Raw genomic sequence first — 57287 nt, 5'->3', positions numbered from 1 at the left:
CTGCGACATCTGCCAGCGCCACGCAAACCGGGTCCCCGCTGGCCGCCAGGGTGTTCAGGCGCAGGTCTGCCGGTTCCTGGCCGTCCTCGTTCCAGGCCCTCGGCGCGTATGGGTCAGTGGGCGAGGCCAGCAGCACACCGCTGCTGGGGTCCTCGTCGATCACCAGCAGGTCCGCACCAGCCAGCCGCGTGGACAGTCCACCGCCTCCCCCGAAGATCATGGGTAGCCGGGCGTGGCTGATGATGCGGACGGCGGGAGTTCGCGGCCAGTCGAACTGACGCTGGAACGCTTTGGTGTTGGACGAGAAGTGCTTGTGGGGCCGGATGATCTCGCAGTCCACCCCCAGGGCTTTGAAGGCGTCTTCAGCCTCCCGGCCCAGCGAGTCCGCTTTCTTGATGGCGTGCACGGCCCACAAGACCCTCGAAAGCGTGCCCGCTTTGATCCGGTCAGCGATCTCTTCACGCATGAACATGCTCTTGCCCTGACCAGGCGCGGCCACCACCACATGCACCTCACCCAGCTTGGCTGCGCTCAGCACTCTGGAGGCTTCGGCGCGACTGAATGGAGAGAGGGTGGTGGGACTGGCAGGTGCGGGAGGTGGAGGAAGGGTGAGCGTCATGCCGTGGTGCACGGTACTGGTCCGGCGCTGACAGAGATCGCACGCGGGTGAGCGCATTGCGACATACGGACATATGAAGGTGTGGCTATCTGCAACGTGCCTGAGACGCTGCGCGCGGGTGAGACGCTCACCGTCAAGGAGCAGACCATTCACGACGACGGCCTCGTCACCACCCTGGGGCTGCTGCACGACGAACTCGACGCGTTGGTGCAAGCCGCGTACGGCTGGACGGGTGTCCTCAGTGACCAGCAGGTGCTGACCCAGCTCACCGCGCTCAACGCCGCACGTCACCAGCAAGAACGACAGGGGACGGTGTTGTACCTGCGCCCCGAGTATCAGGACCCTAAGGGGACCGCCATGCGCGATCTCGACATGGGTGCGGGGACGCTGGCCGTGCGTGTCGCTGCCGTGCCGTCCTTCCCCGCCAAGCTCATGGACCGTGCGGTAGCCGTGCAGCACGCGCTCCAGACCGCGCCTCAGCCGCTCACGTCCGCTCAGGTGACCGCGCTGTTTAAGGGGGCGCGCGCTGCGTCCGTCGAGGAGGTGCTGGACACACTGGTGTTCCTCGGTCACGCCAAGCAGTTCGGTAGTGAGACCCAGACCCTGCGCTACGGGATCTGAGCCGCGTCTGTCCAGCACCGCACTCTGCGTGAGGCACCCAACGGCACCTCAAGTCGGCCTGCCAGCGAGACGTCCGCGTTGGTCCGGGTGAGGTGCGCCTGTCCAGGGACTCGCGGTGCGGCAGACACCACACACCACGACACACGCCTGCAAGCAAGACCTCTACGGGGTTCAGGGGCGTGCGTCTGCCCAGCCTCGCACTCTACATAAAGCACCCAAAAGCACCTCAAGCCGGTTCGCCGGACAAAAATCTACGTCGATGCAGGAGTGAGGCGCGCCTGCCTGGGACCGCTGCCACCCCCCCTACTCCGGGGGCACCTGCGCGGCTCGCCCTGCATCCGTCAACACTCCTCACCGAAGTGCTTGCCGTGTTCAGCGCCGCCTGGGAAAGGTCGCCTTCCACGTCAAAAGCCCAGCGTCAACAATGACCACAACCTCAGGTACATCCTGATGAACCCAATCCCCCATTGTCTGGACCGGAAGAAAAACACTGAGGCTTCGGCCTCTCTTCGACGCCGTTCCCATCCAGTTCTCCCAGCGTCGCCCCGCAACTGGGCCACGACAAGGTTGTAAGGACTCCCCCCTACTCCCCGCCCCCACGCGAAGCGCACCAGCTTCCTGCATTGCCCTGCCCGCTACGACGAACACGGCAAGAACTTCGCCGAGAGGTCACACAACGTGGATCTCATTCACTCAAGGAGAACACCATGAACACACCACGACTCAGCATCGAAGAACTCGAGCAAGACACCGACTACACCTTCCGCGCCGTCCACCGGCACCAGCGCCACCTCGCGCCGGGCATGCACGTCAGCCTGCTCGTCGAGGACGTCTTCGGGGCGGACCTGCGCTCTGAAGTGGCCTGGGTCCGGGTGCTGCATGCCCTGGACGACGGCAAGTACATGGCGGCCTTCATCGTCCCTGTGCGCCGCTTCCCCGAGATCGGTGTCACGGACCGCCTGCTCTTCCGCCTTGAACACGTTCTGGAAACCAACGGCATGGTGATCAGCGCATGAGGCGGGTCACGAACCTCGCGCAGTCTCGGCGACATGCACCTGCGACATCAGTCGGCTCACGGTGGCCGGGTGGACGCCGAACAGCCGGGCGGCCTGCGCCATCGTGTAGCGCTCCTCTCGCACGCCGCGCACCAGTTCGTCGCGCTGGGTCTGCGAGAGCTTGGGCTTGCGTCCTCCAACCCGTCCGTCGGCCCGCGCCGCCGCCAGACCTTCGCGGGTGCGCTCCCAGACCATCTCCCGCTCGAACTCCGCGAAGGCTCCGAGCATCTGGAGCAGCATGCGTCCGGCGGGCGTGGTGGTGTCGATGTGCTCGGTCAGGGAGCGGAAGCCCACGTCCAGGCCGTCAAGCCGCTCGAGCAGCGTCAGCAGGTCCTTCAGGCTGCGGCTCAGGCGGTCCAGCTTCCAGACCACCAGCACGTCGCCGGGCCGCAGGGTGTCAAGCAGGCGGTGCAGCTTGGTCACTGCGTCGCCGTTGCTGATGCGCCGGGTCTGACGTTGTGGGGTGTCGCTGGGCAAGTGTCTCTGTGCGAGGGAAGACTCAGGACAAGTCTGGTACGCCCACAGGGGCCGCACCATCAAGCGGGGGCTAGCATCCACAGTCACGCGCCTCGCGGCCAGCCCGTATCATGAGCAATACATGACCTCCAACAGCACCGAAGTCGAGCGTCGCCTGTGGGCCGCCGCCGACAACCTGCGCGCCAACAGCAAGCTCCGCAGCCACGAATACAGCACCCCGGTGCTGGGCCTGATCTTCCTCGCGTATGCCGATCACCGCTTCGAGCAGGCGCAGGCCACGCTGGGGGCGGACGCCGAGCCGATGGACTTCCAGGCCGAGGGCGTCATGTACCTGCCCGAGCAGGCCCGCTACCGCCGCCTGCTGGCCCTGCCGGGCAGCGCCAACCTGGGACAGGCCATCAACGACGCCATGAAGGCCGTGGAGACCGAGAACGAGGACCTGAAGGACGTGCTGCCCAAGATTTACAACCGCCTGGACAACAGCGTGCTTGCGCCGCTGCTCAAGGCGTTCAACTTCGGTGAGATCGCCGCTGGCCTGGAAGGTGACGCCTTCGGCAAGGTCTACGAGTACTTCCTGGGCGAGTTCGCCCGCAATGAAGGAAGTAAGGGCGGCGAGTTCTACACGCCCACCAGCCTGGTCAAGCTGATGGTGGAGATCATGGAGCCGTTCCACGGGCGCATCTACGATCCGGCGTGCGGCTCGGGCGGCATGTTCGTCCAGTCGGCCCGCTTCGTCACCGAGCATAAGAAGAACCCTACCGACGAGCTGAGCGTCTTTGGGCAGGAGAAGACCGCCGAGACCGTCCGCCTCGCCCGTATGAACCTCGCGGTACATGGCCTGAGCGGCGACATCAAGCAGGGCAACACTTTCTACGAGGACATCCACGGCAGCCGGGGCAAGTTCGACTTCGCCCTCGCCAACCCGCCCTTCAACGTCAAGGGCATCAAGAAGGACGACATCGCCTCCGATCCCCGACTGCCATACGGCACGCCCAGCACCGACAACGGCAACTACCTGTGGCTTCAGTACATCAGCAGCAGCCTGAACGCCACGGGCCGCGCCGGGGTGGTCATGGCGAACAGTGCCAGCGACGCACGCGGCAGCGAGCAGATGATCCGCCAGAAGATGATCCAGAGCGGCAACGTGGACATCATGCTCGCGGCCAGCAGCAACCTATTTTACACCGTCACCCTGCCCGCCACCGTCTGGTTCTACGACAACGGTAAGCGCGGCAGCGCCCGCGAGGACACGGTGCTGTTCATCGATGCACGCCACACCTTCCGGCAAGTGACCAAGGCCATCCGTGAGATGACCGACGAGCAAGTGGAACTTCTCGCCAACATCGCCAACCTGTACCGGGGCGAGGCCCCGGAGTTCAAGCACGGCAGCAACGACCGGTTCGACGAGCTGTTCCCGGACGGCGCTTACCGCGACGTTCCGGGGCTGTGCAAGGTGGCCACCCGTGCCGAGATTGAGACACAGGGCTGGAGCCTGAACCCAGGCCGTTATGTAGGCGTTACGGCCCGTGCTGCCGACGACTTCGACTTCAGTGTGCGTCTGGGCGAACTGAACGAGGAGCTGGAGGTGCTGACCGCCGAGGCGCACGAGTTGGAAGAGCGGATCGGCGAGAACGTGGCGGCGCTGCTTGGCGCCGAGGCGAACACGTGAATCAGTGGCCCACCATATCCATTGAGAATGTTGTTGAGCGTCTAATTGACTATCGGGGCAAGACACCCGAGAAAACAACTTCTGGTATCAAGCTGATCACTGCCAAAGTAATTAAAGATGGACGAATTCTTGAAGAAAACCACGAATATATAGCATCAGATAACTATGACTCATGGATGCGCCGAGGCTTGCCGCAGCAGCATGACATTCTCATAACTACCGAAGCTCCATTGGGTGAGGTTGCTCAACTGCGCACCTCTGAGAAAATTGCACTCGCCCAACGAGTCATTCTCCTCAGAGGCAATCCTGCACTTATAGATCAAGACTTTTTCTTTCAAGCTCTCAAAGCTCCATTCATGCAAGCAGGTTTGAAGGCTAGGGCTACGGGTACAACGGTAGCAGGCATTAAGCAAAGCGAGTTGCGAAAAGTTGACGTACCTCTTCCCCCCCTCCCCACCCAGCGTAAGATCGCGGCCATCCTCTCGGCCTACGATGACCTGATCGAGAACAACACGCGGCGGGTGCGGGTGCTGGAGGACATGGCCCGCGCCCTGTACCGCGAGTGGTTCGTGGAGTACCGCTACCCCGGCCACGAACTCGTCGTGTTCGTGGAAGACGAGCAGGGGCGCAGGCCGAAGGGGTGGAAGCTTGCGTCTATAAGTGACGTGGCACCACTGGTGACGCGCGGCATCGCCCCCAAGTACAACGAAGACTCGTTAAGCCTGGTGATCAATCAGAAATGCATACGTGATCAACGGCTCTCGCTCCAGCCTGCACGGCGACATTTGGGCAAGGTTCCGGTGATGAAGCAGGTTGGCTTCGGCGACGTACTCATCAATTCCACGGGTATAGGAACTTTAGGCCGTGTTGCACAGGTGTATGAGGAGCTGACTGACTGCACGGTGGATTCCCATGTAACCATCGTGCGTCCAGATCTCGACAAAGTCGACTTGGACTTCTTCGGCTTGGCATTGCTCAATATGCAGTCGCACTTTGAAGGACTTGGTGTAGGGGCGACAGGTCAAACTGAACTCGGACGTGAGCGTGTAAGCAGTACTCATCTCCTGCGTCCAGACCTTGCCCTCCAAAATGACTTCGGAGAGCGCGTGCGGCCTCTGAGGGGTGCTGTCGTAAACTTAGAACGTCGCAACACCAACCTCCGCCGCACCCGCGATCTGCTGCTGCCCCGGCTGGTGTCGGGCGAGCTGGACGTGTCGAACCTGGACATCCGGGGCGCGGCTAAAGACATGGTGACTGAAGCGGAGGCAGTGGCATGAACGCGGAGATGCACGAGTTGCTGGGTCTCCTGTCCGGCAGCCAGCAGTTCGAGGTTCCCCTCTACCAGCGGCCTTACTCGTGGCAGGACGCAGACCGCCAGCAGCTCTGGAACGACGTGCTGAAGGCGGGCCGGGACGTCAGCCGACGCAAACACTTCGTGGGATCGGTGGTGTACACCCAGCCGTCGGTCCGTATGGGCGGTGCTGGACTTCGCCGTGCCCGCCTGATCGACGGCCAGCAGCGCCTGACCACCCTGACCCTGATCATTGCCGCCCTGGTACAAGAACTGGAAAAACATGGGGATCTGGAACTCCCCGACGGCAGCACGGGCGACACCGAGCGCATCCGGGCGGTGAAGTGGCGGGAACTGTACCTGCTCAACGAAGACCTGAGCGGCGAGTCGCGCTTCAAGCTGCTGCCAACCCATGTGGACCGTGACACCTTCAAGCACCTGATCGGGGATGGCCCCCAGCCAGACAAACTCTCGAAGGAGTTGCTGGCGGGCCGGGACTTCTTCCGTGCCCGGTTTCAGGATGCAGGTGTCAACGTGCGGGATGTGCTGACCGGCCTCCGGAAGCTGGAGGTGGTGGCCGTCGTGCTGCAAGAGGGCCGCGACGACCCCCAGTTGATCTTCGAGAGCCTGAACAGCACCGGCAAGGACCTGACCCCCGCTGACCTGATCCGTAACAACGTGCTGATGGGCCTGGAGCAGGATGAGCAGGACGAGCTGAGCCGCACGTACTGGCTGCCCCTGGAAGCGCTGTTCGAGGGCAGCAGCCCGGACACCTTCAACCGCTTCATGCGCGACTTCCTGACCGTCAGGATGCGCTCGCTGGTGGACCGAGAAAAGGTGTACGAAGCGTTCAAGACCTACCGTGAGGGCCTGGCTGATCCGGGTGTGCAGCCGCTAGTGGCAGATCTCCGCCGCATGGCGCAGCACTACGCACAGATGCTGCATCCCGAGCGGTCCGCCGATTCCCTGCTCGACCCTCACCTGCGTCTGGCCTTGCAAGACCTGCTGAGCGTGCGGGTGCGTGTGATCTCGCCGTTCGTGCTGGAGCTGCTGGAAGACCACGGCAAGGGCCCTGTCACAACCCAAGACCTCGTGTCGGCCCTGCGGACGGTGGAGTCGATCCTGGTGCGCCGAGCGGTGAGCGAGTTCCGCAGCGCCCCCCTGAACAAGCTGTTTGCCAGCGCGGGCCGCGAACTCGTGCGGGATCAGGGCAGCGCTGCCTACCTCCGCTCGGTGGAGCGTGCCCTGATGCGCTTCCAGGACCGCAACCGCAGTGGCTTTCCAGCCGACGACGTGTTCACCGAGAAGCTCCATACCGTCAACCTGTACACCCTGGACGTCTGCAAACACGTTCTCGTGCGCCTGGAGCGGGCCATGAGTCCGAAGGAGCTGGTGGTCACCGATGACCTGACCATCGAGCATGTCATGCCGCAAAACCGCAACATTAGCGAAGCGTGGCGCGAGATGCTGGGTGCGGACTGGGCTGAGGTGCAGGAGCGGCTGGTAGATACCCTCGGCAACCTGACCCTGACCGGTTACAACAGCGAACTCGGTGATCGCCCCTTTGAAGTCAAGAAAGCCCTGCCCGTCAGGGACGGCGACACCGCCACGTCCACCCTGCCAAAGGGCTACACCTTCAGTCGCCTGCTGATGACCCAGGAGATCGCGCAGGAGCCTTGCTGGAACGAGGTGAGCATTCAGAGCCGCGCGGACCGCCTGGCTGGGCTTGCCTTGAAGCTCTGGCCGCTCCCCACATTCACCCCTGCCGAGTTGGAGGGCCTGCGCGCTGAGGGGCGGCGTCCGGCGGCACGTGACCCCTGGGAGCGGCTGATGGCCCTGCCGACTCCGCTGACCGAAGTGGCGACAGCGTTCGACCGGCGCGCCCTTGAACTTCCCGGCGTCAACCGCATGGTGATGGGCCGGGAGATCAACTACCGCAAGGGCCGCCGCTACGCCCTCACCCTGTCCACCGACGACTCCAGCGTGAACGTCTGGGCCCTGCTGGGGGAATCGCCGGACGACAGGCCGGGTTGGCACAAAGGCCAGGAGAAGGGCTGGTGGAAACGCCCGGTTGCCGATCTGGCTGATCTGGAGGCAATCTGGCCGGTGCTGCTGATCGCCTGGGCGAAGCTGCCGGAAGTGGTGACGGCTCCCATGCCGACGCAAAGCCTCCAGGAAGCCATCGATGCGCTTGAGGCTGGTCCCAGGGCAGCCCTCGCCACGCTTGAGCAGGTCTTACTCCAGGTCAGCCCTACCCTGGAGCGCAATGCCACCCAGACCTACATCGGCTATGGGCAGCCTGTTGAATTCACCGGCCTGCTGCGGGAGGGTCACGTGGTGATTGAGGTGCGCCCCCTTGACTCCGACATCCTGCCGGACACCCTCTTCGAGGGCTGGGAACCACGCAGCAAGGAGCGCCGCGCGCTGCATCTCCGGTCTGGGGATGATGTGGCGCGGGCGCTTCCCCTGATCCGGGCGGTACACGCCCAGTTCGTTCAGGAGATTCCCTACCGTGCCGCCAACGTGCGCCAGTTCATGCGGGGCCTCCGGGAGGCTTTCCAGGACCTTGCCGGAGACCTCACCGTGCAGCCCACCAAAACCTCTGAGCGTTACGTGGTGGGTGGGCAGGACATTGGACGCGTGTACATCGACCGGGAGAGGGTCCATCTTCTGCTGCGCCACTCCTACGGTTCTCTCGACAATCCGTCTGGCGCTGGAAAGGCCATGCCAAGCGATCCAATTGTCGGCTGGCCTACGGATCATTTTATAGGCACCTTCTCCGATCCCGGCGAACTTCACGACTTGCGCCCCCTGATCGAGCAGACGGTGAACGCCAACCGTGCATAACTTCAGCGAGGACACCCTAGTGGAGAAGACCGCCATGCACCTGCTCGGGCAGCTCGGCTGGAAGACGGTGAACGCGATGGACGAGGACTTCGGCCCGGAGAGCCTGCTGGGCCGCGACAGCCGCCGAGGGGTGATCCTGGAGCGCGAACTCCTGGAGGCTCTGCGGAGCCTGAATCCAGACCTGCCTGAACAGGCGCTGCGTCAGGCACTGGAAGTTCTTACCCTCGAACGCTTCGACACCACCCTGATCCGGGCCAACCGCGAGCTGTACGAGCTGCTCAAGGGGGGCGTCCCCGTCACCTTCGAGGGAGTGGACGGCGAGCAGACCAACGAGCGCGTGCGGGTGATCGACTGGGAGACACCTGCAAACAACCGCTTCTTGGCCGTTCAGCAACTCTGGATCACCAGCCCAGACGGCCTGTACCTGCGCCGCCCGGACGTGATCGGCTTCGTGAACGGCCTGCCGCTGGTCCTGATCGAGTTGAAGGCTGCACACAAAAACCTGGAGGACGGCTACACCGACAACCTGCGCGACTACCGCGACACGCTGCCGCAACTGTTCATCCCGAACGCCTTCATCATCGTCTCCAACGGCCTCGATGCCCGTGTAGGCAGCCTGACGGCGGGCTGGGAACACTTCGTCGACTGGAAGAAAGTCGAGCGCGAGAACGAACCCAAGCGGCCCGGTCTGGAGACCATGCTCAGGGGCATGTGCCAGCCGGAACGGCTACTCGATCTGGTGGAGAACTTCATCCTGTACTCCGAGGGTGACGGCCAGACCCTGAAGATCCTGGCCAAGAACCACCAGTACCTGGGGGTGAACAACGCCCTGCTCGCCCTGACGGAGGCCAAGGCCAATCGGGGCAAGCTGGGGGTGTTCTGGCACACCCAGGGGTCCGGCAAGAGCTTCAGCATGGTCTTCTTCGCCCAGAAGGTCCTGCGCCGGGTACCTGGCAACTGGAGCTTCGTGGTGGTCACGGACCGCAACGAGCTGGACAGCCAGATCTACGCCACCTTCGCCCGCACTGGGGCGGTCAGCGAGCCCGAGGATCAGGTCCGTGCAGACAGCGGGGCGGACCTCAAGGCGCTGCTGCAAGAAGATCACCGTTACCTGTTTACCCTGATCCAGAAGTTCCGCACCGGCAAGGACAGGGACACAGGCGAGACCGAGGTGTACCCCACGCTGACGGGGCGGGACGACGTGATTGTCATGACCGACGAGGCGCACCGCAGCCAGTACGACGTCTTTGCCGGGAACATGCGCCTGGCGCTGCCGAACGCGTCCTTTATCGGCTTCACCGGCACGCCGCTGATGGCAGGCGAGGAGAAGACCCGCGAGGTGTTCGGGGATTACGTGTCGGTCTACAACTTCCGCGACGCCGTCGAGGACAACGCCACCGTCCCGCTGTACTACGAGAACCGCACGCCTGAGCTGGAACTCGCCAATGAAGACTTCCAGGCGGACATGGAGGGGCTGCTTGACGCCGCGTCCGTGGACGACGAGGCCGAGCAGTCCCTGGCCCGGGCGTTCGGACGGCAGTACCAGCTCATCACCCGCGACAGCCGCCTGGAAGAACTGGCGAGGGACATCGTGGCGCACTTCATGGGCCGCCTTCAGTTCGGCAAGGCCATGGTGGTCAGCCTCGACAAGCTCACGGCGGTGCGCATGTACGACAAGGTGCAGCGCCACTGGAAGGGCGAGATCACCCGCCTGGACGCGGAGCTGACCCACGCGACCGGTGACGCCCGCGACGCGCTGCTAGCCCGCCAGACCTTCATGCGCGAGACCGACATGGCGGTGGTGGTTTCGCAGGCACAGAATGAGATCGCCGACTTCGCCGCGAAGGGTGTGGACATCAAACCCCACCGCAAACGGATGGTGGAAGAGGACCTCGAGACGAAGTTCAAGGCTCCACAGGACAAACTCCGCATCGTCTTCGTCTGCGCCATGTGGATGACCGGCTTCGACGCGCCGAGCGTCAGCACCATCTACCTCGACAAGCCCATGCGCAACCACACGCTGATGCAGACCATCGCCCGCGCCAACCGGGTCTGGGAGCAGAAGGTCAGCGGCCTGATCGTCGATTACATCGGGGTGTTCCGTGACCTGCAACGGGCCCTGGCCATCTACGGGGGCGGCAGCGGCGGGAACGACTCGCCCGTGCAGCCCAAGGCGGAGCTGCTCGCCCACCTTCAGGCCCAGGTGGTCAGCATGCGGGCCTTCCTGACCCCGCGTGGCATTGATCCCGACGCCCTGCTCGACGCACACGGCTTTGATCGGCTGCAACTCCTTGCAGACGCCCGCGACGCCCTGCTGGAGTCCGAAGAGACCCGCAAGCGGTACCTCGACACGGCCTCCGTCATCGACCGACTGTACAAGGCGGTACTCCCTGACGCGGCGGCCCAGACCCTGACCGTTGAACGCGCGCTGTACGTCGTGCTGGCCGAGATGCTGCTTGTCGTCACTGGCGGGCTGGTGGCCCCGGAGCAGGGCGTCATGAACCAGGTGGAGGAGCTGCTCGACGAGTCGGTCATCGCCCAGCGCTATCGGGTGCGCGAAGACGGCCCCAAGCTCGACCTCAGCCGGATCGACTTTGACCAACTCGCCGGGGCGTTCCAGACCAGCCCACACAAGCGGACCGAGGCCGAGAAGCTCAGGGCCATGCTCACGGGCCGCGTTGACCAGCTCACGCGCCTGAACAAGACCCGCGTGAACTTCGGCGAGAAGCTACGGGCCATGATCGAGGACTACAACGGCGGCGCGGCGAACATCGAGGCGTTCTTCCAGGAACTCTTGCAGTTCGGCCAGGAACTTGATGCAGAGGGGCAGCGTGCCGCCCGCGAGGGCCTGAGCGAGGCGGAGCTGGCGATCTTTGACCTGGTGGCCCAGGGGGACCCGGATCTCAGCAAGCGCGAGGAGAAGGCCGTCAAAGCCATGGCGAAGCATCTGCTCGAGAAGCTCAAAACTAGCGCCCTGGTCATTGACTGGCGCAAGAAGCAGCAGACCAGAGCTCGGGTCCGCAAGGCCATCCGGGACGAGCTGCGTGCCCTGGGCGCAGAACCTGGTGAACTCGACGCGCTGCTCAAGACCATCTACGCGCATGTGTACGAGTCTTACGCGGATCGGGGAACGAATGTCTATGCGTAGGGCAAGAGAGGAGGCAACCCCCTCACCACTGCGGCAAGCGCGGAGCTTGTTATCCGTGGTCCGGCTAGGATTGGCTCTCTCCGTCCATTAAGGACTACCTTGACGTATTTCCGATGGGGTGCTGTCGATAAGATGTCACTTTTTATGCAGCGTCTGGCCAGACCAGACCAGGGTAAGCCGCAACGGCTCGTGTCGCAATCCACCGACAGGTGTATTCGGGCGGGCTTGAGGCGGCTGCCGCCCTGTACTCTGAGTGCATGCCTTCCAGCCATCACAAGCCCTCACCTGATGGGATAGCAGACCCGTTGCAAAGCGTCAGAAGCTGCCCCCTCGCAGGACTACGGCGGCACGGCCTCACCTGGTTTGAGTCGCCTCCTGTTCAGGCAGCATGAGGTGGAGGCTTGACCCGCCTGTTTCAGCTCCCGTCGCCGTGCCTGATCTACCACTTCACAGCCCTGGAAAACCTCCCAGCGATCCTGACGTCCGGAGGGCTAGTCTGTAAATCGAGGGCCAGCCCCAGTGTGGATATCTCGGATGGTGGGATTCAGGGCCGCCGCGCAAGGCGGAAGGTGGAGGCGGGGCCTGGGGGTGTGCTGCACGACTACGTTCCGTTTTATTTCACTCCTAAATCACCGATGATCCACCGCATCTTCAAACAGGACCGGGCCGATGGGACGGTGGTGCAAAAACGGCTGGTGTACCTGGTCAGTTCTGTGGAGAATGTAGCAGCGCTTAGCCTCCCCTTCGCCTTTACGGATGGTCACGCGGAGATGCGGGTTGACGTAAGGTACTTCGACAATAAGGCTGACCTCGTCCACCTAGACTGGCGGGTCATCCGGGCCGCTGGATGGAATGGCGACGAGCAGCGGCGCAAACGGCAATCGGAGTTCCTGATTCACGGTGCTGCTCCGTTGTCCGTCCTCTTGGGATTCGCCACGCAGAGCGAGGCCGCGCAGAATGAAGTCGAGCAACTTCTTGAACAATACGGGGTGACACTTTGGGGTGGGGTACGCCCAGGCTGGTACTATTAGGGTGTGATTCTGCTGGTAGCCAAGCACAAGGGGGTGAGTCATGATTGAGGTGCAGCGAGGCAACTTGCTGGAGGCCCAGGCGGACGCGCTGGTGAATACCGTCAACACCAAAGGCGTGATGGGCAAGGGTGTGGCCCTCCAGTTCAAGCGGCGCTATCCAGAGAACTACCGGGTCTATGCGGAGGCTTGCAAGACGGAGCAAGTGGTGGTGGGACAGATGTTCGTCACTGAACTCCCGGCCAGCTTTGAAGCTGGGCCGCGTTACATCATCAACTTCCCCACCAAACGGCACTGGCGCGGCGGCTCCCGCATCAGCTATGTGCAAGCCGGGTTGGAGGACCTCATTAGGGTGGTTCATGAACGCGACCTTCGCTCTGTGGCTCTCCCAGCACTGGGATGCGGCAACGGCGGCCTAGAGTGGGACGAGGTGCGGCCTCTGATTGAACAGGCCTTTAAGGCCCTGCCTGAGGTCCGCGTCTTGCTGTATCCTCCAGCCCAGAATCCAGACCCTGACTCACCAACCCTGCGGCCACAGACCAAGCGTCCAAAACTGAACCGGGGAAGCGCCGCCATGCTGCGGCTTTTCAGGGAGTACCTGCTGCCGGAGTACACACTCGGGCGTACAGAAGCGCAGAAGTTGATGTACTTTCTCCAGGCGGCGGGGTTCGATCTGAAGCTGAATTTTGAGAAGAACAATTACGGTCCCTACGACAACAACGTTCGGCATGTTCTTGAACGCATGGAGGGCCACTACATTCAGGGCTATGGCACGGGTGAGGGGGCGTCCCGCATCCACCTACTCCCCGGCACATCGCAGGAGATTCAGCAGGCATTGGAAGACTGCCCCGACATCGAAGAGCCGCTGGAGCGGGTGACGCAACTGATTGAGGGCTTCGAAACCCCATTCAGCCTTGAACTCCTGGCTTCTGTCCACTGGGTGGCGCATCAAGAGCAGGCCCAGACGCCGGACGAGGCCCTGACAAAGATTGCCAACTGGACGGATCGTAAACGGCAGCTAATGACCCAGGAGAAGGTGGAGTTGGCCTGGCAGCATCTCAAGGAGCATGGCTGGTTGCCCTCTGCTCAAGGGCCGCAAGCGAGCGCCTGAGTGCCAGCCAGGCCAGGCGTCTGGGCACGTTCCAAGGCCGCGTAGCGTCCGTTCCTGGCCCGCAGTACGGCAGGCGGGCCGTCCTCCACGATCACGCCGCCTTCCAGCACCACCACCCGGTCCGCGCTGCGGGCCAGCGACAGCCGGTGGGTCACGATCAGGGCGCTGCGCCCCTCCATCGCTTCTTCCAGCGCACGCACGATCAATGCCTCGGACTCGGCGTCCACCGCGCTCGTCGGTTCGTCCAGCAGCAGCACGGCAGGGTCTGCGAGCAGCACGCGGGCAATGGCAAGACGCTGGCACTGTCCACCCGAGAGCTTGACGCCCCGCTCGCCCACGATGGTGTCCAGCCCCTGCGGCAAAGCGGCGACGAAGGGAGACGCCCCAGCACGTTGCAAGGCCAGCGCCACCTCCTGCGGCGTGGCGTCGGGGCGGGCGTAGCGCACGTTTTCCAGCACGGTGTCGTAGAACAGGAAGGTGTCCTGCGGCATCACGGCGGCGGCGCGGCGCAGCGAGGGCAGGGTCAGGTCCCGCACGTCGTGGCCGTCCAGGGTCACGCGGCCCGACTGGGGGTCATACACGCGCGTCAGCAGTCCGATCAGGGTACTCTTGCCCGCGCCCGACGCGCCCAGCAGCGCCACCCGTTCGCCGGGCCGCACCCGCAGGTTCAGGCCGCGCAGCACCGGCTGGGCCGGATCGTAGCCGAAGGTGACGTCCTCGAAGACGATTTCGCCCATGACCGGCTGCGGCAACGGCAGGGCGTCCGGGCGTTCCAGCACCGTGACCGGGGCGTCCAGCACCTCGAAGATGCGCCGTCCGCTGGCCTCGGCGCGCTGGAGCAGATCGTTGAGGCCCACCAGATCGTCGATGGGGCCGTAGAAGTAGCGCCCGTAGCCCCGGTAGGCCAGCAGGCCGCCCAGCGTGAACTGGCCGCGCGCAATCAGCACCACCCCGCCGCCCAGCATCAGGATGTTGCCGAAGTTGGCAATGAAGCGTACCAGCGGAAAGGCCCGGTTGCGGATCACCACCGCCTTCATGCCCTCGTCGTACAACTCCTGCCCGATGGCAGCGACCTTGCGCGCCTCCGCCCCCTCCCGCGCGAAGCCCTGCATCACCCGGATGCCCGAGAGCCGGTCCGCCACCGTCGCCGAGAGGTCTCCCAGCCGGTTGCGGGCCGCGCGGTAGGCTGGGCACACGGTCTGGTTGTAGCGGGTCAGCAGCAGGGCCACGGCGATCATCGGCAGGACCACCACCGCGCCCAGCAGGGGTTGCAGCGTGATGAAGATGGCGATGACGCCGGTCAAGCGCAGGGCGTTGCCCAGCACGGTGTTGATGCCGCGCAGCAGCACGTCCTGAATACCGTCCACGTCCGCCGTGACGCGGGCGAGCAGATCGCCGCTGCGCTGGCCCTCAAAGTATGCCACCGACTGGCCCGCGAGCTTCTCGTACAGCTTCAGGCGCAGGTCCAGGGTGAGCTGTTGCCCAGTGCGCTCCAGCAGCAGGCCCTGAAAGGCCGAGAGCAGTTGCTGCAAGGCGTAGACGCCCACCAGCAAGGCCAGTTGCCACGCCACGAAGTTCCAGTCGCGCCGGGCCAGACCCACGTCCACCACCCGGCCCCAGACCAGCGGGGGATACAGCTCCGCCGCGACGCTGCCCACCAGCAGCAGCATGCCCAGCCCGATGGTGGCGCGGTACGGCCACAGCAGGGCGTAGAGACGGCGGATCACGGAGGGATGGGGCTGGGCGGGGATGGATGGCATGGCTGACTCCTGCGGCGTCAGGATACGTGCCAGACGCACGGGGGTGGGTGGGACGCAGCACACAGTCCCCTGTTTCCCACAGCGCACGATTCCCGGCGTGGTTCTCCCATTTTCCGCAAAACACCGTACAGCACGCACTTCTCACGATTCTCTATTTACCGTGATCGTATGCTCTCAGGGGGTCTTGCGCTCCCTGGGCAACTGGTTTATGCTGTCTGGGACGAGGAATACCCGAAGCTGGTTAGAGCGAACGACTCATAATCGTTAGGTCCGCGGTTCAAGTCCGCGCATCGCCACCAAAAACAGAAAACCCCGTCCAGTACGGGGGTTTTTCGTCTTGGACTCAGGTGTACAGGCGAGGTCCAGCCAGTTCTCAAATCACCGCCTGACGCGCCGCGTGGCCGCCGCCAGAGATTTCAAGGCCTCCGCTGAATCGCCCGGTGCGTAGCGGGCCGCGTGGTAGGCGCGCACCACCTCGTCCAGCGCGGGGGCCAGGTGGGGGCGGGTCTGAGCGGCGCGGGCGGCGTAGGCGCTGGGAGTCTCACCCGGCGCGCGGGGCAGGCCCAGGCGCGCCGTCAGGTCATGCAGGGCGCGGGCGGCGGGGTCACGCGGACCCGGCCCCTGCCGCAGCCACCACAGCGCGGGCAGCAGCGCCAGCGCCAGCAGCAGTGGCAATACCGCCAGATACGGCACCGAGCCGACGCCGCCCAGGCCCACGTGCGAGAGCAGCGCCTGCTGCTGAGAGCCGTCGTAGCCCACCACCAGATCGTTCCAGCGGCTTTGCAGGGCGTCCAGGCGCAGGCCCAGGCGGCTCAGCCCGGTAGGCGCGGTGGCGGCGGCGGCCTGCGGCTGGGTCAGCGCGGTGGCCAGCCCGGCACTGACGCGGGCGGGGGCCACCACGGCGGTGGGGTCCACCCGCTGCCAGCCCTGGCCCCGCACCCAGACCTCGGCCCAGGCATGCGCGTCCTGCTGGCGCACGATCAGGTAGCCGCCATCCGGGTTCTGCTCGCCGCCCAGATAGCCGCCGACGATGCGGGCGGGCAGTCCGGCGGCGCGCATCAGGAAGACGAAGGACTGCGCGTAGTGTTCGCAAAAGCCCTGCTTGGTGCCGAATAAAAAGCCGTCCACCCGGTCCTGCGCGGGCAGCAGCGGCGGCGAGAGGGTATAGGAAAACCCGCCCCGACGCAGATATTCCAGCCCCGCCTCGATGCGCCCCTGGGGCGGCAGACTCCGCCAGCCCTCTCCTAGCGCGGCGGCGCGTGGACTCTGCCCGGCAGGCATATACAGGTCAAATTGCAGCCGCTCCGGGTTCTCGCTGATGCCCAGGCGGGCCGGGCGGCTCTCCAGGTTCACGCGGCGGCGGGCCGTGACCGGGCGCAGGGCCACGGCCTGAAACGCGGTGGTCAGCACTGCGCCCCCCGGCAGCTCCAGCGGGGCGTCCAGCGCCAGCAGCCAGGGGGTGCCGGACGCCTCCAGCGTCAGGGTGTAGGTCCAGGCCGGGACCGCTGAGAGAAGTTCGATGCTGGGCGATGGCCCGCCGATCCGTACCTGCCTCCACGATTGCCCGTCGTATGCCTCGTAGACCGGGCCACGCCAGTAGCGCTCGTCGGGGGAGGGCAGCGCGCCCATGAAATCGGCGCGGAAGGCCACCGCACGGTTCTGGGCCAGATTGCTGTATTCCCCGGCGCGAATCTCGTCGGACAGCCCGGTACTCGCCCCGCCCTGAATCGGCAATTGCCACAGCGCACTCTCCGGGCGCGGAAACAGCACGAACAGGGTCAGCGCCAGCGGCGCGGCCAAGGCCAGCAGGCCCCCGCTGCGGATCAGGACGCTGGGCAGGTCCGCCTGGTCCTCCCGGTCTGCGCGCGTCGGGGCGGTCCAGCGCGAGGCGGCGGCCAGCAGCAGCGCCGCGCCGAAAACGGCGTGCAGGGCGGTCAGCAGTCCCTGGCTGTGGAAAAAGTGCGTGCTGGTGATGAACAGCCCCAGCATCACCAGCAGGTGTCCGTCGCGCCGTCCGTGACTCTCGGCGGATTTGAGGGCCACCAGCAGCCCCAGCAGCGCGGTCCCGGCCTCACGGCCCAGCAACGTGCCGTAAGCAGCGTTCAGGCCCACCGCCGCTACTCCCGCCACCAGCCCCAGCGTCCAGGTGGGGATTGTGGGCAGTTTGCGGCGCGTACGGATAACCCCGTACGTCAGCACGCCCGCCACCAGCGCCGAGTCCCACAGCGGCTGCCGCAGCACCCCCGGCGCGAGGGTAAAGGCCAGCGCCAGCAACGTGACCCGCAGGGCGTTGGTGTCGCTGGCGGCCAGCAGTTTGAACCGGGTGGGAGGGGTAGCCGGGGGAAAGGGCAGGACTCCCGCCAGCAGATTCAGGGCGGCCAGCCGTTGCCCCTCGCCGCTTCCAGCCGCCAGCACAGTGCCGGGCAACCTGAGCGTAAAGGGCAACCCCGCGCGGTCCAGTTGCCCCACCCAGGCGGCCAGCCGGGAGAGGCGGGTTTCGGGGTCTCCCGCCGTGTCGGTCCAGTCCAGCCGGCGCACCTGGCCCTGCGCGGCGTCGGTTTCGCGGGTCAGCAAATTGCCGGTGCGGGCCACATGCCGCCAGGAAATCTGCCGGGGCGAGTCGCCGGGAACATACGGGCGCAGGCCAGCAAATTCCTCGTCACCGCGCATGCGGGCGTGGCCGTCACCCTGGGCTGGCACGGTCCGCAGGGGCGCGGGTGGGGCAGCTTTCTCCGGGGCGGGGGCCACGTTTACGCTCACCGGAGCGGGCGCAGCCAGGCTGGCCGCCCACAGCCCCAGGAAATCCATCGCGGCAGCCCCGCGCGGCGTCAGCGTCAGCGGGCCGCGCGTGCGGGCAGCAAAGGGCACGGCCAGCGTGCGGGCCTCGCCCGCCGAGACGCGCAGGGTGATGGTCCGGGTGTCGCCCGCGCTGCTGTTCAGGATCACCGTGACCGCGCCCGCCACCGTCGCCGTGACCGACAGCGTGAACACGGCCTCGCCCCCGACATGAACCGCAGCGGGCGGTGTCAGGCCCAGGCGGATCTGCCTCGCCGCGCGGGCCACGCCGGTGGACGCCATCACCCACACACCGCCCAGCAAAAAGGTCAGGCCGTAGCCCAGGCTCAGGCCGTAGTTGATACAGCCCACCAGGGTCAGCGTGACCAGCAGCAGAAAGCCGAGGCCGAAGCGGGTGGGGCGCAGGGACATGGCCGGGCTTGCGCTGCGTGGAGTGGTGAGAGGTGGAACTGCCGGGCGTTCAGCCTTCCGGGCCTGATTCGTGGTCATGGGGCGGAGAAGGCCGACTGGCGCGAGACTCTTTTCACCATCCGTCTCACGGAATCGGCGTGTCGGCCAGCAGCCGGGCCAGCAGTTCCGGCATCTCCACACCCGGACCGCGCAGCGTCAGGCGGTGGGCAGCCAGCGCGGGGAACACGGCCTGCACGTCCTCGGGCAGGACCATCGGGCGGCCCGCCAGGTAAGCCCAGGCCCGCGCGGCAGACAGCAGGGCCAGCAGCGCGCGGGGGCTGAGGCCAACACTGAGCGCCGGATGCTCGCGGGTGGCGTGGGCCAGCACTTGCAGGTAATCCAGCAATGGGCCGGCGGCGTGAATCCCGTCCACCTCGCGCTGCATCTGGAGCAGCGCCGGGGCGTTCAGTACAGCCCCCAGACCACGCACGCTGTGGCTGCGCCCGCCGGTTTCCAGCAGGGTGCGTTCGGCACGCGGGTCCGGGTAGCCCAGCGTAACGGTCATTAAAAAGCGGTCCAGTTGCGCCTCGGGCAGCGGCGAGGTGCCCACGAAGGCCGCCGGGTTCTGGGTGGCGATCACAAAAAAGGGATCGGGCAGGGGCCGGGTCACGCCGCCCTCGCTGACCTGGCGCTCTTCCATCGCCTCCAGCAGCGCGCCCTGGGTGCGGGGAGTGGCGCGGTTGATCTCGTCGGCCAGCAGCACCTCGCTGAATACCGGCCCCCCGTGGAAGCGGAAGGCGGAATTGGGCGCGTCCCACACGCTCACGCCGGTCAGATCGGCGGGCAGCAGGTCGGCGGTGAACTGCACGCGCCGGAAATCCAGGCCAAAGGTGCGGGCCAGCGCCCCGGCCAGCGTGGTCTTGCCCACCCCCGGCTGGTCCTCGATCAGCAGGTGCCCGCGCGCCAGCAGGCAGGCCACCGCCAGCCGGATCTGCCCCGGCTTGCCCAGAATCACACCGTCAAGCTGCGCCAGCGCGGCCTTCAGGGTATCCGCGTGGCTGGCGGCAGGGGGGCCAGAAGTCGGGGCAGAGGTCACGGCGCGCATCATCTGAGTGCAGCCTAGCGGGCAGAATCTCACAGAACTGCGACGGGGCAGACGGGAGAACTATGGATGGTCCCTGCCACCAGTGAGCAGTCCTCTGGAAAGACCTGAGTTTTCAAGCTCTGCGTCGGCAAAACCGTAGAGCACTGCTGTTGCCAGAGCGGGATCAAGCTGCTCTTTGGCCTCGTCAATTGATTCTTGTTTTTGGCAGCGTCCACACATGAACGGAAGCGCAGGGGGGCAGGGCTATGCGGGACATCACCACGTCTGATTGCGAACGGTTTACCCTTGCTTCGCCGCGTCCTCTCCCCCGTCCTGCCGCGCCCCCCTGTGCCGCGTCGCCCACCGGGAGCCGAGCCACGCTCCGGCCAGATCGAACAGCCAGTCGGTGACGCCCGCGTCGCGGCCCGGCACAAAGGCCTGATGCACCTCGTCCAGCGCGCCCCACCACACCGTGATCAGCAGCGCCACGCCCAGCCGTCCCGTCGCCCGGCCCAGCGCGTAGGCCAGCGCCAGATACGCGGTAAAATGGGCGGCCCAGTCCAGCGGATGCGCCAGCGGCGGCCCCGGCGTGTCGGACATGCTGCTCAGCCACCAGATTGCCCCCATGATGCCCAGCGAGATGAACCACCACCCCGCCCGGAAGCGGGAGGCGGTGGCGGGCGGGATCAAACCCCCGTCCCATCAAGATCGGCCTGAGTGTGGGAATGTTCCACCAGCTCGATCAGGGTGCCCGCGCCCCATTTGGGATGCAGAAAGGCCACCCGCGTTCCGGCCCGGCCCGGCGTGGGCGCGTCACTCAAAAAGCGTGCGCCCTGGCCGCGCAAGCGCGACATCTCGGCGGCCAGATCGGCCACGCGGTAGGCGGTGTGGTGCAGGCCCGGTCCGCGTCTGTCCAGGTACACGGCAATCGGGCTGTCGGGGCGGGTGGGCATCAGCAACTCGATCAGGGTCTCGCCCACCTGAAAGGTCCGCACGCGCACACCCTGGGTCTCCACATCCTCGTCCGGCCCCTCGGGGTGCAGGCCCAGCGCCAGATACGGGGCGCTGGCGGTGTCCAGATCGGGGGTGGCGACGGCGACATGATCCAGGTGCGTGACAGGCATTTCCTCAGCCTACGCCAGCCGTTGCGGCAGTGGTGAGGCGGAAGGTATTAGGAAACACCTGGAAATTCGAGCGGGCGTCCAAGCGTCCTCATGGGCGCTGGTCTGGACAAGACAGCGAGCAGGAGGACACTGGGATGGGTCCCGTTCAATCCCCCCTGTGGGCACAGCGCCGCCTGCCTTCAGGTAGAGGTAAAGAGGCAAGGTCACTGTGCGTTCCAGGCCCGCCCCCCACGCGCATGGCACACTGCGCGCATGTCCCGCACCATCGCGCCCTCGCTACTGCCGCTGCTGGAACAACATCTGGGAGGCCCGGTGCTGGAGGCCGTGCCCCTGAGCGGCGGGGATATTAACGACGTGTACCGGCTGGAGACGGGGCGTGGCCCTTTTGTCCTCAAGGCCAGCCGCCGCGCGCTGCCCCACCTCTTTTTCACCGAGGCGCAGGGGCTGGGGCTGCTGCGCGAGGCCGCGTCACGCCGTCCCGCCGGGCTGCTCGTGCCGGAGGTCCTAGCGTACGGGGATACACCGGGCGGCTGGCAGTATCTGCTCCAGAGCTATCTGCCGCCTGCCGCCGAGACACCGCAGGCCCAGGAGGCGCTGGGGCGGGGGCTGGCCGCGCTGCACGGCGTCAGCGTCCCCGGCTTCGGCGGCACGGCAAACAACTACTTTGGGGCGCTGCCGCAGTTCAATCCGCCTGCCGGGAGCGCCGCCGATTTTTTCTGGAACGCCCGCCTGTGGCCCCAGGTGCGGCTGGCAGCAGAGCATCTGTCGGAGGCCGACACCGACAATTTCGAGGCGCTCCGGGCGCGTCTGTCAGGTCTGATTCCGGTGGAGCTGCCCAGCCTGGTCCACGGCGACCTGTGGCACGGCAACCTGCTGTACACGGCGAACGGTCCGGCGCTGATCGATCCGGCAGCGGCGTACAGCCACCGCGAGGTCGACCTGGCCGCGCTAAACCTGTTCGGCAGCGTACCCGAGCGGGTGTTTGATGCCTACGCCGAGGCCTTCCCGCCCGCGCCCGGCTGGCAGGAGCGCGTCAGCCTGTGGAACCTGTATCCACTGCTGGCGCATGTGAACATGTTCGGGAGCGGCTATCTGCGCCACACCCGCACGGCGCTCAATTCAGTCCTTAATTTATAAATCGGTTGACTTTTCAAAGCATAGAGCGGAGAATAGAGGCATGCTGACCACTTCCCCCATTCTGTCTGCCACCACCAGCGTCGGACCCGTCACGCTGCTGACCGCCGATCTGCCGCGCCTGCGGGCCTTTTACACGGCGCTCCTGGGCCTGGGTGTCGTAACCGAGACTGCCGGGGAGGTGACTCTGGGCGCACACGGCACGCCGCTGCTGCGCCTGCGGGCCGCCGACTTGCCGCCCGCCCCCGTCTCGCGTCCGGGGCTGTATCACACCGCCTTTCTGCTGCCCACGCGGGCCGATCTGGGGCGCTGGCTGGCGCACGCGGCGCGATCGGGGCTGCAAATCGGCAGCGGCGATCACGTGGTCAGCGAGGCGTTTTACCTGAACGATCCCGACGGCAACGGCATTGAGGTCTATGCGGACCGCCCGCGCGATACCTGGCCGTTTCAGGATGGTCAGCTCCGGATGGACACCCTGGCGCTGGATGCCGGAGCCGTGCTGGGCAGCGCCGGACTGGACCTGAAGACCCTGGCCGACGCCCCCGCTTACGGTGGAGCGCCCGCCGGAACTGTGATCGGCCACGTTCATTTGAAAGTCGGGAATGCCCAGGCCGCCGCCCGGTTCTACCGCGACACGCTGGGGCTGGACCTGATGGCGGACGTGGGCAGCGCCGCGTTCATGTCGTGGGGCGGCTACCATCACCACATCGGACTCAACGAGTGGCACACGCGCGGACAGACGGCCCCGCAGACGCCCGCGCTGGGGCTGGGCGAGGTGGAGTTGCTGACCCCCGATCTGGCGGGATTGCGGGCGCATCTGAACAATCTGCCTGCGGTGCAGGACGGCGGCGAGTTCGTGAGTCTGGCTGATCTCTGGGGCAACCGGATCACGGTGAAACAGATCACCTGAGAGGGTACGCTGGAGCATGACCCACTTTCTGCGGCGGACCCTGCTGCTCGGCGGCGCTTTGCTGGCAACAGGTGCGGGAGGTCAGGCCACCACAGCCACCAACTTCTTTCCCATCCTGATCCACGCGCCGGGCGACGGTGACCGGGCGCAACTGCTGGGCGCGGCGGCGGGCGGACGCTGGCTGACGGTCAAAGAGGCCGCGCCGCGCCTGAAGGGGCAGGAACGATACGTCCGCCGCAGTCTGGGTGGTCCAGCCATCCCGGTCACAGGCGGGCTGCCCGAATCCTACGGCGAACCTTGCGTCGACGCCTACGGCGTGCCGGTCAAACCCGCGAATTCCTCCAATCAGTTTCAAGTCTTCACCGCTGCGGCCCTGAACGCCCGGCCCCGGCCCGTCACGGCGCTGCCCACCGGCAACGCGATCTACCGCCAGATCGTGCGCGCGGAACTGATTAAACGCGGCGTCAAGAACCCCATCGTGCAACTCGTCGGCCTGACCCGCACTGATCTGGACGGCGACGGCACGCAGGAAGTGATCATCGAGGCCGCGCACTTCGCAGGCAGAAGTGGCCCCTATCCGCCGGGCATCGGCCAACCGGGCGACTACTCCATCGTGCTGCTGCGCCATGTGGTGCGCGGGCAGGTGCTGACCGTCACACTGGGCGTGGACATCGCCCCGCAGACGCCGCTCAAGCCGGATGACAGCTTCGAGACGCGTCCGCTGGCAAACATGATCCGGCTGGCGGGCGTGGCGGACCTGAACGGCGACGGCAGGATGGAGCTGATCCTGTTCGGGGCCTATTACGAGGGTTCGTCCTACAGCGTGCAGGAGTGGACGCCCGCACGCGGATTGACGCCCACGCCGCTGGAGACGGGGTGTGGAGTCTGAACCAGACAGGCTCTGGCAGGCGTTGCCAGGAGTGATGAGACTGGGGGAAGCGCAGTCTGAGAGCGGACGCTCAGCAACGCCTCGTTAAACGGCTGATGGCGCGGCCAGCCGCACATCCACCCGGTTGCGGCCCGCGTGTTTGGCGGCGTAAAGCGCGTCGTCGGCGGCCTGTATCACGTCCTGCACGCTCAGGGTGGGACTGAGCCGGGCGACGGCGGCCCCCAGGCTGACGGTCAGACTCAGGCCGGGGCGCACGCTGGGCCAGTCGTGGTTCTCGATGGCCCGGCGCAGGTCCTCGCACACATCCCGGGTGGCCGATTCGCTGGCCCCGGTCAGCAACAGCACAAACTCCTCGCCGCCGTAGCGGGCCAGCAGGTCTCCCCGGCGCAACCGGCCCCGCAGCAACGCGGCCACATGGCGCAGCGCCTCATCCCCGATCAGATGCGAGAAGCGGTCGTTGACCATCTTGAAGTGATCGATGTCGCACAGCACGACGCTGACCTGCTGTGACGGCGACACGCCGGTCAGGGCCGCGTCGAAGGCCCGCCGGTTGGGCAGCCCGGTCAGCGCGTCCTCGTTGGCATGCTGCTCAAGGCGGGCCATCAGCTCGGCAGTCTGGGCCTGGGCTGCCCGCAGGTCACGGTTGGTCTCCTCCAGCCTGGCATTCAGTTCGCTCAACTCGGCGTTCAGACGCTGGGCCGCCTGCCGTTCGCGTTCGGCCTGATCCAGATCGGACTGCACTTTCAGACTCTGGAGCCGCCGGTCGGAATCGGCGCTGAACAGTTCCCCCTTGAGCTGGAGATGCCATTCCAGGTGGGTCAGCGCCTCCGGAAAGCGGCCCGCCTGCCGGTAGAGCTGCGACAATGCCAGATCAACCTTGCACAGTTCATTGCGGAGCCGCCCCTCCTCGGCCAGAGTACGTGCGCTGTGCAGGGCACTCAGGGCGTCCTCCACCTGACCGGACTCGCCCAGCAGTTCACCCAGGCACCGCAGGCTCTCGGCCTGTCCATGGCCCTCTCCAGTCTCCCGCTGAATTTCCAGGCTCCGCTCGAAGAGCCGCTGCGCCTCATCCAGTGCGCCCTGCTGCTGCGCCACCCGTCCCAGATCCAGAGTGCAACGGGCAATACCCGCCTGGTACCCGCTGCGTTCCATCAGCACGATAACCTGCTCGAACATGTCCCTGGCCCGCGAAAACTGTTGCAGGCCGGAGTAGGCCTGGCCCGCGTTGCCGTGGGCCGAGGCGTCCAGTAACGGGATCTCCTCGTCCATCTGCACGTTCAGGCAGGCCATGGCGGCCTCCAGGGCGTCGTCATATCTCTGCATTTCGAGGTAGTCCGCGCTGAGGTTGTTCAGCGCAATCCGCTCCATCCTGGGCAGGCCGTGGTGCCGCCCGAGCCGCAGCACCCGCAAGTGGTACTCCAGCGCGTCGGAATGGTTGCCCATGGTGGAGTAAGCCGCCCCCATGCCGTTCAGCGCATCAATCTCGCCCTGGACATGGCCCAGCGTCACGCTCAGTTGTCTGACCTGTACAAAGGTCTTGAGCGCCTCGACGGGACGGCCCTGCTCATGCTGCGCGATCCCCAGCATGCGCAGGCTGATCCGCTGCCCCTCCTGATCGGCCAGTTCGCCGTAAAGATGCAGCGCCCGCCGCAGTTCCGATTCCGCCGCGCCGAACTCACCTTGATGTAACCATCCGCACCCCAGACACAGGGTGGCGCGGGCGAGTTCGGCGTCCTCCAGCGGCTGCTCCAGCACCACACGTGCGAGCCGCAACGTCTCCTGCGACTCAGTGCGGCGACAGGCCCAGGCGGCATCAAGCAGTTCCCGGATCTGTTCCAGGGAGAGGGGGGAGGGGTCAGGGCTGGGGGTCGGCATGGGTAAATACGGTTTTGGAGGAACAATGACAGAGTCGTGACTTGAGGTCAGCAGTCTATCGCTCCAGGCGTTCCGTAACTCACCGACACGGGAATTTCAGACAGACGAACGAGGGGTGACGGCGCGGCCAACCTCAGCCCGCACGTTACCTTTCTCCCTCTAACCGCCGTCTTGCAGCCGCCCAAAATGCTGTTCAGGCGGCTTTTACGCCGGAAGACTTAATGTTCGTCTATGAAGTTCTGGTCTGTGGGGTATTCGCCCACGAAGGATCAATTCACGAAGAAGTAAAAATGCAACAGAACACTACTCGTCGGTACTCAGCACCGCCAGGAAGGCTTCCTGCGGCACCTCCACCGTGCCGATCTGTTTCATGCGGGCGCGGCCCTTTTTCTGCTTGTTCAGCAGCTTCTTCTTGCGGGAAATGTCGCCGCCGTAACACTTGGCCAGCACGTCCTTGCGGTACGCCTTGACGGTGGCGCGGGCAATGATCTTTGCGCCAATCGTGGCCTGCACCGGAACGGGGAACATCTGGCGCGGGATCACTTCTGCCATCTTGTCCACAATCTTGCGGCCCAGCGAGTACGCCCTGGCCTCGTGGACGATCACGGCCAGCGCGTCGATGATCTCGTTGTTGACCAGGATGTCCACCTTGCGCAGATCGCCGTCGCGGTAGCCCAGTTGCTCGTAATCCATGCTGGCGTAACCGCGCGAGATGCTCTTGAGGCGGTCATGGAAGTCGTAGAGGATCTCGGCAAAAGGCACCTCGTAGACCAGTTCCACGCGCTTGCCCAGGTAATTCATGGTGACCATCGAGCCGCGCCGGTCTTGCAGCAGGCCCATCACCGGCCCCACGTAGTCCTCGGGCAGCATCACCGAGAGCTTGATATACGGCTCCTCGACATTGGTGATGCGGTCACGGGTGGGAAATTCCGCCGGGTTCTGGGTCTCGAACACATCGCCGTTGGTCAGCGTGACGCGGTAGACCACGGCAGGGGCGGTGGCGATCAGGTCCAGATCGTATTCGCGTTCCAGGCGTTCCTGAATGATCTCGGCGTGCAGCAACCCCAGGAAGCCACAGCGAAAGCCGAAGCCCAGCGCCTCGGAGGTCTCGGGATCGAAGCTGAAGGCCGCGTCGTTGAGCTTCAGCTTTTCCAGCGCGTCGCGCAGCTTGCGGTAATCCTCAGTGTCGGTGGGATACAGGCCGGAAAAGACCACCGGCTGCGCGGGCTTGAAGCCGGGGAACGCCTCGGCGGTCTTGCGTTCCCTACCGGTGAGCGTGTCGCCCACCTGCGCGTCGGCGATGTCCTTGATGCCCGCCGCCACCCAGCCCACGGCTCCGGCCTGGAGTTCGTCGCCCACCACCAAGCCGGGGGTGAAGGTGCCAACCTTATCCACCTCAAAGGATTTGCCCGCATTCATCAGCGAGATCTGATCCTTGGCACTCACGGTGCCTTCCAGCACGCGCACGAACAGGATCACGCCCTGATAGGCATCGTAAAACGAGTCGAAGACCAGCGCCTTGAGCGGTGCCCCAGGATCGCCGGGCGGCGGCGGAATGCGCGCCACCACCGCTTCCAGAATCTCGTCGATGCCGATGCCCGCCTTGGCCGAGGCGAACACGGCGTCCCCGGCGGGAATCCCGATGACCTCCTCCAGCTCCCTGGCCGCGCCTTCGGGATCGGCGGCGGGCAGATCGATCTTGTTGATCACCGGCACGATTTCCAGATTGTTGTCGATGGCCAGATAGGCGTTCACGATGGTCTGCGCCTCCACGCCCTGCGAGGCGTCCACCAGCAGCAGCACGCCTTCGCAGGCGGCCAGGGAACGAGACACCTCGTAATTGAAATCCACGTGACCCGGCGTGTCGATCAGGTTCAGCACGTAGGTCTCGCCGCCGGTGCCGTCGTCGAACATGGGGCGGGTGTATTCCAGGCGGATCGGGGTGGACTTGATGGTGATGCCGCGCTCGCGCTCCAGTTCCAGCGTGTCCAGGGTTTGATCGCGCCTGTCGCGCTCGCCCATCGCGCCCAGCCGCTCCAGGATGCGGTCTGCCAGTGTGGACTTGCCGTGGTCCACATGGGCGATGATCGAAAAATTGCGGGTTGCCGCAGGGGGTAGGGAAGGAAGGGGCCTGACACTCATGACCGCGCAGTGTAACGGGGCGCGGCAGAAATGACAGCGGTGGGGGGCACACCAGCACAGGGGATGAGCAGGGTCAGCGCCATGTCATCTCTTCCCGCTCTTGTCTCGCCGTTCCCCTCAATTTGGTCAGCGCAAAGTCAGCACTGGACTACATTTCTAACCGGTCAGTCCGGCCAAAATATGAGATGTAAATTAGTTCACGGTCTGAGCCACCGCCGAGTCTTGTGAGAGCCGAGGTTACACAGTCATTTAAGGAGATACTCATGTCCCAGCGTCTTCACGTTCCAATGGTGGGGGGAAAGCCCCTACGAACTGACCGCAGTGCCGCTCCCGAAGCGCCGCTCTTCCTGGCTTTCAGCGAGGGCCGAACGGTGAAGACCCTCCTGGGCATCACTGCTTTCCTGCTGCTGGCAGGCACGCTGAGCGTACTCGCCGAGTCCATGCCCAAATTCTTGGGGCGTGACCTGTTCACTGGCCTTTTTAACCTGAATGACGAGAGCAATGTTCCTGCCACCTTCACCGCCCTGATTCTGCTGGCGGCAGCCCTGATCCTGGGCGTGATCGCCTGGGCCAAGCGTCAGAGCCGCAGTGAAGAAGCTCTCGCCTGGAAAGCCCTGACCATCATCTTCGGCTATCTGGCTCTGGACGAGGCCGCCCAGCTCCACGAGCGTCTGACCAGCATCATCCGTAAAACAACCGAGGTGACCGGCATTCTTCACCATGCCTGGGTCATCCCCTACGGCATTCTGGCCCTGATCGTCGCGCTGTCATTCCTGCGTTTCCTCACCCACCTTCCGTCCAAGATCCGCTGGCGGGTGGTTCTGGCAGGTGCGATTTACGTGTTCGGGGCGCTGGGCTTTGAAATGATCGAGGGCGTGATCGTCACGACACTGAGCGAGGACAGCCTGCTCAATCGGCTGACCATCGTGGTGGAAGAGGGCATGGAAATGCTGGGCGTGACCCTGTTTATCGGGGCGCTGCTGAGCTATATCTCGAGCTATCTCCCCCACCTGAAACTGCATCTGGGCGTCGGCTCCGGCCCCGCCACAGGTCAACAGGGCGGCAGCGACTGAAGGTTGCCGGTAGTGCAGTGCCATTCCCAACCTGATTGGCCTGACCTGATAAACGGTGCAAAGGCACCGGCTGAAGAAGCTGCCGGTGCCTTTGCACCGCTTGACTGGAAGGTCACCGCATCCCCGAACGCTCGAACTGACCGTGGGCCGCAAGCGTCCTGGAGGCAGTGCCTCACCTTCGGGAAACCTTGCCCGGCCCCGCCGCGTATCTCCAGGCATGTACGCGCGCCCGCGCCGCCTGCCGACCAAGCCCGCCGCACCCGCCTGGAAATGGGCGCTGGCCCTGCTGCTTATATGCGGCGGCTGGCGGACGCTGACCTGGCCGCGCAATCCACCCGCCCAGACGGCGGCCCCAACGCGCACCGTAGCGCAGGACTGGGCCGCCGTGAGGGGCTTTGGCCCACGTCCCGTCGGCACGCCCGGCCACGATGAGTGACCTGGCTAGCCGCGCAGTGCACGGCGCTGGGCTACTGCGTGACCGGACAGCCAGTGCTGGAACGGCCAGGGGCGGCACCGTCAGGTAGGCGCGCTGAGTGTGCCTGCCGCCGCCCTGTACGGCACAGGGGGCGGCGAGCAGTCGGGACGGCGGGTGCACGTCTCCCCCACCGACTCCCGCAACGACATGGAGGCGGCGGGTCTGCGCGGGCAGATCGCGCTGATCGCTCCCGACTCGGCCACTCGTGGCCCAGTGGCCCGGCAGGCCGCCTCCACCCCCCTGGCGGACCGCGCGTGGTTTGTGCTATTCGACGCCGGGGAAGTTGGCTTGTATTGCCGCCGCACCTTCGCCCGCGATCCCAGCTACCCGGTCCGCGACACCCGCGCGATGCTCAATCTGGACATGGTGGGCGTGAACGCGCCGTCGCTGGGCGTGGCCGCCGACGCCGAACTGCTGGCGCTGGCCAGGGCGGTCCGGCCAGGTCTGCGCGTCTTCGAGGACGGGCCGATCAACTCCCGCGAAATTTTCGGGCGTACGGCCAGACTGACTGGGCGCAGCAACCATGTGAGCTTCAAGCGCTGAGGCGTCCGCACGGTCTTCCTGTACCGGGGCGAGGATGCGGGTTACCACACCTCCGGCGACACCACCCTGAATCCGGCCCTGGTCCAGGACACCGCCGAATTTGCGGTCAAGCTGGCGGGGCGCGTGCTGGACGCGCCGTGGACGTAGCGCAGGGTTTGCGGCATCACCGGGCGGGACTGCCCGAACTGACTGCCGGAACTGAGCGGCGGCTCAGCCCTCCGGCAGATGCACGCCGCTTTAGGGAAGCGTTAGCCTCAGCCCATGACATCCTTTCTGGCCTACCACACTGATCTGGCCCTGCGCCGTCAGGAGCGCGCGCGAACACCTTCGCGCATAACCCCTGGTTATCGTGGCCGATCTCGACTATAACGCCCAGCACCTCTAAGGGCGCGTCGGCATTCGCCCCACCGAGATTCAACTGGCCCCCGAGAAGCGTCCGGCAGACGATTAGAGCAATTGTCAAAAGAGTTGTTCACTTTCGACCGGACAGAGTGGGTGAATTTTGCCGAGCATGTGGGACTGGCCCAGCTCCGCAGGAGAGAATGGAGGCATCGAGAAAAGACACTCCCGATGCCTCCATTCGGACGAATGCTCTAAACCCGTTCGAGCGCGATATGGGGCAGTGGCGGCAGCTCCACCCGAATCTCGTCGTCTGGGCACACTGTGCCGCTCGCCAGCACCACACCCATAATTCCGGCCTTCCGAACGACGTTTCCGCTCTCGTCCTCGTCCAGCACGGCTCTAAGCAGGCCCGGCTGGAAATTGTCGATCTGGGAACAGGGATTTCGCAACCCTGTGATCTCGATGACCGCCTCTGCGCCAAGACGAAGGTGGGTGCCTCTGGGTAGGGCGAGCAGGTCCAGACCATACGTCATCAAATTCTCGCCCAGATCGCCGGGGCGCACGGTAAAGCCCCTGGCGGCCAGTTCCTCCAGCAGTTCGGCGTGGATCAGGTGGATCTGGCGCAGGTTGGGTTGATCGGGGTTCTGCCGCACGCGCGACCGATGCTGCACGGTCACGCCCGCATGCGAGTCGCCCTCCACACCAAGACCCGCCAGGAGCCGGAGCTGCGGCTGGCGGGTCTTGCTGAAGCTATGCTGTGGACTGGCGCTGACGCTGTAGACCGTTGCACTTGTCACTGGGCCGTTCATCCGGCCAGTTTACAGGGCCGCCTTCAATTGTTCTCTTCTTCCAGGGCCGCCGTGTTGTAGCGGTTCGACAGGATGAAGAACGTCGGTGCCCACAGGCCCACGAAGATACCGAAGCGCTCGCCGTGCGACTTGTCCTCGTGGGTCTTGTCGGTGCCGCCCTGGGTGGCCCAGATGATGATCGAGGCGAGGATGGACGCGAAACCTGCGACGCTCAGAAAGTTGGAGATGCTGCGGTTGGACATGGGTGAACCCTCCTGGTGGGTGATGGGGCGTCTTGGCCGGGCTGATAACCCCAGTTCTGGCTCCACTGTGACCCACTTCGCTATCCAGATTTGCACGAAGACCGACAGAGGCGGGCAAGACGGACCTTTACCAGAGGTTGACCAGATGCTGCCCGGCTGCCCGGAGGTGCCGAAAAAAAACCGGACGTGCCGGGAAAAACGCTGAGTCTGTCGCGCTCAGGTTGCCTACGCGCGTCACTGTGAACTTGTGAGGCCACCGCCAGGTCCAGAGCGCTATACTCGCTTGTCATGTTCCGTGTCCTCAATAAATTATTCGATAACAACCAACGCGACGTGCAGCAGATCGTGAAAACCATCGTGCAGCCGGTCAACGCGCTGGAAGAAGAGATGATGGGGGTCCAGGATCTCCCCGCCGCCTTCGCTGAACTGCGCCGCCGCGTGCAGGAGGGCGGCGAGTCCCTGGACGATGTGCTGGTCCCCGCCTTCGCCTTGATCCGTGAGGCCGGACGCCGCTCCATCGGCAAGCGCCACTATGACGTGCAACTGATCGGCGGCTACGCGCTGCACAAGGGCCGCATCGCCGAAATGCGAACCGGCGAGGGCAAAACATTGGTGGCGACGCTGGCGCTGGCGCTGAACGCGCTGGAAGGGCGCGGCTGCCATCTGGTCACGGTCAACGACTACCTGGCGCGCGTCGGCGCGGACGAGATGGGCCTGCTGTACCGCACCCTGGGCCTGACCGTGGGCCTGGCCAACCGCGAGCTGCAACCCGCGCAGAAGCAGGCCGCCTACGCCTGCGACATCACTTACGTCACCAACTCCGAGCTGGGCTTCGACTACCTGCGCGACAACATGGCCCAGAGCCGCGAGGCGCTGTCCCTGCGCGCCGAATATCCCCTGAACTTCGCGATCGTGGATGAGGTGGACAGCATCCTGATCGACGAGGCCCGCACGCCGCTGATCATCTCGGGGGCGGCAGAAAAGGCCACCGATCTGTATTACGTGTACGCCAAGCTGATCCGGCGGCTCCAGAAGGGCGAACCCGCCGTGCCCGGTGAGCGCGCCGAGGCGACAGGCGACTACACCATCGACGAGAAGACCAAGCAGGTCCACATGAACGAGGGCGGCATCGCCAAGATCGAGCGGCTGCTGAGCATCCCGGACCTGTACAGCCCGGAGAACATGGACAAGGCACACATGATCACCCAGGCGGTGCGCGCCCACGAGCTATATCAACGCGAGAAGGACTACATCGTCAACGCCGAGGGCGAGGTCATCATCATCGACGAGTTTACCGGGCGCAGCATGCCGGGCCGCCGCTACGGTGAGGGGCTGCATCAGGCCATCGAGGCCAAGGAAGGCGTCAAGATCGAGAACGAGAACCAGACGCTGGCCACGATTACCTACCAGAACTTCTTCCGGTTGTACAACAAGTTCTCAGGCATGACCGGCACGGCCAAGACCGAGGAAAAAGAATTCCTGGACATCTACGGCTCCGACGTGCTGGTGATTCCCACCAACCGCGACGTGATCCGGCTGGACGGCGAGGATCTGGTGTACCGCAGCAAGCTGGGCAAGTACAACGCGGTGGTGGAGGAAGTCCGGGAGATGCACACCACGGGCCGCCCGGTGTTGATCGGCACCGCCAGCATCGTGACCAGCGAGCAGCTCAGCGAACTGCTGACGGCGGCGGAGGTCAAACACAGCGTTCTGAACGCCAAATTCGAGGCGCAGGAGGCCAGCATCATCGCGCAGGCCGGGCGCAGCGGGACCGTTACGATCGCCACCAACATGGCCGGGCGCGGCACCGACATCAAGCTGGGCGGCGACGCCGAGTCGATCATCGGGGCCAGCATCGAACAGAGCCTGGGCCTGGGCCGCTACGTGCCGGAAGTCGAGGCGTTCATCACTGCGCTGGGCCGTCAGGACCCCCAGACCGTGGAGATCGGCATGCAGATTCCCGGCATGACCGAGGACTTTGTCGGGCAGGCCCAGCAGCTCCACTCAGAAACCGTGGCCGATCACGGGCGCGTGGTGGAACTGGGCGGCCTGCACATCATCGGCACCGAGCGCCACGAATCGCGCCGGATTGACAACCAGTTGCGCGGACGAGCCGGGCGGCAGGGCGATCCCGGCAGCAGCCGCTTTTACGTTTCGTTCGAGGACGACCTGATGCGCCTGTTCGCCAACGAGCGCGTGGTGGCCATGATGGACCGCCTGGGCATGGACGACACCCAGCCCATCGAGGCCAAGATGGTCACCGGGGCCATCGAAAAGGCGCAGGCAAGGGTAGAAGACCGCAACTTCAGTACCCGCAAGCAACTGCTGGAATTCGACAACGTGATGAGCAAGCAGCGCGACACCGTCTACGCCCAGCGCCGCGAGGTCCTGCTGGGGCCGGACGAGGCCGTCGAGGAATCCACCGAGGGCATGATCGCCGACTTCGTGGACATGCAGCTCGCCCAGTACCTGCCCATCGAGGCCAATGCCGACAGTTGGGATATCGAGGGCTTGCAGGCCGCCATTCTGGACGCCGTGCCGCAACTGGAGGGCTACGACTTCGGGAGCCTGCGCGCCCTGTCCCCTGCTGACGCCCAGAACGCCATGCTGGGCGCGGTGGCCGACAGCTTCGACGCCCGCAAGGACGAGCTGAGTCCCACCATGCTCAACAGCCTGTCGCGCTACGTGCTGCTGCAAACGGTGGACCAGCACTGGAAGGAACACCTGCACGGCATGGACGTGCTGCGCCAGGGCATCGGCCTGCGCGGCTACGGCCAGCGCGATCCCTTTACCGAGTACAAGTTCGAGGCCACCAACATGTTCAACGACATGATCGACAACCTGAAAACGGACGTGACCAAGTTCGTGTTCCGCATGCAGTTCGGTCAGACGGGGTAAAAGAAGGCACGACGGGGACGCGGGAGGCGGTGTGGAGCTGCTTCCCGCGCTGCTTTTCGTTTACCCGCCAGCTTCTCGGACTTGCTGGAGTTGTGGCCGGCCTGTCCGGTGGCCCCCTCACGCCCGCCGCCTTCGCAGGGTCCCTCTTCCACCGGGGGAGAGGGGTCAACCGATTCAGGGCATCAGGCGTTCAATCTCCCAGCCCTCGCCATGCCGCACATATCGGAAGCGGTCATGCATGCGGTTGGGGCGGCCCTGCCAGAATTCCCATTCCTGCACAGTCACGCGGTAGCCGCCCCAGAAGTCCGGGCGGGGAACGGGCTGGCCCTCGGGGAAGCGCCCGTGCAGTGCGGCGAATTTGGCCTCCAGCGCCTCGCGGTTGGCAATCGGTGCGCTTTGCGGATCGCTGGCATGGGCGGCCAGTTGACTGTCGCGCGGGCGGACATGGAAATAGTCGTCGGCCTCGGCGTCCGGTACGCGCGTAATAAAGCCGTAAGCACGGACCTGCCGTTCCAGTTCGGCCCAGTAGAACAGCAGCTCAGCCTGCGGGTTGACGGCCAGATCGTGGCCTTTATGGGACTCGAAGTTGGTGTAAAAGGTCAGCCCGCGCTCGTCCGCGCCGCGCAGCAGCACCGTGCGGACGCTGGGCCGCCCCGAAGCGTCCGCCGTCGCCAGGGACAGGGCGTAGGGTTCGGGCAACTCGGCCCCCTGCGCCCCGGCAAACCAGTTTTGAAACTGCGTGAGCGGGTCTGGATTCAGGTCCACCCGCCGCAATGCGTCGCGGGTGTAGGAAATTCGCAGGGAAGTGAGATCGGTCATGGAGGCTCCTTGAGCGCCTTCGGCGCGTCAAACCGTCGAAAGTCTAAAAGTTTAACTGTGAGAGACAGTGCTCAACCAAGTCTTTCAGCGGTTCGACCGTTGGACGGTTTGACCTTTAAACCGCTCCCTGAGTACCTGACACTTCGGGCAAAAATGCGTTCCACGCTGCGCCAGCACAGTCTTCACGATGTCGGTGCCGCAGCGGGGGCAGGGCTGACCGCCCTTGCCGTAAACGTGATGCTCGTGCTGGAACAGCCCAGAAACGCCGTCGTGCTGGCGGTAGTTGCCCACGCCGCCCCCCAGGCTGCTGCCACCCGCCTCCACCGCCTTTTCCATAACCTCGCGGATGGCTGTGTACAGTTTCTTGCCCTCGCCAGGAGTCAGACGCGTCTGGGCCGGATGAATCTGGCCCTGCCACAGGCTTTCGTCGGCGTAGATGTTGCCCACACCGCTGACGGGCTTCTGGGACAGCAGCCACGGTTTGACTGCGCCAGCCTCGCGGGCCAACCGCACAAAGTCAGCCGCGTTGAAGTCTTCGGAAAGCGGCTCCGGCCCCATTGCGGCCAGGGTGGGCATGCCCGCGTATTCGCCGGGGCGCACCACGGCCATCTTGCCGAAGCGGCGCGGGTCATTGAAGAAGAGGTGCTGGCCGTCCCCCGTTTCATCTGATTCCAGGGTCAGGGTGACGCGAGTATGCTGTCCCGGCTCCAGCCGGAAGCCCCCGGTCATGCCCAGATGCACGATGAATTCCAGATCGTGCGCCCCACCTTCTGCCGCGTCCGCCGCCGCGAGTTGCAGCATCAGGTATTTGCCCCGCCGGGACAGCCCCTGCACCCGCCGCCCCACCGCCAGATGGGTGTCGCGGTACTTGTGCGGCGCGTCGTGCTCCACGCCTGCGATCACGCGCCCGCGCAGCAGCGGCTCGATCTTGCGGCGCGTGGTCTCGACTTCTGGCAGCTCTGGCATACCGGCCCAGCATAGCGGCGCGGCGGTGGGATGAAGGTAGCCGGGATTGGGGAGGAGTTCAGGCCACGTCTACCTCTTGCAGCAGCGTGACGACGGGCACTTCCTGAAACCACGCCCCGGCTTTGGCGCGGTAAGCCACGTAATGCGCCGAGTCGCGGTGGGCCTGCACGGCGTCCATGTCGCGGTAGCGCTCCTGAACGTGCAGGCGCACAGTTCCGCCGTCGTCGTGGCGCAACAGGTCATAGCGCAGGCAGCCCGGTTCCTGGCGGCTGCCCTGGACCATGACCTGCATCTCACTCAGCACGTCTTCAACGTGTTCGGGTTTGGGGGTGATGACGGCATGAACGGCAATGATGGTCATGGGAGCATTGTCTCTCAGAGGCAGCCAGCGCCTATCATCCTTGCCATGCGTACCCTGCTCCTGACCGGATTCGAGCCGTTCCACACGCACCCCGACAACCCTAGCGCGCGGGCGGCGGCGGCGCTGGACGGGCTGGAGGTGGGAGGAATGCAGGTCATCTCGGCGCTGCTGCCGGTGGAACCGCACTCGGCAGGCGCGGCGCTGGACGCGTTGCTGGAGCGGCATCAGCCCGGCGCGGTGCTGCTAACCGGGCTGGCGGCGGGGCGGCCACAGGTCACGCTGGAGCGCGTGGCGCTGAATGTTATGGATTTCAATATCCCTGATAACGCCGGAAACACTTACCGCGACGCGCCTGCCCACCCACACGCGGACGCGCCCCCGGCGTACCTGTCTACCCTGCCGCTCCGCGAGATGCTGAGTGCATGGCAGGCGGCGAGCATTCCCGGCCACATCAGCAACACGGCGGGGCTGTACGTCTGCAATTTCGTGATGTACCGCGCCCGCCACTGGCTGACCCAGAGAGGCGAGGGGGAGGTGCCATGCGGCTTTCTCCATCTGCCCGCCAACCCAGCCGTGGCCCTGGCCGTGCCGGAAGACCGCCCGCCCCTCCCCTATCTGCCGCAGGAGGAAATCACGCGGGCGGTGCGGGTGGCGGCGGAGGTTCTGGGAAAAGAAATTGCGCCCGTTCAGAAGTAATCCAACCCCATCGCCTCACGCACAGCTTGCATGGTTCCGGCCGCCACCTCGCGCCCTCTGCCTGTGCCCAGGCGCACCGCCTCCAGCACGCTGTCCATGTCGCGGGCGAATTCGGCGCGGCGCGTGCGGATGGGGGCCAGCGTCACCTCCAGCACATCGAGCAGGTGTCGCTTGACCTTCACGTCACCCAGACCGCCCCGGCGGTAATGGTCCTTCATGGCTTCCAGGCCTGCATGATCGCTGTCGAAGGCGTCCAGGTACGCGAAGACCGGGTTGCCCTCCACCCGTCCGGGGTCCTCGGCGCGCAGGTGCCCCGGATCGGTATACATGCCGCGCACCTTGCGGGCCACCGTATCGGCGCTGTCGGAGAGGAAGATGGCGTTGTTCAGAGACTTGCTCATCTTGCCGCCGCCGTCCAGACCGGGGAGGCGGGCGGCCTGCCCCACCAGCGCCTGCGGCTCCACCAGCACCGGGGCGTACAGATGGTTGAACCGGCGCACGATCTCGCGGGTCTGCTCGATCATCGGCAGTTGATCCTCGCCCACCGGGACCAGATGCGCGCCGAAGGCGGTGATATCGGCGGCCTGCGACACCGGGTAGACGAAGAATCCGGCGGGGACCGACTCGCCGTACCCCTTCTGCGCGATCTCAGTCTTGACGGTGGGGTTTTGGCGCAGGTGCGAGACCGTGACCAGATTCAGGTAAAAGACGGTCAGTTCGGCAATCTCGGGCAGTTGCGACTGGATCACGAAGGTGGAAAGGGCAGGGTCCAGCCCCACGGCCAGGTAATCCAGCGCCACCTCCATCACGTTGTCCCGGACCTTCTGCGGGTTTTCAAAGTTGTCGGTCAGTGCCTGCACGTCGGCCAGCAGCACGAACGTTTCGTAGTCGTGTTGCAGGGCCACGCGGTTGCGGAGCGATCCGGCCAGATGGCCGATATGCAGCGGGCCGGTGGGGCGGTCCCCGGTGAGAATGCGTTTTCTGGGTGTCTGTGTGGTCATGGCTGGGTCCTCCGGGGAGTTGAGAGGGCAAAAAAAGCCGCGCCGGGAAGTTCTCCGGGCGCGGCCTGTCGGTTCGACGGCACAAAAGGAAAGGTCACCCGGTCAACTGCCGGGCCACCATGCCTGAGTCTGTGCCTGCTGGAGATTCATGGGTGCAGGATAGCGCGTGGGCGGAGTGAGGGTGTCTTAGGCCAGATGGCGGATGTTCAGCCGGACAGGCACTGGCTACTGTCTTCCTTATGGATTTTCTGGAATTCTTTGCCGTCGTGGAGCAGGACCGCGACATCCTCAATCCGATCAGCGCCAGGAAGCTGGAACGGGTGGCGGGCTACGCGGGGCTGCGTGACGGCCTGAGCGTGCTGGATCTGGGCAGCGGCAAGGCGGCCATGCTGCGGCAGTGGGCCGCCCGGTGGGCCATCCGGGGGACGGGACTGGAACTCAACCCCGCTTTCGTGCGGGAGGCCAGGGCGCTCGCGCAGGCTGAGGGCATGGCGGACCGCCTGCACCTGTGGGAAGGCCGGGTGCTGGACTTCACGCCCGAGCCGGACGGCTACGACGTGGTGAGCTGCCTGGGCGCGCCGTTCGTGATCGGAAGCTTCGCGCAGGCGGTGGCGTGGATGCGTGAACGTCTGAAGCCTGGCGGGAGCCTGGTCATCGGGGACACCTACCTGCGAAAACCCGCCCCGCCAGATGACCTGGAGCGCTGGGGCTGCGCCGGGCAACCCACACTGGAAGAACGCTGCGCTGAACTTCAGGCGGCGGGGCTGACCCTGACCGGCCTCGCAGTTGCCAGCACCGACGACTGGGACCACTACACCGGCCTGATGTGGAGCGGGGTGGCGCGCTGGGCGGGCACGACGCCACACCACCCACACCGTGCCGAAATCCTGGAAAAGGTTGAAGAAGGCCGCAGGCAGTATCTGGGCGGCCAGCGCGAGCATCTGGGCTGGGCGGTGCTGGTGGCACGGGCGAATTGACTTGACTGGCGCTCAGCCTCCCCCTCAAAAGTCACCACTCCAGAATGACCTTGCCGCTCTGGCCGCCCAGCATCGCATCGAAACCCTGCTGGAAGTCGTCAATGCCGAAATGGTGGGTGATGATCGGGGTCAGGTCCAGGCCAGACTGGATTAAAGCCACCATCTTGTACCAAGTCTCGAACATCTCGCGGCCATAGATGCCCTGGATGGTCAGCATCTTGAAGATCACGCTGTCCCAGTTGATGTCTACCCGGCCAGTGGGAATGCCTAGCAGGGCGATCTTGCCGCCGTGGTTCATGGTAGAGACCATCTGCGCTAAGGCCGCGCCAGAACCGCTCATCTCCATCCCGACGTCGAAGCCCTCGGTCATGTGCAGTTCAGCCTGGGCAACTGTCCACAGGTTCTCGCGGGCCACATTGACGGCGCAGGTCACGCCCATCTGACGGGCCAGATCCAGGCGGTACTCGTTGACATCGGTGATGACCACGTTGCGCGCCCCAACATGCTTGGCGACGGCGGCGGCCATCACGCCAATCGGCCCCGCCCCGGTGATCAGCACGTCCTCCCCCACCAGACCAAATTTCAGGGCGGTGTGAACCGCGTTGCCGAAGGGATCGAAGATGGCGGCCAGATCGTCGGAGATGTCGTCGGGCAGTTTAAAGGCGTTGAAGGCGGGCAACACCAGATACTCGGCAAACGATCCGGGACGCTGGACGCCCACGCCCTGGGTGTTGCGGCACAGGTGGCGGCGGCCCGCGCGGCAGTTGCGGCAGTGTCCGCAGGTGATGTGGCCCTCGCCGCTCACGCGGTCGCCGATGGAAAACCCGCGTACCTCGGCCCCCATTCCGGCCACCACGCCCACGTATTCGTGGCCCACCACCATTGGCGTGAGCACCGTGCGCCGCGCCCAGTCGTCCCAGGTGTAGATATGCACGTCGGTGCCGCAGATGCTGCTCTTTTTGACGCGGATCAGCAGATCGTTGGGACCGGGCCGGGGCACCTCGGTCTGGGTCAGCCAGATGCCGGGTTCGGGTTTGAGTTTGCTCAGGGCGCGCATGGTGGTGGGAATGGCAGGGGCAGGAGCAGAGGTCACGCAGGCCGTTCTACTCTTGCCAGAGTCGCTGCGCCGTGACCCCGTTCACCTGGACTGGACACCTGGAGCATCTGTCCGAATGACAGCATGGGGACAAGAGACTCCCGACGCTTCCATCCTCTCCTGCGGAGCTGTGCCAGTCCCACATACTCGGCACAATTCACTCACCTCGTTCGGTCAAAAGTGAACGGCTCTTTTGACAAATGCCCTGGACCATTCTGCCTCAACACTCCGCCAAGCCAGGCCCGCTGACACCTGCCCCGCCGCGTGTCGTACCCTGACCGTATGATCAAATACCGCAAGCAAAATCCCCTGGAACCCGAGAAGGACTCCGAGATCGTGTTGAATGTGACGCCGCTGCTGTTTTTTGTGGTGGGCTACCTGGCCGTGCGGGCGCTGATCCGCACGGTCCGCAGCTCCCAGGACTGAAGGCTGTGGGGACAGTGCGCGGGCCTGGCCCTCTGTATGCGGCCAATCCGCTAGGCTAGGCACATGACCGATGCCAGTACCCCTCAACAGTTCAAGAGCGCCGCCAGCAACCGTTTCGTCGTCCCCGGCTGGACCAATCTGGTCGAGGGCATGCCCGACAGCGTGGAAGTTCAGCTCGATCTGGATCAGGCCGACACCGGACGCCAACAGGCCAGCCTGCTGGTCGAGTACTGGGCCACCAATGCCGATATGACCCTGCAAAGCATCCTGCCGGTGCGGGCCTTTACCACCACCCCGGAAGGCTGGTGCGTGTTCGTGCCCGCGCAGGGCCGGGTGCTGGTGCGCGCCGTCGATCCGCAGCCCACGCCCCCGGTGCTGGTTAGCCACTGGATCAACATCGATCCTGCCACGCCCGCCGGGACCACCGTGAACGTGAAGGTCAACTTTCCCGGCGACGTGGCCAATACGACCAGCAGCAAGCTGTCGCTGAACAGCTAGGCGCGGACGCAGTCAGCCTCTGCCCCGCTAACCTCTGTCCTGCTAGCCGCTGCCCTGCTCCTCCCAGACCCTCAGCGCCGCTGCCACGCCCCGCCGGCCAGCGGCCAGCGCCTGTGGGATCTGCCAGGAGGCCCGGTCACGCAGGCCAACCGCGTTGCTGACGCCGCGCACCTCCAGCACCGGCACCCCGGCCAGCAGCGCGGCGTGGGCCACGCCCGCACCCTCCATCCCCTCGGTGAGCGCGCCGGGAAAGCGGCGTTCCAGGGCGGCGGCAGCCTCGGCGCGGCCCGTCACGCTGCTCAGGGTCAGCATCGGCCCCAGGCGTGCGCCGGTGCGCCGCGCGACTTCCGGCGCTTCCTTCCACGCGCAGAAGCGTCCGGCGTGATGTGAGTTTGGGAGAATGGAGAGTCCGAGTTCATCGAAATCCAGAAACTGCTCGCCGTCCCACGCCCCCAGGTCCGCCTGAACGATCTCGGACGAGAGGGCCAGGGCACCGGGCAACAGGCCAGATGAGGGGTACGCGCCGCCAATGCCCGCGCTGATGACCAGTCCAGCCTGTTGCTCTGCCAGCGCCCGCGCCGTCGCCAGGGCGGCGGCCACGGCACCCACCCCCGAAACGATCACGCGGGCCTTGAGTTCCAGCAGGCGCTCGGCCTCGGCGTGGGTGGCGACGACGATCAGGGGGGGCATGGGAGACAGAGTAAGGGTTGATGGGGACGCCACCGCCCCTCCCGCAACCCGCGCCGGGTGTAGCCTGCCCGCATGACGTTGTTTCGGCTGGAAGGCAAACGTGCCCTGGTGACGGGCGGCAGCAAGGGCATTGGGCTGGCGGCAGCGCACGACCTGATCCGACTGGGCGCGCGGGTCACCGTGGCCGCGCGCGATGAACAGACCCTGAGGACGGCGGCGGACGCCATCGGGGCGCGCTGGGTGGTGGCGGATGTCAGCACCGCCCGGGGGGTGGCGGCAGCCGTGGAAGCTGCGGGCGAGACCGATATTCTGGTCAGCAATGCGGGCGGGCCGCCGCCAGCGAAACCCAGCGAGGTGGGCGAGGAGGCGTGGCAGGCCGGGTACGACACTACTTTCCTCAGCACCGTGCGGCTGGCGAACGCTGTGCTGGCAGGGATGCGCGGGCGCAAGTGGGGCCGGATCATCGCCGTCACCAGCCTGACGGTGGGGCGGCCCTCACCCACGCTGCCGGTCAGCAACGCCATGCGCGCCGCTGTGACCAATTACCTGCGGACGCTGGCGCTGGAGGTGGGAAGTGACGGCGTAACGTGCAACACGGTCGCGCCCGGTTACACTGCTACGGACCGGCTGAAGGCGCTCAACCGCACTCCCGCCGACGCCGAGAAATTAACCGCCCGCATTCCCGCCCGCCGTTTCGGGCAGCCCGGCGAGGTGGCGGCGGCGATTGCCTTTCTGGCCACGAATGAGGCCGCCTACATGACCGGGCAGGAGCTGCTGGTGGACGGCGGCTGGAGCATCTGAATCCCGCCGCACTCCACGCAGATTGCACGTTAACTGTCACTTGCCCGGCGGCCATTAAGGTTTAATGGGCAATCCACCCCGCGTTCCGCCGCATATCCACTTGACAGAGGCGAGGGCCGCCACCACCGTCCGCCCGAATGTTCCCCGCCTCATTATCCCCTTCAACCGCAAGTCACGCCCGGCCCCACCCGGCCTGGCACGCAAAGGAGCACTACTCATGGGTCCCCTTGAAATCATTCTGATCGTCGTCGTGATCGCCCTGGTCTTCGGAGCCAGCAAACTGCCGCAACTAGGCAAGGGTCTGGGCCAGGGCATCAAAGAATTCAAGCGCGAGACGGGCAAGACCGACGCCGACACCACCGAAGTGGTCACGCCCGTCACCGACGTGTCCTCGCGGCAGATCGATCCCGTGACTGGCGCGCCGATGCCCACCGAACGCGAACGCGAGAACGCGGGCAACCGCCGCGCGTAAGGGACAGGTCACGCCATGTCCCCCAAGACCGTTCCCGGCACGGATTTAAAGAGCGCTCCGCTGTTCGATCACTTGGACGAACTTCGCAAGCGGCTGGTCTTCAGCGTGATCTTTCTGGTCATCGGCATGTCGGTGGCGTTCATCTACCGCGTGCAACTGATCGACTGGGTCAAGGGACCGCTCCAGTATTCACAGCTCTACGTTGACGGCAAGGTGCAGGTCGTGACCTACACCCTGACCGAGCCGCTGCTGCTCAGCCTGAACCTGGCGTTCTGGGCGGGGCTGGGTCTGGCGCTGCCGTTCATTCTGGGACAGGTCTGGGGCTTCATCTCGCCGGGGCTGTACGCCAACGAGCGGCGCTGGGCCATTCCGTTCATCGTCGGGGCGGGGCTGTCGTTTCTGGGGGGCGCGGCCTTCGGGTACAAACTGGTGCTGCCCACGATGGTGCCGTTTCTGGTGGGTTTTCTGGCCGGGGCCGTCACCCCTATTCTGGGGCTGGGAACGTATATCGGTACGGTCACCACGTTCCTCGTCGCGTTCGGGCTGGCCTTCGAGATGCCGATCCTGTCGATCATCCTGACCCGGATTGGCATCGTGAACCATGTCTTGCTCCGCAAAGGCTGGCGCTTTGCGCTGGTGGGCATCATGATCGCCGCCGCCGTCATCACGCCCACGCCGGACCCCACCAACATGATGCTGGTGGCCGTGCCGCTGTACGTGCTGTACGAGCTGAGCGTGCTGCTCTCGCGCGCCTTCCGCCTGCCCCCGCCCGAAGAGGAAGAGTCGCCCGCACTGGGTCTATAGTGCTGGGTCTATAACGCTGAATCTGTAATGCTGGGCCTGTAGCTGCGCCCCAGAAGACTCCTCACCCTGCCCTCTCCCCACGGAGAGGGCTTTTTTACGCTTTCAGCACAGGCGGGCCAGTGACCCTGCTGGGGGCGTGCGCCGCAGTAGGGCATTTCTCACCGTGTAAAAGGCTTAAACTAGCGCCGACTTATGAATCCAGTATTTCTCCAAATCGGTAGCTTCACCATCGCCTGGTACGGCGTGCTGATCACGCTGGGCATCGTGGCGGGCGCGTGGCTCGGCACCCGCATGGCCCGCCAGCGCGGCCTGAACGTCAACCTCTTCAGCGACATGATCCTGTGGATGATCATCTGGGGACTGGTCGGCGCACGCCTGGTCTTTGTGCTGACCTCCTGGGGCCAGTTTTCCGGCACGCCCTTTCCGCGCGTGCTGCTGGACATCATCAACCTGCGGGCCGGGGGCATCTCCATCCACGGCGGCCTGATCGGCGGCATTCTGGTGCTGATCTACTACACCCGGCGCTACAAGCTCAATTTCTACCAGTACGCGGACCTGTGCGTGCCGGGGGTGGCCTTTGGGATCATCGGCGGACGGCTGGGCAACATCATGAACGGCACCGACACGGTGGGGCGCGTCACCGGCTGGCCCATCGGCTTCCGCTGGCCCGACAGCGCGCGGGCCTTTCATAACGGCATGTGCCAGCCCAATCCCAACCCGAATATGGACCTCTCGCAGTACTGTCAGGAGATCGGCGGGCAACTGGTGATGACCGCCCCGGTGCATTTCGCCCAGCTTTACGGCGTGATCATCGGCATCATCCTGAGCGCCGCCGCCTACTTCTGGCTGCGCTCGTACAAGCCGGGCTGGGCCTTCTGGCAATTCTGGCTGTGGTACAGCATTCTGCGCGCCGGATGGGAAGAAACCTTCCGCCTCAACCCCCTGACCTTCAACACTTATCTCAGCCAGGGGCTGGACAAGTCCGGCATCGGCCTGCTCACCGACACACAGGTCATCAGCATTCCGCTGATCATCGTGAGCATCATCATGCTGATCCGCATCCGCCAGCAGCCCGACACGCCGCTGCCCGTGGAGACGCGGGTGGAGTCGCCCGCAGGCGGACAGACGCAGACGCGCTAGAGCAAACAAAGGAGAGAGGAGAGGGCGGCCCCACACGCATGGGCCGCCCTTCTCTTTTGTCTTCAGGGCGCGACGAACTCGAAGACATGCCCTTCCGGGTCACGCACGGCCAGCCCCACTTCATCCCGCACGGACGGCAGATCGGCGGCCCCCACCAGTTCCGCCACCGCGTCCACATCGGCGTAGAAGCGCACCAGGGCGTGATCGCCGCCCAGCATATCGGCCAGGCCCACCTGCGGGTCCCAGGCGTACAGCCAGCGGCGCGGCGTGCCGTTGCCGTCCGGCTCTCCATGCGGCCCCAGCGTGAACTGGGCGAAGTCGCGGTCCTCCTGTTCCTTGGCCAGGGCAAAACCGTAGGCGCGGGGCAGGCGCTCCTTCATGGCGGCGTAGTTGCCGAAGGCCAGCGCCACCTCGCGCAGGCCCATGACGGGCAGGGCGTGGGCGGGGCGCTGGACAGGTGTGGGCAGAAAGTGCGGCTGGCGCGCGTCGGCCCGGTCCACGCCGCGCAGTTCCAGGCCATGCCCGAAGGGATCGAAGAAGTACAGCGTCCGGTCCGGGCGGTCCTCTGTACCCAGGTTGATCTCCTCCCAGGTCAGGCCGTGCGCGTCCAGCAGTTCCTTGCTCGGCTCCAGATCGTCCAGCAGGATCTGCCAGGCGTAGTGGACGTGAGAGGCTCCACGCGGTTTCAGCGGGGCCAGCCGCTCATCGTTGGCCTGCCGCGTAATCGGTTGCCACAAGGTCAGCGTCTGGTGCGGGTTGACCGCAAATTCGGCCACGCCCGCCGCCTCGTCGTGGCGCACGAGGTTCAGGCCCAGCACCTGCGAGTAAAAGCGCACGCCGCGCGCCAGATGGTTGACTTCCAGCGTCAGGCCCGCGAGGTCAAGAATGGGAGAGGGGGACATGTCCGCATTTGAGCGCGGGCGAACCCCTCCAGCGGTTGTGCTGGGTTGAGCGGTTCTTCAGGCAATCCACTTGCTCAGGCGATCTGGGCGTGCGCCGCGTCCACCAGTGCCTGCGCACCCTGCCCCAGCGTATCGGCGGCCAGTTCTGCGCCCAGGTCCGCACATTCGGCCACGTCGCCGCTGGTGGTGGCCCGCAGGACCTGCGAACCGTCCAGCGCAGCCACCCAGCCTTCCAGCGTCAGAACGCCGCCCTTGACCGTGGCGTGCGCGCCCACCGGGGCCATGCAGCCCGCGCCCAGCCCGGCCAGGAATTCGCGCTCGGCGGTGATGCGGTCATCGGTGGTGTGGTCATGGATGGCGTAGGCGACTTCCACGGTCAGGTCGTCGTCGGCGCGGGTTTCCAGGGCCAGCGCGCCCTGACCGGGGGCCGGCAGCATGATGTCCTGCTCAATAAATTCGTCGATCCGGTGGCGCATCTCGGCCCGGATCAGTCCGGCGGCGGCCAGGATGATGGCGTCGTACTCGTCGCCCGCCAGCGCGGCCATCCGGGTGTCGATGTTGCCGCGCAGGCCCACGATCTGGAGGTCCGGGCGGAACGCCTTCAAAAAGGCCTTGCGGCGGACGCTGCTGGTGCCCACCCGCGCCCCCTGCGGCAGGTCCGCCAGGCGCTTCATGCCCTCCTTACCGATCAGCACGTCGCGGGCGTCCACCCGCTTGGGAATGGAGGCCACCTCCAGCTCCTCAGGCTGAGCGGTGGGCAGGTCCTTGAGGGAATGCACCGCGATATCGATGCGCCCCGCGAGCAGGGCGTCCTCGATCTCCTTGATCCAGAAGCCCTTGTCCCCCTGCTGGGCCATCGAGATCAGGCTGGCCCGGTTGCGGTCCCCCTTGGTACTAATGGTTTGAATCCGGAAATCCGTCTCGGGCCATTCTTCCTTGAGCCGGGCCACCACCCAGTGGGTCTGTGCCAGCGCCAGCGTGCTGCCGCGCGTTCCTACCGTCACCGTCCGCATAACCTGGGCAGTATAGAGGCTGGGGGCCGCAACCGCCTACGTGTTTTGTCCTTTATGCATGAGGCCGGGGCCAACACGCGCTCAGGCGCGGGGCAGCCCCGGCTCCCCCCCGACTGGCTATGATGCCCGTCATGTCCAGCACCACGGTAACTGACGCGCCTCTGACTGAGGACCGCACGATATCCCCCGGCCCAGCGCCGCGCACCCGCAGCTACACCTGGCAGGACCCGCTGATCGGCGCGGGGGCTGTCCCTGGCCTGAGTGGGCTGGACTACCTGCGCGGCATGGCGCGCGGTGAGTTTCCGCCCCCGCCCATCGGGCAGACGCTGGGCTTCACGATTGGCAGCGAGGAGGACGTGCAAAAGGGGCAGGCACCTTCCGCATGCGCCCCAAAGAATTCCATTACAACCCCATCGGCAGCGTGCACGGCGGCGTCTACGCCACGCTGCTGGACTCGGCGCTGGGCTGCGCCATTCACACCATGCTGCCCGCCGGGGTGGGCTACACCACCCTGGATCTGGCCGTCAAATACCTGCGCCCGCTGCGCCTGAGCATGGGCGAGGTCCGCGCAGTGGCCACTGTTATTAGCGTGTCGCGGCAGGTGGCCACTGCCACGGCGCAGATTGTGGACGGCGCGGGCAAGGTCTACGCCACCGCCACCACCACCTGTCTGGTGATGCGGCCCTCTGGAACCTCTCAATCCGGACCATCCCAGGAGCAGCGGCCATGACCGATCCGCAGGCCCCCTCCAATTTTATCCTCGAACAGCTCGGCGGTCAGCGTGGGCTGGTGGAACATCTGGGCATCACCTTCCGCGAGGCCAGCGGCGGGCGGGTGGTGGCGCAGATGCCGGTGGAGCGGCGGGTGCATCAGCCCTTCGGCATCCTGCACGGCGGCGCGAGTGTGGTGCTGGCCGAGAGTGTCGCCAGCACGGGCGCGTACCTGAGCGTGCGCGAGCGCGGGATGCTGGCGGTGGGGCTGGAGATCAATGCCAACCACCTGCGGAGCGTGGTGTCCGGGACGGTCACGGCCACCGGCACCCCTATCTTTCAGGGGCGCACCACCGAGGTCTGGGGCATCGAGATCGTGGACGAGCGCGGCAAGGTGGTCTGCATCTCACGCTGCACGCTGGCGATTATTCCGGTGCCAGATGGTGGCAGGTCAGGCTGACCCGGAGTGGAGACAGCTCCGTTCTGTTGTCACTTTCAGCCCGCGCAGTGGAACTGCCACCTTCGCAGTGCCCCTCTCCCACAGGGGGCGAGGCATTCTCTCCAAACGTCGTGGTTTCCAGACACCGTGCCGCAGGCGGGCGGCATCAGTGCTCTGTCCCCGGATGACAGGCGCAGCGTCCGGCTAGGGCTTGAGGGCCATCACGCCCGGATCGGGCAGGTCATCGGGCAGGTCGTCCTCCACGTCATCCAGATTCATGGCGCGCAGCTCGGGGGCCAGGTACGCGGTCATGCCCACCACGATCAAGGTGACGATGCCGCCCAGCCACACGCTGCGGGCCGTTCCCAGCAGACTGGCCGCCACGCCGCTCTCGAAGGCCCCCAGCTCGTTGCTCGCGCCGATGAACATGCCGCTGACCGCATTCACCCGTCCGCGCATGTGGTCCGGCGCTTTGAGTTGCAGCGTGGCGCTGCGGATCACCATGCTGATGCCGTCGAACAGGCCGGTGGCGATCAGCGCGGCCACGCTCAGGTAAAAGTTTTGAGATAACCCGAAAACGATGATCGACACGCCGAAACCCGCCACGGTGATCAGCAGCGTGCGGCCCGCGCCCCTGCCGGGCGGATGCCGGGTGGCGTACAGCATGACCACCAAGGCTCCCATGCTGGGGGCGGCCACCAGCACGCTCAGGCCAAGCGGCCCCACCCGCAAAATATCGGAGGCGAAGATGGGCAGCAGGGCCACCGCGCCGCCGAACAGCACGCTGAACAGGTCCAGCGCCATGCTGCCCACCAGCACCTGCCGCCCCACCACAAAGGCCAGCCCCGCCTTGACGCTCTGCCAGATCGGCTCGCCGGGGGTGAAGCGCGGTGTGGGCTTGGGTTTCACGTAGGCCACGCACCCCAGCGACACCAGCAGCAGCGCGCAGGCCATGCCGTAGGCCGCCCCCGCTCCCGCCGAGGCGTACAACACCCCGCCCAGCGCCGGACCCGTGATCGACGCCGCCTGCCCCGCGCTGGAGCGCCACGCCGAGGCCCGCAGCAGCAGCTCGCGCGGCACCACCTGCGCCTGAAAGGCGGGCAATGCCGGATCGGAAAAGCCGCGCGCCACCCCCAGCGTGAAGATCAGCGCCAGAATCGGCCAGATGCCGCTGACCGCAGCATGCGGCGCGTACAGCGTGAACAGCAGCGCGCAAACCACCTCTGCGCTGATGGTGAACAGCAGGATGCGGCGGCGGTCATTGCGGTCCGCCACCACGCCGCCGAACAGCGCCAGGCTGAGGGCCGGAATAGCCTCTACCAGCCCCAGAACGCCCAGCGTCAGCGGGTTCTGGGTGATCTGGTAGAGCTGATAGGCCACCGTCAGGGCCACGGCGCGGCTGGCCAGCGTGCTGGTCACGGCGGCCAGCAGCATGGCGCGGAACTCGGGCAGGCGCAGCACGTCCCGGCTGGCGGTGGCGTGCGGTTCGGGCGTGAGGCTCACGCGCGCAGTGTAGGCCCGCGTGGGCGTGACTTCTGCGGTGACACGGGGAGACTATGGCTTGCTGGTGTTCCGGGTTCGCTGCGACGATTCAATCCCTCGGTTCGCTGCGCCGCCAGCTCCTTTCAAAGCGAGCCAAGGAGCGCCGAAGCCTGTTCGGTCTAGCGATCTCCCTGTTTCCCGTTCAGGGGGAGGGTGCCGCGCTGGAGCGGGGAAATCACACTCTGGGGGCCAAGCTGGAGAGCGACGAACACCCCAGCCCCGGAACATTCTTTTCTGCCCCCATCCCGTATTCTGGAGGGATGCTGATTCTCGAAGGGACATATGTGGTGCAGCCGAACAAGAAGCTGGCGATCTACGCCGAGGGCAAGGAATTGCCCAAGGGGACGCTGGAGAGTGATATTGAAGCCCTGCAAAAAACCTGCCAGGGCAAGGGCCGCTGCGACGTGCAGGTCAACACCCAGCACGGCATCATGCGCGGCACATTGATCGAGAAAAAGCCCTACAAGTTCAGCGGCTGGCACTTCGAGGGACATCTGGCCTTCCCGCCCAAAGCCTGATCAACCGGCAAGAGGCAGCGCCGCGCCATCCCGGATCAAGCGGAGATGGCGCGGCGCTTTTGGCGGTACTCACGCGTGAAAACTAACCCGTGACCACCTCGCCCCAGCGGCCCAGCACCAGATAGATGATCCAGCCGGTCACGGCCACGTACAGCCACACCGGCACGGTCCAGCGCACCCAGGCGCGGTGGCGGTTGAAGAACGGGCGGGCGGCGGGGGCCTCAATGTTGTCCAGATTCCCGGCGCGCTTCAGGCCGTTCCAGGCATTCCACAGCGCCACCAGCGCCAGCGGCAGATTGGCGGCGGCCAGGATGATGTGGCTGATCAGCAACGTGTAATACGCGGGCCGCCACGCCTGCGGGCCGCTGAAGACCTTCTCGTAGCCCAAGCCCAGGCGGGTCAGGTACAGCACCAGAAACACCGTTGCCAGAGCGCTGGCCGTGAGCATGGCGCGCATGTGCCACACGCGCCTGCCCGTGCGAATAAAGTACACGCCCGTACACAGGGCGATCCCGCTCAGAACGATCATGATGACCGCCCACTCGTTGATGATTGGTGCCATATCGCCCCGCAGTCTAGGGCTGGGGTGGGGGGCGATATGACCCGCACAGGACCGTGACCCGGCAGACCCGAAGCCGGAGGACGGAGGGGAGGCACGGGAGGACACGCCTGCGCGAAAGCTGCCCCCTGGACCGTCCAAGTTTTCGCTTCTCCGTTGCCCACCGGGGGACAATCCGCCGCCGGGGGAGGCGAGTAGAATGCGTGTGTCATTCGCCGCCCGGCTTCTGACAGCCCTCTGTGTGGCGGGGGCCGGGCGGCAAGGGAAAGGTGAGAAGTTGAGCAGAACACTGACAGCCCCGCGCGCAGTGCCAGGGGTGTGGTTGTCCCGGCTGGCCTGGGGAGCGCTGGCCTACAACGTGCTGGTGATCCTGTGGGGCGCGGTGGTGCGGCTGACCGGAGCGGGTGCCGGGTGCGGGGACCACTGGCCGCTGTGCAACGGCGTGGCGGTGCCGCAGGACCCCACGCTGCACACCATCATCGAATTCAGCCACCGCCTGACCAGTGGAGCGAGTGGGCTGCTGGCAATTGCGCTGGTGGCCCTGGCGTATCTGGTCACGCGCCCCGGCCACCCGGCCCGTTTCGGCGCAGTCCTCAGCCTGGGCCTGATCATTCTGGAAGGACTGGTGGGCGGCGCTCAGGTGCTGCTGGGTCTGACCGCGCAGAGCACCGATCCGGCGCGCGGTTTTGTTCAGGGGATTCACCTCGCCAACACCTTTTTGCTGCTGGGCGCGCTGCTGCTCACGGCGCTGTGGGCCTCTGGCGGTCCCCGCCTGCGCCTGCGTGGGCAGGGGCTGGCCGGACTCTGGAGCTACACCGGCCTGGGCCTAGTGCTGGTGCTGGGCATGGCAGGCGCAGTGACGGCGCTGGGCGACCTGCTGTTCCTGCCTGCCGACGGCACGCCCATCGACACGGTGCGGCGCGACTTCGCGGCCAGTGCCTCTCTGATCGAGAACCTGCGGATCGTCCACCCCATGCTGGCGGTGCTGACGGCGGCCTTTCTGGTGTGGCTGGGCCTGTTCCTGCGCCGTGAGCGGCCCTCGGCAGAGGTCACCCGCTGGAGCCTGTACTTGTGGGGTGTGCTGGGCTTGCAGATGGTGGCCGGATTCGCCAACGTGGCGCTGAAGGCCCCGGCCTGGATGCAGCTCACGCACCTGCTGCTGGCCTGCGCGCTGTGGCTGGCGGCGGTGATGCTGACTTACCGCGCGCTGACGGCGCTGCGGGCCTCGCGGCCAGCGCCTGCCGGGGTGGCCGCATGACCACCACCAGAATGACCGGCACGGCGGCGCGGGCGGGCTGGCGCGATTACCTGTCGCTGACCAAGCCCAAGGTGATCTCGCTGCTGCTGTGGACCACCATCACAGCCATGTTCATGGCGGCGCGTGGCTGGCCGGGGCTATGGCTGCTCGTGGTGGTGGGGGTGGCCGGGTTCATGTCCGCCGGGTCTGCGGGCGTGTTCAACATGATCATTGACCGCGACATCGATCTCAAGATGGCCCGCACCGCCAGGCGGCCCACCAGCAGCGGCCTGATCAGCTCGCGCGATGCGGCCATCTTCGGGACCACCTTGCAGGTGCTGTCGTTCATCATGCTGTGGGTCTGGGGTTCGCCGCTGGCCGCCTGGATGAGCCTGGCGGGCTTCGTGACCTACGTGGTCATCTACACCATGCTGCTCAAGCGCCGCACCTGGCACAACATCGTGCTGGGCGGGGCCGCCGGGTGTTTCCCACCGCTGGTGGGCTGGGCCGCCGTCACAGGTGACCTCAACCTGTTCGCGTGGTTTCTGTTCGCCATCATCTTCTTCTGGACCCCGGTGCATTTCTGGGCGCTGGCGCTGATGATCAAAGACGAGTACCGCGAGGTGGGCATTCCCATGCTGCCGGTGGTCCACGGCGACAAGTTGACGGTGGCGCAGATCGGCCTGTACGCCATCTACACCGTGGTGCTGTCGCTGATGCCGGTGCTGCTGCATGAGGTCGGCGTGGTTTACTTCATCAGCGCGGCGGCGCTGGGCGTGTGGCTGCTCGTTCTCTCGTGGCGGCTGTACAAACACGTCTTCGCGGACCACAAGATCGAGCGCAAGGTGGCCGTGCCGCTGTACCTGTACTCGATGCTGTACCTGGCCATCCTGTTTGTGATGGCTGCGGTGGACCGGATGGTCTTCGCGGCTCTGGGTTGACGGCAGCGACGCCAAAGCGAGCTGGGCTTCTCACGCCGGGAAAAGGACACTTGCCCACCCCCGCGTCTGCTCTGATAGCACCACGGCTGACCGTTCGGTAGGATGTGAAAGGGAAAGGGGCAGGGGCGCGGCGACGAGGGCCGCGCAATCTGCCGCGTGAGACTCTAGATTGTGGCTAAACTGCCAGGGCATGAGAAAGGAGCGGAAGTTGAATACCATGAACCGTAAAGGCGGCCAGAATCTGGGGGGCCATGTTCAGGGGGGCGAGTCTCAAAGGCCACCACCACGGCGCACCGGAAGGCTGCGGCGTACGATCACCACTGCCGCCGCCGCCAGCATGGGCGCGGCGCTGCTCAGCGGGTGCGGCTCGCGGCAGCTTCTCTCGATAGGCGATCTGTCTTCGGGGTACAACCGCGAAGTCGCCTTTATGAGCATCTTCGCCGTCGCTCTGTCGATCATCATCTTTGTGGGCGTGTCCTACGCGCTGTTCTTCACGGTCAACAAATTCCGCGAGGACAAGCACAGCGACGCCCCGGCGCAGTTCCACGGCAACAACCGCCTGGAAGTGGTGCTGGTGGTGGTGCCGGTGATCATCGTGATGTTCCTGGCGATCCTGACCGTTCGCAGCATGGCGATCCTGAACCCCACGCCCGCCGAGGCCACCAAGATTGACGTGCTGGGCCGCCAGTTCTGGTGGAACTTCTCGTACCCCGAGACCAAGGCGGACGCGGGCGGCAACGTCACCAACGGCAACGAGATCATCATGCCGACCAAGCAGCAGGTGGCGCTGACCATCACCAGCGGCGACGTGATCCACGGCTTCTGGGCACCCAACATCGGCGGGCAGCGCGCGGCCATGCCCGCCACCCTCAAGACCTGGAACGTGGACACGGACCGCACGGGTGTGTATCAGGGCAACTGCTCGCAACTGTGCGGCGGCAGCCACGCCAACATGCGCTACAAGGTCATCGCGCTGGACCAAGAGCGTTACGACACTTTCCTGGCGGCGGCCAAAGCGTACCGCGCCCCCGAACCCGCCGCAGACAGCGCCGAGGCGCGCGGCTACGCCATCTTCCTGAAGGGCAAGCCCGCCACCGGGGCGCTGGCCTGCGCCGCCTGCCACCGCGTCCAGGGTACGCCCGCTGCGGGCGCGGCTGGCCCGGACCTGAGCTTCTTCGGCACCCGCCGCACGCTGGGCGCGGGCAAGTGGGAATTCATGGAAGAGGGCCACTGGGAAACGCCACGGGCCAGGGAGATCTTGCACGAGTGGCTCAAGCACAGCCCGAAAGTCAAGCCCGGCAGCCTGATGCCCACCTACGACGGCAGCGAGTACCTGGCCAACGGCAAGACGGTTAAGGGCGGCGTGCTGACCGACGCTGAACTGGACGATGTGGCCGCCTACCTGCGCAGCCTGAAACTGCCCGAAGAGGCCGATTACTGGAACGATACGCCCGTCTACGGTTCATCGGACGCGGCTGACAAAACGCCGTCTCAAACCGCCGCAGTTCCCAAGACACCGGCTTCTAGTTCCGCACCGGGAGGCAATCAGTGACCATTCAGGCTCCGCAGCAGATTCCCAGTCACGCGCCCTCAGCCCGGCCCAGCGCGTGGGAAATTCTCAAAGACTACATGATGACCACCGATCACAAAAAGATCGGCACGCTGTACATCCTGACCAGCCTGATCGGCTTCGCCATCGCGGGTTTCCTGGCCGTGGCCATCCGCATTCAACTGGCGGTGCCGGACAACACCTTTTTAATCGGCAACACCTACAACCAGGTGCTGACCCTGCACGCCGCGCTGATGATCTTCTTCTTTTTAATCCCGATTGGCCTGTTTGGGTTCGGGAACTGGTTCCTGCCGCTGCAACTCGGCGTGCGCGACGTGGCGCTGCCGCGTATCAACACCTTTGCGGTGTGGCTGTTCATCTTCTCGCTGATTCTGGTGATCACCGGCCTCGCCAACGGCGGCGCGCCCGGCGTCGGCTGGACCTTTTACTACCCCCTGAGCGTGGACGCCAACCAGACCGGCGTGGCCGTGCTGATGGTGGCCCTGATCCTCAACGGCATCGCCTCGCTGCTGGGCAGTGCCAACTTCGCCGCCACGATTGTCAACATGCGCGCCCCCGGCATGAGCCTGTGGAAGATGCCCATTTTCGTGTGGAGCATCTTCGCCACCTCGATCCTCCAGCTCATCTCGCTGGGCGGCCTGACGGCGGCGGCGCTGGTCACGTTCCTGGAACTCAAGCTGGGCCTGAGCATGTTCAATCCCGGCATCGGCGGCGTGCCGGTGATGTTCCAGCAGTTCTTCTGGTTCTACTCGCACCCCGCCGTGTACGTGATGCTGCTGCCGTACCTGGGCATCGGGGCGGAAGTCGCCTCCACCATGGCCCGCAAGCCGCTGTTCGGTTACCGCGTGATGGTCTATTCGCTGCTGGGTATCGTGCTGGTGTCCCTGCTGGTGTGGGTCCACCACATGTTCGCCGTGGGCCTGCCCGAGTCATGGCAGATCGCCTTCATGATCGCCACGCTGATCGTAGCCGTTCCCACCGGCGTCAAGATCTTTAACCTGATTGGCACGCTGTATGGCGGACGCATCATCATGAAGACGCCCACCTACTGGCTGGTGGGGTTCATCTTCAACTTCCTGATCGGCGGCATTACCGGCGTGGCGCTGGGCATGATTCCCTTTGACTACCAGGTCACCATGTCCTATTTCGTGGTGGCGCACTTCCACAACGTGATGATGTTCGGCACGGCGTTCCTGGCGATGGCTGGGCTGTACTACTGGTGGCCCAAGATGACCGGGCGCTTCATGGACGAGAAACTGGGCATGTGGCACTTCTGGCTGTTCATGGTGGGGTCGTGGATGACCTTTTTGCCGCAGTACATCCTGGGTCTGCTGGGCATGCCGCGCCGCTACTACACCTACCCTGCGGGCAACTTCGCGTGGTCCGAGCTGAACTTCATCTCCACGCTGGGCGCGCTGACCCTGCTGGCAGGGGGAGCGGTGTGGTGGTGGAACATCTACATCACCGCCAAAAAGCCCGTCACGGCCTCCAACAACCCCTGGGGCGGTTTTACGCTGGAATGGACCTCCTCCAGCCCGCCCGCCGCCTATAACTTCGCCCATGAGTTTCCCACCACCTTCCCCACCGAGCGTCCGCTGTACGACTGGGAGAAGAACGGCGATACCCTGACCCCGGTGGACCCCAAGACCATCCACCTGCCGCAGGACAGCATCTGGCCCTTCGTGACCGCCGTGGGCATGCTGCTGATGGGCTATGGCCTGAGCTTCGGCTGGTTCACCAACTACACCCCGGCGGGCGGCCTGAATGCCACGTCCGGCCATGTGTTTGCCAGCCTGGTGCTGTACCTCAGCATTCCGGTGTTCCTGTGGGGCCTGTTCAAGTGGGCCGGAACGCGCGAATACGCCGTGCCCGTGGCGCATCACCACCTGACCAAGTACGACAACGGTTTCATGGGCATGGCGTGGTTCATCATCTCCGAAATTGGCCTGTTTGGCGTGCTGATCGCCGGGTACGTGTACCTGCGCGTCAGCGGCCACGCCGATCCGCCCGCCCTGCGCCCCAACGTGTGGCTGGCCGCGCTGAACACCCTGATCCTGGTGTCTTCCTCGTTCGTGCTGCACCGTGCCGAGCAGGACAACCACCACGGCAAGCTGACGCGCTTCCGCCTGGGCCTGTTCATCACCCTGCTGCTGGGCATGGCCTTTATGCTGTTCCAGGTCTACGAGTTCTCGCTGTTCGGCGCGGAGAGTGACTGGAAACAGAACCTGTGGCAAGCGTGCTTCTTCATCATCGTCGGGTTGCACGGCCTGCACATCCTGATCGGCGGCATCGGCGTGGCCCTGCCGTACTACCAGGCCATGACCGGCAAAATGGACAAGTACAACCACGGTTCGATCACGCCCGCCAGCATGTACTGGCACCTGGTGGACGTGGTGTGGCTGTTGATCGTGGCGATCTTCTACGCCTGGTAGACGGACCGTAGAAAGTTTGGAAAAGAGGAGATGGGAACGGCAGAGATGCGTTCCCACCTTCCTCTTTCTGGGCCTGTTTTAACGACTGGTCCACAGCCCCGGTTATGCTGATGGCAGATGACCTCTCTTACATCTTAGGGCTTACGCGAAACTCAGAGATGGGTTTTTGAGCTGCTGGCGCATGTAGTCATCAAGAAGACCGAATTTTAGCGCGTATATCGTTTTCTTCGCCTCTTTGGCCTGCTGGTTCAATCGAATCCAGACCAGCATGGCAGTGCCGATGTGATTGCGTTGAGATCGCCCCAGACGGCATTGACAGTCTTCG

Annotated in this window: 51 protein-coding genes and 1 pseudogene (1 of these 52 running past the window's edge); 30 read left to right on the top strand and 22 right to left on the bottom strand. The window is 65.4% G+C overall.

All coding sequences use genetic code 11. From position 1 onward, the window contains the following. Positions 1-619, bottom strand: the beginning of a protein-coding gene (locus Q322_RS0102435) for a hypothetical protein (protein WP_156952843.1). It extends 1460 nt beyond the left edge of the window; the window shows 619 of its 2079 coding nt (coding positions 1-619); it begins with the start codon at positions 617-619; its stop codon lies off the left edge, out of view. 96 nt (positions 620-715) lie between these two features. On the opposite strand from Q322_RS0102435, the gene Q322_RS0102430 reads away from it, so the two are divergent. Further along, on the top strand, positions 716-1240 hold the full coding sequence (locus tag Q322_RS0102430; RefSeq protein ID WP_156952842.1) for a hypothetical protein: 525 nt from the start codon (positions 716-718) through the stop codon (positions 1238-1240). 707 nt (positions 1241-1947) lie between these two features. After that, entirely contained in the window at positions 1948-2256 is a 309-nt protein-coding gene (locus Q322_RS0102425; RefSeq protein ID WP_029475589.1) for a hypothetical protein, read from the top strand. A gap of 6 nt (positions 2257-2262) precedes the next feature. Here Q322_RS0102425 and Q322_RS0102420 read toward each other — a convergent pair whose 3' ends face one another. Continuing rightward, the gene (locus tag Q322_RS0102420) at positions 2263-2772 is read right to left on the bottom strand and encodes a recombinase family protein (protein WP_245593109.1); all 510 of its coding nucleotides are present in this window, start codon (positions 2770-2772) and stop codon (positions 2263-2265) included. Positions 2773-2893: 121 nt separating this feature from the next. Between Q322_RS0102420 and Q322_RS0102415 the strand changes: the two genes are divergently transcribed. The 6 genes from Q322_RS0102415 to darG all read left to right on the top strand — a co-directional run bounded on the left by Q322_RS0102415 (position 2894) and on the right by darG (position 13866). Beyond that, positions 2894-4441, top strand: a complete 1548-nt coding sequence (locus Q322_RS0102415; RefSeq protein ID WP_029475585.1) for a type I restriction-modification system subunit M — start codon at positions 2894-2896, stop codon at positions 4439-4441. Then, positions 4438-5718, top strand: coding sequence for a restriction endonuclease subunit S (locus tag Q322_RS0102410; RefSeq protein WP_156952841.1), 1281 nt, complete (start codon positions 4438-4440; stop codon positions 5716-5718). Before Q322_RS0102415 ends, Q322_RS0102410 begins: the two co-directional genes overlap by 4 nt. Then, a complete protein-coding gene (locus Q322_RS0102405) occupies positions 5715-8579 on the top strand; it encodes a DUF262 domain-containing protein (RefSeq protein ID WP_029475580.1) in 2865 nt (954 codons plus the stop codon). Before Q322_RS0102410 ends, Q322_RS0102405 begins: the two co-directional genes overlap by 4 nt. After that, entirely contained in the window at positions 8572-11727 is a 3156-nt protein-coding gene (locus tag Q322_RS0102400) for a type I restriction endonuclease subunit R (RefSeq protein WP_029475579.1), read from the top strand. The genes Q322_RS0102405 and Q322_RS0102400 overlap by 8 nt, the downstream gene beginning before the upstream one ends. Positions 11728-12128: 401 nt before the next feature. After that, entirely contained in the window at positions 12129-12758 is a 630-nt protein-coding gene (gene darT, locus Q322_RS0102395) for a type II toxin-antitoxin system toxin DNA ADP-ribosyl transferase DarT (protein WP_051668038.1), read from the top strand. A gap of 40 nt (positions 12759-12798) precedes the next feature. Beyond that, entirely contained in the window at positions 12799-13866 is a 1068-nt protein-coding gene (gene darG / locus Q322_RS0102390) for a type II toxin-antitoxin system antitoxin DNA ADP-ribosyl glycohydrolase DarG (RefSeq protein ID WP_029475576.1), read from the top strand. Here the strand turns inward: darG and Q322_RS0102385 are convergent. The 5 genes from Q322_RS0102385 to mce all read right to left on the bottom strand — a co-directional run bounded on the left by Q322_RS0102385 (position 13842) and on the right by mce (position 21020). Further along, positions 13842-15626: an ABC transporter ATP-binding protein gene (locus Q322_RS0102385; RefSeq protein WP_084147740.1), complete on the bottom strand. Its 1785-nt coding sequence runs from the start codon at positions 15624-15626 to the stop codon at positions 13842-13844. The genes darG and Q322_RS0102385 overlap by 25 nt on opposite strands. A 378-nt stretch (positions 15627-16004) precedes the next feature. Then, a complete protein-coding gene (locus Q322_RS0102380; RefSeq protein WP_034417337.1) occupies positions 16005-18833 on the bottom strand; it encodes a transglutaminaseTgpA domain-containing protein in 2829 nt (942 codons plus the stop codon). A 124-nt stretch (positions 18834-18957) separates the two neighbouring features. Beyond that, entirely contained in the window at positions 18958-19920 is a 963-nt protein-coding gene (locus Q322_RS0102375) for an AAA family ATPase (RefSeq protein WP_029475570.1), read from the bottom strand. A gap of 276 nt (positions 19921-20196) precedes the next feature. After that, positions 20197-20523 carry a VanZ family protein gene (locus tag Q322_RS20520; RefSeq protein WP_051668053.1) on the bottom strand — a complete coding sequence of 109 codons (327 nt, stop codon included), beginning with the start codon at positions 20521-20523 and terminating at the stop codon, positions 20197-20199. 59 nt (positions 20524-20582) lie between these two features. Next, positions 20583-21020 carry a methylmalonyl-CoA epimerase gene (gene mce, locus Q322_RS0102365; protein ID WP_029475566.1) on the bottom strand — a complete coding sequence of 146 codons (438 nt, stop codon included), beginning with the start codon at positions 21018-21020 and terminating at the stop codon, positions 20583-20585. Positions 21021-21272: 252 nt separating this feature from the next. Here mce and Q322_RS0102360 point away from each other — a divergent pair, with 252 nt between their 5' ends. Genes Q322_RS0102360 through Q322_RS20515 form a run of 3 tightly spaced genes read left to right on the top strand, consistent with a single transcriptional unit; the run spans position 21273 to position 23953 of the window. Beyond that, entirely contained in the window at positions 21273-22157 is an 885-nt protein-coding gene (locus Q322_RS0102360) for a fructosamine kinase family protein (RefSeq protein WP_051668036.1), read from the top strand. Positions 22158-22197: 40 nt separating this feature from the next. Beyond that, positions 22198-23064, top strand: a complete 867-nt coding sequence (locus tag Q322_RS0102355) for a VOC family protein (RefSeq protein WP_029475562.1) — start codon at positions 22198-22200, stop codon at positions 23062-23064. Between the two features lie 16 nt (positions 23065-23080). Then, the gene (locus Q322_RS20515) at positions 23081-23953 is read left to right on the top strand and encodes a hypothetical protein (RefSeq protein WP_034417335.1); all 873 of its coding nucleotides are present in this window, start codon (positions 23081-23083) and stop codon (positions 23951-23953) included. 84 nt (positions 23954-24037) lie between these two features. Here Q322_RS20515 and Q322_RS0102345 read toward each other — a convergent pair whose 3' ends face one another. Together Q322_RS0102345 and lepA are read right to left on the bottom strand one after the other, a co-directional pair. Then, entirely contained in the window at positions 24038-25726 is a 1689-nt protein-coding gene (locus tag Q322_RS0102345) for a diguanylate cyclase (RefSeq protein ID WP_162176572.1), read from the bottom strand. Between the two features lie 405 nt (positions 25727-26131). Then, positions 26132-27970 (bottom strand): translation elongation factor 4, encoded by a 1839-nt coding sequence (gene lepA, locus Q322_RS0102340; protein WP_034417333.1) that lies wholly within the window; start codon positions 27968-27970, stop codon positions 26132-26134. Positions 27971-28233: 263 nt separating this feature from the next. Here lepA and Q322_RS0102335 point away from each other — a divergent pair, with 263 nt between their 5' ends. From Q322_RS0102335 to Q322_RS0102325, 3 genes are all read left to right on the top strand, one after another. Further along, on the top strand, positions 28234-29043 hold the full coding sequence (locus Q322_RS0102335) for a hypothetical protein (protein WP_156952839.1): 810 nt from the start codon (positions 28234-28236) through the stop codon (positions 29041-29043). A gap of 217 nt (positions 29044-29260) precedes the next feature. After that, positions 29261-29479 carry a hypothetical protein gene (locus Q322_RS0102330; RefSeq protein ID WP_029475555.1) on the top strand — a complete coding sequence of 73 codons (219 nt, stop codon included), beginning with the start codon at positions 29261-29263 and terminating at the stop codon, positions 29477-29479. A 99-nt stretch (positions 29480-29578) separates the two neighbouring features. Further along, positions 29579-30061, top strand: a complete 483-nt coding sequence (locus Q322_RS0102325; RefSeq protein WP_029475553.1) for a M28 family peptidase — start codon at positions 29579-29581, stop codon at positions 30059-30061. Positions 30062-30654: 593 nt separating this feature from the next. Here the strand turns inward: Q322_RS0102325 and Q322_RS0102320 are convergent. Beyond that, positions 30655-31212, bottom strand: coding sequence for an MOSC domain-containing protein (locus tag Q322_RS0102320; protein ID WP_029475551.1), 558 nt, complete (start codon positions 31210-31212; stop codon positions 30655-30657). Between the two features lie 23 nt (positions 31213-31235). Further along, complete coding sequence (locus Q322_RS0102315; RefSeq protein ID WP_029475549.1) at positions 31236-31454, bottom strand: hypothetical protein; 219 nt, start codon at positions 31452-31454, stop codon at positions 31236-31238. Between the two features lie 288 nt (positions 31455-31742). Between Q322_RS0102315 and secA the strand changes: the two genes are divergently transcribed. Continuing rightward, positions 31743-34352, top strand: a complete 2610-nt coding sequence (gene secA / locus Q322_RS0102310) for a preprotein translocase subunit SecA (RefSeq protein ID WP_029475547.1) — start codon at positions 31743-31745, stop codon at positions 34350-34352. A gap of 174 nt (positions 34353-34526) precedes the next feature. On the opposite strand, the gene pdxH is transcribed toward secA, so the two are convergent. The 3 genes from pdxH to Q322_RS0102295 all read right to left on the bottom strand — a co-directional run bounded on the left by pdxH (position 34527) and on the right by Q322_RS0102295 (position 36498). After that, positions 34527-35171, bottom strand: a complete 645-nt coding sequence (gene pdxH, locus Q322_RS0102305; protein ID WP_029475545.1) for a pyridoxamine 5'-phosphate oxidase — start codon at positions 35169-35171, stop codon at positions 34527-34529. Between the two features lie 84 nt (positions 35172-35255). Next, entirely contained in the window at positions 35256-36137 is an 882-nt protein-coding gene (locus tag Q322_RS0102300; protein ID WP_029475543.1) for a DNA-formamidopyrimidine glycosylase, read from the bottom strand. 58 nt (positions 36138-36195) lie between these two features. After that, entirely contained in the window at positions 36196-36498 is a 303-nt protein-coding gene (locus Q322_RS0102295) for a putative quinol monooxygenase (RefSeq protein ID WP_029475541.1), read from the bottom strand. Positions 36499-36543: 45 nt separating this feature from the next. On the opposite strand from Q322_RS0102295, the gene Q322_RS0102290 reads away from it, so the two are divergent. Then, complete coding sequence (locus Q322_RS0102290) at positions 36544-37194, top strand: pyroglutamyl-peptidase I (protein WP_029475539.1); 651 nt, start codon at positions 36544-36546, stop codon at positions 37192-37194. Here the strand turns inward: Q322_RS0102290 and trpS are convergent. Continuing rightward, complete coding sequence (gene trpS, locus Q322_RS0102285; RefSeq protein WP_029475537.1) at positions 37185-38195, bottom strand: tryptophan--tRNA ligase; 1011 nt, start codon at positions 38193-38195, stop codon at positions 37185-37187. The two genes, Q322_RS0102290 and trpS, sit on opposite strands and share 10 nt — an antisense overlap. Before the next feature lie 239 nt (positions 38196-38434). Between trpS and Q322_RS0102280 the strand changes: the two genes are divergently transcribed. Continuing rightward, positions 38435-39172, top strand: a complete 738-nt coding sequence (locus tag Q322_RS0102280) for an SAM-dependent methyltransferase (protein ID WP_029475536.1) — start codon at positions 38435-38437, stop codon at positions 39170-39172. 31 nt (positions 39173-39203) lie between these two features. Here the strand turns inward: Q322_RS0102280 and tdh are convergent, their stop codons facing one another. Next, complete coding sequence (gene tdh, locus Q322_RS0102275) at positions 39204-40229, bottom strand: L-threonine 3-dehydrogenase (protein ID WP_029475534.1); 1026 nt, start codon at positions 40227-40229, stop codon at positions 39204-39206. Positions 40230-40550: 321 nt separating this feature from the next. Between tdh and Q322_RS24025 the strand changes: the two genes are divergently transcribed. Together Q322_RS24025 and Q322_RS0102265 are read left to right on the top strand one after the other, a co-directional pair. Then, positions 40551-40694: a hypothetical protein gene (locus Q322_RS24025; protein ID WP_169739073.1), complete on the top strand. Its 144-nt coding sequence runs from the start codon at positions 40551-40553 to the stop codon at positions 40692-40694. Positions 40695-40757: 63 nt separating this feature from the next. Further along, positions 40758-41192, top strand: coding sequence for a hypothetical protein (locus Q322_RS0102265; protein WP_029475532.1), 435 nt, complete (start codon positions 40758-40760; stop codon positions 41190-41192). 42 nt (positions 41193-41234) lie between these two features. On the opposite strand, the gene mqnB is transcribed toward Q322_RS0102265, so the two are convergent. After that, a complete protein-coding gene (mqnB, locus tag Q322_RS0102260; protein ID WP_034417328.1) occupies positions 41235-41882 on the bottom strand; it encodes a futalosine hydrolase in 648 nt (215 codons plus the stop codon). Positions 41883-41954: 72 nt separating this feature from the next. Here mqnB and Q322_RS0102255 point away from each other — a divergent pair, with 72 nt between their 5' ends. The 4 genes from Q322_RS0102255 to lgt all read left to right on the top strand — a co-directional run bounded on the left by Q322_RS0102255 (position 41955) and on the right by lgt (position 45099). Beyond that, complete coding sequence (locus Q322_RS0102255; protein WP_029475528.1) at positions 41955-42683, top strand: SDR family oxidoreductase; 729 nt, start codon at positions 41955-41957, stop codon at positions 42681-42683. Positions 42684-42900: 217 nt separating this feature from the next. Next, positions 42901-43155 (top strand): twin-arginine translocase TatA/TatE family subunit, encoded by a 255-nt coding sequence (locus Q322_RS0102250; protein WP_029475527.1) that lies wholly within the window; start codon positions 42901-42903, stop codon positions 43153-43155. A gap of 15 nt (positions 43156-43170) precedes the next feature. Then, positions 43171-43959, top strand: coding sequence for a twin-arginine translocase subunit TatC (gene tatC, locus Q322_RS0102245; protein WP_029475526.1), 789 nt, complete (start codon positions 43171-43173; stop codon positions 43957-43959). Positions 43960-44151: 192 nt separating this feature from the next. Next, on the top strand, positions 44152-45099 hold the full coding sequence (lgt, locus tag Q322_RS0102240; protein ID WP_029475524.1) for a prolipoprotein diacylglyceryl transferase: 948 nt from the start codon (positions 44152-44154) through the stop codon (positions 45097-45099). A gap of 62 nt (positions 45100-45161) precedes the next feature. Here the strand turns inward: lgt and Q322_RS0102235 are convergent, their stop codons facing one another. Then, the gene (locus tag Q322_RS0102235; protein ID WP_029475522.1) at positions 45162-46001 is read right to left on the bottom strand and encodes a VOC family protein; all 840 of its coding nucleotides are present in this window, start codon (positions 45999-46001) and stop codon (positions 45162-45164) included. A 74-nt stretch (positions 46002-46075) separates the two neighbouring features. Next, positions 46076-47014, bottom strand: a complete 939-nt coding sequence (gene hemC, locus Q322_RS0102230) for a hydroxymethylbilane synthase (protein WP_029475520.1) — start codon at positions 47012-47014, stop codon at positions 46076-46078. 382 nt (positions 47015-47396) lie between these two features. On the opposite strand from hemC, the gene Q322_RS24365 reads away from it, so the two are divergent. Continuing rightward, a complete protein-coding gene (locus Q322_RS24365; RefSeq protein WP_245593108.1) occupies positions 47397-47744 on the top strand; it encodes a PaaI family thioesterase in 348 nt (115 codons plus the stop codon). Further along, the gene (locus Q322_RS0102220) at positions 47741-48184 is read left to right on the top strand and encodes a hotdog fold thioesterase (protein ID WP_051668032.1); all 444 of its coding nucleotides are present in this window, start codon (positions 47741-47743) and stop codon (positions 48182-48184) included. The genes Q322_RS24365 and Q322_RS0102220 overlap by 4 nt, the downstream gene beginning before the upstream one ends. Before the next feature lie 183 nt (positions 48185-48367). On the opposite strand, the gene Q322_RS0102215 is transcribed toward Q322_RS0102220, so the two are convergent. Beyond that, positions 48368-49666, bottom strand: a complete 1299-nt coding sequence (locus Q322_RS0102215; RefSeq protein ID WP_034417326.1) for an MFS transporter — start codon at positions 49664-49666, stop codon at positions 48368-48370. A 299-nt stretch (positions 49667-49965) separates the two neighbouring features. On the opposite strand from Q322_RS0102215, the gene Q322_RS0102210 reads away from it, so the two are divergent. After that, positions 49966-50223 carry a hypothetical protein gene (locus tag Q322_RS0102210; RefSeq protein WP_029475514.1) on the top strand — a complete coding sequence of 86 codons (258 nt, stop codon included), beginning with the start codon at positions 49966-49968 and terminating at the stop codon, positions 50221-50223. Between the two features lie 82 nt (positions 50224-50305). Here the strand turns inward: Q322_RS0102210 and Q322_RS0102205 are convergent, their stop codons facing one another. After that, a complete protein-coding gene (locus Q322_RS0102205) occupies positions 50306-50785 on the bottom strand; it encodes a DUF420 domain-containing protein (protein WP_029475512.1) in 480 nt (159 codons plus the stop codon). Between the two features lie 274 nt (positions 50786-51059). On the opposite strand from Q322_RS0102205, the gene Q322_RS0102200 reads away from it, so the two are divergent. The 4 genes from Q322_RS0102200 (at position 51060) to Q322_RS0102185 (ending at position 56962) form a co-directional block, all read left to right on the top strand. Then, positions 51060-52040, top strand: a complete 981-nt coding sequence (locus Q322_RS0102200) for a COX15/CtaA family protein (protein WP_029475510.1) — start codon at positions 51060-51062, stop codon at positions 52038-52040. Continuing rightward, positions 52037-52960: a heme o synthase gene (locus Q322_RS0102195; RefSeq protein WP_029475507.1), complete on the top strand. Its 924-nt coding sequence runs from the start codon at positions 52037-52039 to the stop codon at positions 52958-52960. The genes Q322_RS0102200 and Q322_RS0102195 overlap by 4 nt, the downstream gene beginning before the upstream one ends. A gap of 337 nt (positions 52961-53297) precedes the next feature. Beyond that, positions 53298-54512, top strand: a complete 1215-nt coding sequence (gene coxB, locus Q322_RS0102190) for a cytochrome c oxidase subunit II (protein ID WP_084147738.1) — start codon at positions 53298-53300, stop codon at positions 54510-54512. Beyond that, complete coding sequence (locus Q322_RS0102185) at positions 54509-56962, top strand: cbb3-type cytochrome c oxidase subunit I (RefSeq protein WP_029475503.1); 2454 nt, start codon at positions 54509-54511, stop codon at positions 56960-56962. Before coxB ends, Q322_RS0102185 begins: the two co-directional genes overlap by 4 nt. A gap of 141 nt (positions 56963-57103) precedes the next feature. Here Q322_RS0102185 and Q322_RS24080 read toward each other — a convergent pair. After that, positions 57104-57287 (bottom strand): annotated as a pseudogene (locus Q322_RS24080) (IS701-like element ISPlag1 family transposase); the annotation flags it as partial.

Source organism: Deinococcus frigens DSM 12807, assembly GCF_000701425.1.
Lineage (GTDB): Bacteria > Deinococcota > Deinococci > Deinococcales > Deinococcaceae > Deinococcus > Deinococcus frigens.
This window is presented reverse-complemented; position numbering and strand designations above follow the sequence as displayed.

What these genes read in the sequence shown, in the direction of transcription:
- Q322_RS0102425 (WP_029475589.1), top strand. Translation starts at nt 1,948, where the DNA reads ATGAACACACCACGACTCAGCATCGAAGAACTCGAGCAAGACACCGAC.
- Q322_RS0102415 (WP_029475585.1), top strand. Translation starts at nt 2,894, where the DNA reads ATGACCTCCAACAGCACCGAAGTCGAGCGTCGCCTGTGGGCCGCCGCC.
- Q322_RS0102405 (WP_029475580.1), top strand. Translation starts at nt 5,715, where the DNA reads ATGAACGCGGAGATGCACGAGTTGCTGGGTCTCCTGTCCGGCAGCCAG.
- darG (WP_029475576.1), top strand. Translation starts at nt 12,799, where the DNA reads ATGATTGAGGTGCAGCGAGGCAACTTGCTGGAGGCCCAGGCGGACGCG.
- Q322_RS0102385 (WP_084147740.1), bottom strand. Translation starts at nt 15,626, where the DNA reads ATGCCATCCATCCCCGCCCAGCCCCATCCCTCCGTGATCCGCCGTCTC.
- Q322_RS0102380 (WP_034417337.1), bottom strand. Translation starts at nt 18,833, where the DNA reads ATGTCCCTGCGCCCCACCCGCTTCGGCCTCGGCTTTCTGCTGCTGGTC.
- Q322_RS0102375 (WP_029475570.1), bottom strand. Translation starts at nt 19,920, where the DNA reads ATGATGCGCGCCGTGACCTCTGCCCCGACTTCTGGCCCCCCTGCCGCC.
- Q322_RS20520 (WP_051668053.1), bottom strand. Translation starts at nt 20,523, where the DNA reads ATGGGGGCAATCTGGTGGCTGAGCAGCATGTCCGACACGCCGGGGCCG.
- mce (WP_029475566.1), bottom strand. Translation starts at nt 21,020, where the DNA reads ATGCCTGTCACGCACCTGGATCATGTCGCCGTCGCCACCCCCGATCTG.
- Q322_RS0102360 (WP_051668036.1), top strand. Translation starts at nt 21,273, where the DNA reads ATGTCCCGCACCATCGCGCCCTCGCTACTGCCGCTGCTGGAACAACAT.
- Q322_RS0102355 (WP_029475562.1), top strand. Translation starts at nt 22,198, where the DNA reads ATGCTGACCACTTCCCCCATTCTGTCTGCCACCACCAGCGTCGGACCC.
- Q322_RS20515 (WP_034417335.1), top strand. Translation starts at nt 23,081, where the DNA reads ATGACCCACTTTCTGCGGCGGACCCTGCTGCTCGGCGGCGCTTTGCTG.
- lepA (WP_034417333.1), bottom strand. Translation starts at nt 27,970, where the DNA reads ATGAGTGTCAGGCCCCTTCCTTCCCTACCCCCTGCGGCAACCCGCAAT.
- Q322_RS0102335 (WP_156952839.1), top strand. Translation starts at nt 28,234, where the DNA reads ATGTCCCAGCGTCTTCACGTTCCAATGGTGGGGGGAAAGCCCCTACGA.
- Q322_RS0102330 (WP_029475555.1), top strand. Translation starts at nt 29,261, where the DNA reads ATGTACGCGCGCCCGCGCCGCCTGCCGACCAAGCCCGCCGCACCCGCC.
- Q322_RS0102320 (WP_029475551.1), bottom strand. Translation starts at nt 31,212, where the DNA reads ATGAACGGCCCAGTGACAAGTGCAACGGTCTACAGCGTCAGCGCCAGT.
- Q322_RS0102315 (WP_029475549.1), bottom strand. Translation starts at nt 31,454, where the DNA reads ATGTCCAACCGCAGCATCTCCAACTTTCTGAGCGTCGCAGGTTTCGCG.
- secA (WP_029475547.1), top strand. Translation starts at nt 31,743, where the DNA reads ATGTTCCGTGTCCTCAATAAATTATTCGATAACAACCAACGCGACGTG.
- pdxH (WP_029475545.1), bottom strand. Translation starts at nt 35,171, where the DNA reads ATGACCGATCTCACTTCCCTGCGAATTTCCTACACCCGCGACGCATTG.
- Q322_RS0102300 (WP_029475543.1), bottom strand. Translation starts at nt 36,137, where the DNA reads ATGCCAGAGCTGCCAGAAGTCGAGACCACGCGCCGCAAGATCGAGCCG.
- Q322_RS0102295 (WP_029475541.1), bottom strand. Translation starts at nt 36,498, where the DNA reads ATGACCATCATTGCCGTTCATGCCGTCATCACCCCCAAACCCGAACAC.
- Q322_RS0102290 (WP_029475539.1), top strand. Translation starts at nt 36,544, where the DNA reads ATGCGTACCCTGCTCCTGACCGGATTCGAGCCGTTCCACACGCACCCC.
- trpS (WP_029475537.1), bottom strand. Translation starts at nt 38,195, where the DNA reads ATGACCACACAGACACCCAGAAAACGCATTCTCACCGGGGACCGCCCC.
- Q322_RS0102280 (WP_029475536.1), top strand. Translation starts at nt 38,435, where the DNA reads ATGGATTTTCTGGAATTCTTTGCCGTCGTGGAGCAGGACCGCGACATC.
- tdh (WP_029475534.1), bottom strand. Translation starts at nt 40,229, where the DNA reads ATGCGCGCCCTGAGCAAACTCAAACCCGAACCCGGCATCTGGCTGACC.
- Q322_RS24025 (WP_169739073.1), top strand. Translation starts at nt 40,551, where the DNA reads ATGATCAAATACCGCAAGCAAAATCCCCTGGAACCCGAGAAGGACTCC.
- Q322_RS0102265 (WP_029475532.1), top strand. Translation starts at nt 40,758, where the DNA reads ATGACCGATGCCAGTACCCCTCAACAGTTCAAGAGCGCCGCCAGCAAC.
- mqnB (WP_034417328.1), bottom strand. Translation starts at nt 41,882, where the DNA reads ATGCCCCCCCTGATCGTCGTCGCCACCCACGCCGAGGCCGAGCGCCTG.
- Q322_RS0102255 (WP_029475528.1), top strand. Translation starts at nt 41,955, where the DNA reads ATGACGTTGTTTCGGCTGGAAGGCAAACGTGCCCTGGTGACGGGCGGC.
- Q322_RS0102250 (WP_029475527.1), top strand. Translation starts at nt 42,901, where the DNA reads ATGGGTCCCCTTGAAATCATTCTGATCGTCGTCGTGATCGCCCTGGTC.
- tatC (WP_029475526.1), top strand. Translation starts at nt 43,171, where the DNA reads ATGTCCCCCAAGACCGTTCCCGGCACGGATTTAAAGAGCGCTCCGCTG.
- lgt (WP_029475524.1), top strand. Translation starts at nt 44,152, where the DNA reads ATGAATCCAGTATTTCTCCAAATCGGTAGCTTCACCATCGCCTGGTAC.
- Q322_RS0102235 (WP_029475522.1), bottom strand. Translation starts at nt 46,001, where the DNA reads ATGTCCCCCTCTCCCATTCTTGACCTCGCGGGCCTGACGCTGGAAGTC.
- hemC (WP_029475520.1), bottom strand. Translation starts at nt 47,014, where the DNA reads ATGCGGACGGTGACGGTAGGAACGCGCGGCAGCACGCTGGCGCTGGCA.
- Q322_RS24365 (WP_245593108.1), top strand. Translation starts at nt 47,397, where the DNA reads ATGCGCCCCAAAGAATTCCATTACAACCCCATCGGCAGCGTGCACGGC.
- Q322_RS0102220 (WP_051668032.1), top strand. Translation starts at nt 47,741, where the DNA reads ATGACCGATCCGCAGGCCCCCTCCAATTTTATCCTCGAACAGCTCGGC.
- Q322_RS0102210 (WP_029475514.1), top strand. Translation starts at nt 49,966, where the DNA reads ATGCTGATTCTCGAAGGGACATATGTGGTGCAGCCGAACAAGAAGCTG.
- Q322_RS0102205 (WP_029475512.1), bottom strand. Translation starts at nt 50,785, where the DNA reads ATGGCACCAATCATCAACGAGTGGGCGGTCATCATGATCGTTCTGAGC.
- Q322_RS0102195 (WP_029475507.1), top strand. Translation starts at nt 52,037, where the DNA reads ATGACCACCACCAGAATGACCGGCACGGCGGCGCGGGCGGGCTGGCGC.
- coxB (WP_084147738.1), top strand. Translation starts at nt 53,298, where the DNA reads ATGGGCGCGGCGCTGCTCAGCGGGTGCGGCTCGCGGCAGCTTCTCTCG.